56 protein-coding genes and 2 pseudogenes are annotated in these 57,120 nt (G+C 61.9%); 25 read left to right on the forward strand and 33 right to left on the reverse strand.

Going from position 1 to position 57,120, the window contains the following annotated elements; all coding sequences use genetic code 11:
• Positions 1-596 (forward strand): MFS transporter (locus ACYP01_RS16510; protein ID WP_459681228.1); only part of this gene is annotated, 596 nt, incomplete at its 5' end.
• A gap of 27 nt (positions 597-623) precedes the next feature.
• Here the strand turns inward: ACYP01_RS16510 and ACYP01_RS16515 are convergent.
• Positions 624-1,520 (reverse strand): helix-turn-helix transcriptional regulator, encoded by an 897-nt coding sequence (locus ACYP01_RS16515; protein ID WP_003943063.1) that lies wholly within the window; start codon positions 1,518-1,520, stop codon positions 624-626.
• 134 nt (positions 1,521-1,654) lie between these two features.
• On the opposite strand from ACYP01_RS16515, the gene ACYP01_RS16520 reads away from it, so the two are divergent.
• Positions 1,655-2,677 (forward strand): zinc-dependent alcohol dehydrogenase family protein, encoded by a 1,023-nt coding sequence (locus ACYP01_RS16520; protein WP_459681230.1) that lies wholly within the window; start codon positions 1,655-1,657, stop codon positions 2,675-2,677.
• 397 nt (positions 2,678-3,074) lie between these two features.
• Positions 3,075-4,910 (forward strand): acyl-CoA dehydrogenase, encoded by a 1,836-nt coding sequence (locus ACYP01_RS16525; RefSeq protein ID WP_459681232.1) that lies wholly within the window; start codon positions 3,075-3,077, stop codon positions 4,908-4,910.
• Positions 4,911-4,965: 55 nt separating this feature from the next.
• Here ACYP01_RS16525 and ACYP01_RS16530 read toward each other — a convergent pair whose 3' ends face one another.
• The 3 genes from ACYP01_RS16530 to ACYP01_RS16540 are packed head-to-tail and all read right to left on the reverse strand — an operon-like array spanning position 4,966 to position 7,934.
• Positions 4,966-5,661 carry a hypothetical protein gene (locus tag ACYP01_RS16530; RefSeq protein ID WP_459681235.1) on the reverse strand — a complete coding sequence of 232 codons (696 nt, stop codon included), beginning with the start codon at positions 5,659-5,661 and terminating at the stop codon, positions 4,966-4,968.
• Positions 5,658-6,686 (reverse strand): NAD(P)H-dependent flavin oxidoreductase, encoded by a 1,029-nt coding sequence (locus ACYP01_RS16535; RefSeq protein WP_322000950.1) that lies wholly within the window; start codon positions 6,684-6,686, stop codon positions 5,658-5,660. The genes ACYP01_RS16530 and ACYP01_RS16535 overlap by 4 nt, the downstream gene beginning before the upstream one ends.
• A 45-nt stretch (positions 6,687-6,731) precedes the next feature.
• Positions 6,732-7,934 (reverse strand): YbfB/YjiJ family MFS transporter, encoded by a 1,203-nt coding sequence (locus tag ACYP01_RS16540; RefSeq protein WP_204855219.1) that lies wholly within the window; start codon positions 7,932-7,934, stop codon positions 6,732-6,734.
• Positions 7,935-8,029: 95 nt separating this feature from the next.
• Between ACYP01_RS16540 and ACYP01_RS16545 the strand changes: the two genes are divergently transcribed.
• The 3 genes from ACYP01_RS16545 (at position 8,030) to ACYP01_RS16555 (ending at position 10,167) form a co-directional block, all read left to right on the forward strand.
• Complete coding sequence (locus ACYP01_RS16545; protein WP_204855218.1) at positions 8,030-8,950, forward strand: LysR family transcriptional regulator; 921 nt, start codon at positions 8,030-8,032, stop codon at positions 8,948-8,950.
• A complete protein-coding gene (locus tag ACYP01_RS16550) occupies positions 8,947-9,633 on the forward strand; it encodes a hypothetical protein (RefSeq protein ID WP_075834866.1) in 687 nt (228 codons plus the stop codon). The genes ACYP01_RS16545 and ACYP01_RS16550 overlap by 4 nt, the downstream gene beginning before the upstream one ends.
• Before the next feature lie 96 nt (positions 9,634-9,729).
• A complete protein-coding gene (locus ACYP01_RS16555; protein WP_046379623.1) occupies positions 9,730-10,167 on the forward strand; it encodes an SRPBCC family protein in 438 nt (145 codons plus the stop codon).
• 19 nt (positions 10,168-10,186) lie between these two features.
• Here the strand turns inward: ACYP01_RS16555 and ACYP01_RS16560 are convergent, their stop codons facing one another.
• Together ACYP01_RS16560 and ACYP01_RS16565 are read right to left on the reverse strand one after the other, a co-directional pair.
• A complete protein-coding gene (locus ACYP01_RS16560) occupies positions 10,187-10,654 on the reverse strand; it encodes a hypothetical protein (protein ID WP_182261864.1) in 468 nt (155 codons plus the stop codon).
• Between the two features lie 128 nt (positions 10,655-10,782).
• Entirely contained in the window at positions 10,783-11,409 is a 627-nt protein-coding gene (locus tag ACYP01_RS16565; protein ID WP_003943146.1) for a class I SAM-dependent methyltransferase, read from the reverse strand.
• A gap of 106 nt (positions 11,410-11,515) precedes the next feature.
• Between ACYP01_RS16565 and ACYP01_RS16570 the strand changes: the two genes are divergently transcribed.
• Positions 11,516-11,764 carry a DUF3253 domain-containing protein gene (locus ACYP01_RS16570; RefSeq protein WP_003942834.1) on the forward strand — a complete coding sequence of 83 codons (249 nt, stop codon included), beginning with the start codon at positions 11,516-11,518 and terminating at the stop codon, positions 11,762-11,764.
• 42 nt (positions 11,765-11,806) lie between these two features.
• Here the strand turns inward: ACYP01_RS16570 and ACYP01_RS16575 are convergent, their stop codons facing one another.
• From ACYP01_RS16575 to ACYP01_RS16610, 8 genes are all read right to left on the reverse strand, one after another.
• Positions 11,807-12,718, reverse strand: a complete 912-nt coding sequence (locus ACYP01_RS16575) for an NmrA family NAD(P)-binding protein (RefSeq protein ID WP_003942970.1) — start codon at positions 12,716-12,718, stop codon at positions 11,807-11,809.
• A gap of 10 nt (positions 12,719-12,728) precedes the next feature.
• The gene (locus ACYP01_RS16580; protein ID WP_459681242.1) at positions 12,729-13,241 is read right to left on the reverse strand and encodes a hypothetical protein; all 513 of its coding nucleotides are present in this window, start codon (positions 13,239-13,241) and stop codon (positions 12,729-12,731) included.
• Between the two features lie 109 nt (positions 13,242-13,350).
• Positions 13,351-13,869 (reverse strand): MarR family winged helix-turn-helix transcriptional regulator, encoded by a 519-nt coding sequence (locus tag ACYP01_RS16585; protein ID WP_003943230.1) that lies wholly within the window; start codon positions 13,867-13,869, stop codon positions 13,351-13,353.
• A gap of 20 nt (positions 13,870-13,889) precedes the next feature.
• Complete coding sequence (locus tag ACYP01_RS16590) at positions 13,890-15,389, reverse strand: amidase (protein ID WP_459681245.1); 1,500 nt, start codon at positions 15,387-15,389, stop codon at positions 13,890-13,892.
• A gap of 58 nt (positions 15,390-15,447) precedes the next feature.
• A complete protein-coding gene (locus ACYP01_RS16595; RefSeq protein WP_387403582.1) occupies positions 15,448-16,956 on the reverse strand; it encodes a carboxyl transferase domain-containing protein in 1,509 nt (502 codons plus the stop codon).
• The gene (locus ACYP01_RS16600) at positions 16,913-18,160 is read right to left on the reverse strand and encodes a CaiB/BaiF CoA transferase family protein (protein WP_459681249.1); all 1,248 of its coding nucleotides are present in this window, start codon (positions 18,158-18,160) and stop codon (positions 16,913-16,915) included. The genes ACYP01_RS16595 and ACYP01_RS16600 overlap by 44 nt, the downstream gene beginning before the upstream one ends.
• Before the next feature lie 46 nt (positions 18,161-18,206).
• Positions 18,207-19,559 carry an MFS transporter gene (locus ACYP01_RS16605; RefSeq protein ID WP_459681252.1) on the reverse strand — a complete coding sequence of 451 codons (1,353 nt, stop codon included), beginning with the start codon at positions 19,557-19,559 and terminating at the stop codon, positions 18,207-18,209.
• Positions 19,556-20,773 (reverse strand): M20 metallopeptidase family protein, encoded by a 1,218-nt coding sequence (locus tag ACYP01_RS16610; protein WP_459681254.1) that lies wholly within the window; start codon positions 20,771-20,773, stop codon positions 19,556-19,558. The genes ACYP01_RS16605 and ACYP01_RS16610 overlap by 4 nt, the downstream gene beginning before the upstream one ends.
• Before the next feature lie 165 nt (positions 20,774-20,938).
• Between ACYP01_RS16610 and ACYP01_RS16615 the strand changes: the two genes are divergently transcribed.
• Positions 20,939-22,012, forward strand: a complete 1,074-nt coding sequence (locus tag ACYP01_RS16615) for an Lrp/AsnC family transcriptional regulator (protein WP_459681256.1) — start codon at positions 20,939-20,941, stop codon at positions 22,010-22,012.
• A 38-nt stretch (positions 22,013-22,050) separates the two neighbouring features.
• Here ACYP01_RS16615 and ACYP01_RS16620 read toward each other — a convergent pair whose 3' ends face one another.
• The gene (locus ACYP01_RS16620) at positions 22,051-22,683 is read right to left on the reverse strand and encodes a TetR/AcrR family transcriptional regulator (RefSeq protein WP_459681259.1); all 633 of its coding nucleotides are present in this window, start codon (positions 22,681-22,683) and stop codon (positions 22,051-22,053) included.
• Positions 22,684-22,878: 195 nt separating this feature from the next.
• Here ACYP01_RS16620 and ACYP01_RS16625 point away from each other — a divergent pair, with 195 nt between their 5' ends.
• The 3 genes and pseudogenes from ACYP01_RS16625 (at position 22,879) to ACYP01_RS16635 (ending at position 24,938) form a co-directional block, all read left to right on the forward strand.
• Positions 22,879-24,291 (forward strand): pyridoxal phosphate-dependent decarboxylase family protein, encoded by a 1,413-nt coding sequence (locus tag ACYP01_RS16625; protein WP_459681261.1) that lies wholly within the window; start codon positions 22,879-22,881, stop codon positions 24,289-24,291.
• A 66-nt stretch (positions 24,292-24,357) separates the two neighbouring features.
• Positions 24,358-24,498 (forward strand): annotated as a pseudogene (locus tag ACYP01_RS16630) (YidH family protein); the annotation flags it as partial.
• Positions 24,499-24,521: 23 nt separating this feature from the next.
• Positions 24,522-24,938 (forward strand): VOC family protein, encoded by a 417-nt coding sequence (locus ACYP01_RS16635; protein ID WP_003943122.1) that lies wholly within the window; start codon positions 24,522-24,524, stop codon positions 24,936-24,938.
• A 1-nt stretch (position 24,939) separates the two neighbouring features.
• Here ACYP01_RS16635 and ACYP01_RS16640 read toward each other — a convergent pair whose 3' ends face one another.
• Complete coding sequence (locus ACYP01_RS16640) at positions 24,940-26,403, reverse strand: amidase (protein ID WP_459681264.1); 1,464 nt, start codon at positions 26,401-26,403, stop codon at positions 24,940-24,942.
• A 39-nt stretch (positions 26,404-26,442) separates the two neighbouring features.
• The gene (locus ACYP01_RS16645) at positions 26,443-27,669 is read right to left on the reverse strand and encodes an MFS transporter (RefSeq protein ID WP_459681267.1); all 1,227 of its coding nucleotides are present in this window, start codon (positions 27,667-27,669) and stop codon (positions 26,443-26,445) included.
• 118 nt (positions 27,670-27,787) lie between these two features.
• Here ACYP01_RS16645 and ACYP01_RS16650 point away from each other — a divergent pair, with 118 nt between their 5' ends.
• Positions 27,788-28,687 carry a LysR family transcriptional regulator gene (locus ACYP01_RS16650; protein WP_459681269.1) on the forward strand — a complete coding sequence of 300 codons (900 nt, stop codon included), beginning with the start codon at positions 27,788-27,790 and terminating at the stop codon, positions 28,685-28,687.
• 67 nt (positions 28,688-28,754) lie between these two features.
• Positions 28,755-29,243 carry a hypothetical protein gene (locus tag ACYP01_RS16655; RefSeq protein ID WP_459681271.1) on the forward strand — a complete coding sequence of 163 codons (489 nt, stop codon included), beginning with the start codon at positions 28,755-28,757 and terminating at the stop codon, positions 29,241-29,243.
• A 63-nt stretch (positions 29,244-29,306) separates the two neighbouring features.
• Here ACYP01_RS16655 and ACYP01_RS16660 read toward each other — a convergent pair whose 3' ends face one another.
• The 3 genes from ACYP01_RS16660 to ACYP01_RS16670 all read right to left on the reverse strand — a co-directional run bounded on the left by ACYP01_RS16660 (position 29,307) and on the right by ACYP01_RS16670 (position 32,167).
• Positions 29,307-30,167 carry an alpha/beta hydrolase family protein gene (locus tag ACYP01_RS16660; RefSeq protein ID WP_459681273.1) on the reverse strand — a complete coding sequence of 287 codons (861 nt, stop codon included), beginning with the start codon at positions 30,165-30,167 and terminating at the stop codon, positions 29,307-29,309.
• Between the two features lie 186 nt (positions 30,168-30,353).
• On the reverse strand, positions 30,354-31,280 hold the full coding sequence (locus ACYP01_RS16665) for a LysR family transcriptional regulator (RefSeq protein ID WP_459681275.1): 927 nt from the start codon (positions 31,278-31,280) through the stop codon (positions 30,354-30,356).
• On the reverse strand, positions 31,277-32,167 hold the full coding sequence (locus ACYP01_RS16670; protein ID WP_459681277.1) for a LysR family transcriptional regulator: 891 nt from the start codon (positions 32,165-32,167) through the stop codon (positions 31,277-31,279). The genes ACYP01_RS16665 and ACYP01_RS16670 overlap by 4 nt, the downstream gene beginning before the upstream one ends.
• A gap of 234 nt (positions 32,168-32,401) precedes the next feature.
• On the opposite strand from ACYP01_RS16670, the gene ACYP01_RS16675 reads away from it, so the two are divergent.
• The 6 genes from ACYP01_RS16675 to ACYP01_RS16700 all read left to right on the forward strand — a co-directional run bounded on the left by ACYP01_RS16675 (position 32,402) and on the right by ACYP01_RS16700 (position 38,422).
• A complete protein-coding gene (locus ACYP01_RS16675; RefSeq protein WP_459681279.1) occupies positions 32,402-33,274 on the forward strand; it encodes an ABC transporter permease in 873 nt (290 codons plus the stop codon).
• Positions 33,275-33,285: 11 nt separating this feature from the next.
• Entirely contained in the window at positions 33,286-34,059 is a 774-nt protein-coding gene (locus ACYP01_RS16680; RefSeq protein WP_459681281.1) for an ABC transporter ATP-binding protein, read from the forward strand.
• 60 nt (positions 34,060-34,119) lie between these two features.
• Positions 34,120-35,076: an ABC transporter substrate-binding protein gene (locus ACYP01_RS16685; protein ID WP_459681283.1), complete on the forward strand. Its 957-nt coding sequence runs from the start codon at positions 34,120-34,122 to the stop codon at positions 35,074-35,076.
• A gap of 51 nt (positions 35,077-35,127) precedes the next feature.
• A complete protein-coding gene (locus ACYP01_RS16690) occupies positions 35,128-36,225 on the forward strand; it encodes a hypothetical protein (protein ID WP_322000940.1) in 1,098 nt (365 codons plus the stop codon).
• Positions 36,222-37,358, forward strand: a complete 1,137-nt coding sequence (locus tag ACYP01_RS16695) for a CaiB/BaiF CoA transferase family protein (protein ID WP_003942859.1) — start codon at positions 36,222-36,224, stop codon at positions 37,356-37,358. The genes ACYP01_RS16690 and ACYP01_RS16695 overlap by 4 nt, the downstream gene beginning before the upstream one ends.
• An 80-nt stretch (positions 37,359-37,438) precedes the next feature.
• Complete coding sequence (locus tag ACYP01_RS16700) at positions 37,439-38,422, forward strand: NAD(P)H-dependent flavin oxidoreductase (RefSeq protein WP_459681287.1); 984 nt, start codon at positions 37,439-37,441, stop codon at positions 38,420-38,422.
• Positions 38,423-38,809: 387 nt separating this feature from the next.
• Here ACYP01_RS16700 and ACYP01_RS16705 read toward each other — a convergent pair whose 3' ends face one another.
• A complete protein-coding gene (locus ACYP01_RS16705) occupies positions 38,810-39,409 on the reverse strand; it encodes a hypothetical protein (RefSeq protein ID WP_148209225.1) in 600 nt (199 codons plus the stop codon).
• A gap of 195 nt (positions 39,410-39,604) precedes the next feature.
• Here ACYP01_RS16705 and ACYP01_RS16710 point away from each other — a divergent pair, with 195 nt between their 5' ends.
• A complete protein-coding gene (locus ACYP01_RS16710; protein ID WP_148209226.1) occupies positions 39,605-40,075 on the forward strand; it encodes a hypothetical protein in 471 nt (156 codons plus the stop codon).
• A gap of 266 nt (positions 40,076-40,341) precedes the next feature.
• On the opposite strand, the gene ACYP01_RS16715 is transcribed toward ACYP01_RS16710, so the two are convergent.
• The gene (locus ACYP01_RS16715) at positions 40,342-40,527 is read right to left on the reverse strand and encodes a toxin (RefSeq protein ID WP_399551931.1); all 186 of its coding nucleotides are present in this window, start codon (positions 40,525-40,527) and stop codon (positions 40,342-40,344) included.
• Positions 40,528-40,577: 50 nt separating this feature from the next.
• Positions 40,578-40,721 (reverse strand): annotated as a pseudogene (locus ACYP01_RS16720) (ribbon-helix-helix protein, CopG family); the annotation flags it as partial.
• Positions 40,722-41,006: 285 nt separating this feature from the next.
• Here ACYP01_RS16720 and ACYP01_RS16725 point away from each other — a divergent pair.
• The gene (locus ACYP01_RS16725; protein WP_007735561.1) at positions 41,007-41,534 is read left to right on the forward strand and encodes an AAA family ATPase; all 528 of its coding nucleotides are present in this window, start codon (positions 41,007-41,009) and stop codon (positions 41,532-41,534) included.
• A gap of 518 nt (positions 41,535-42,052) precedes the next feature.
• On the opposite strand, the gene dnaB is transcribed toward ACYP01_RS16725, so the two are convergent.
• From dnaB to rpsF, 5 genes are all read right to left on the reverse strand, one after another.
• A complete protein-coding gene (gene dnaB, locus ACYP01_RS16730) occupies positions 42,053-43,459 on the reverse strand; it encodes a replicative DNA helicase (RefSeq protein WP_019746049.1) in 1,407 nt (468 codons plus the stop codon).
• Between the two features lie 508 nt (positions 43,460-43,967).
• Complete coding sequence (gene rplI, locus ACYP01_RS16735; protein ID WP_007735531.1) at positions 43,968-44,423, reverse strand: 50S ribosomal protein L9; 456 nt, start codon at positions 44,421-44,423, stop codon at positions 43,968-43,970.
• Between the two features lie 18 nt (positions 44,424-44,441).
• Positions 44,442-44,684: a 30S ribosomal protein S18 gene (gene rpsR, locus ACYP01_RS16740; RefSeq protein WP_003941245.1), complete on the reverse strand. Its 243-nt coding sequence runs from the start codon at positions 44,682-44,684 to the stop codon at positions 44,442-44,444.
• A gap of 39 nt (positions 44,685-44,723) precedes the next feature.
• Positions 44,724-45,248 carry a single-stranded DNA-binding protein gene (locus ACYP01_RS16745; protein ID WP_003941248.1) on the reverse strand — a complete coding sequence of 175 codons (525 nt, stop codon included), beginning with the start codon at positions 45,246-45,248 and terminating at the stop codon, positions 44,724-44,726.
• Positions 45,249-45,312: 64 nt separating this feature from the next.
• Positions 45,313-45,600, reverse strand: coding sequence for a 30S ribosomal protein S6 (rpsF, locus tag ACYP01_RS16750; RefSeq protein WP_003941237.1), 288 nt, complete (start codon positions 45,598-45,600; stop codon positions 45,313-45,315).
• A gap of 210 nt (positions 45,601-45,810) precedes the next feature.
• Between rpsF and ACYP01_RS16755 the strand changes: the two genes are divergently transcribed.
• From ACYP01_RS16755 to ACYP01_RS16765, 3 genes are read left to right on the forward strand one after another with little or no spacing between them, the layout of a single operon-like run.
• Positions 45,811-47,166 (forward strand): glycosyltransferase family 87 protein, encoded by a 1,356-nt coding sequence (locus tag ACYP01_RS16755; protein ID WP_007735530.1) that lies wholly within the window; start codon positions 45,811-45,813, stop codon positions 47,164-47,166.
• Positions 47,166-47,750, forward strand: coding sequence for a GNAT family N-acetyltransferase (locus ACYP01_RS16760; RefSeq protein WP_317830185.1), 585 nt, complete (start codon positions 47,166-47,168; stop codon positions 47,748-47,750). The genes ACYP01_RS16755 and ACYP01_RS16760 overlap by 1 nt, the downstream gene beginning before the upstream one ends.
• A gap of 45 nt (positions 47,751-47,795) precedes the next feature.
• Positions 47,796-48,575, forward strand: coding sequence for a DUF4190 domain-containing protein (locus ACYP01_RS16765; RefSeq protein WP_118605779.1), 780 nt, complete (start codon positions 47,796-47,798; stop codon positions 48,573-48,575).
• Between the two features lie 6 nt (positions 48,576-48,581).
• On the opposite strand, the gene ACYP01_RS16770 is transcribed toward ACYP01_RS16765, so the two are convergent.
• From ACYP01_RS16770 to ACYP01_RS16780, 3 genes are read right to left on the reverse strand one after another with little or no spacing between them, the layout of a single operon-like run.
• Positions 48,582-48,743, reverse strand: coding sequence for a hypothetical protein (locus ACYP01_RS16770; RefSeq protein WP_312638920.1), 162 nt, complete (start codon positions 48,741-48,743; stop codon positions 48,582-48,584).
• Positions 48,740-52,021: a WD40 repeat domain-containing protein gene (locus ACYP01_RS16775; RefSeq protein WP_459681296.1), complete on the reverse strand. Its 3,282-nt coding sequence runs from the start codon at positions 52,019-52,021 to the stop codon at positions 48,740-48,742. Before ACYP01_RS16775 ends, ACYP01_RS16770 begins: the two co-directional genes overlap by 4 nt.
• Positions 51,964-52,422: a helix-turn-helix domain-containing protein gene (locus ACYP01_RS16780; protein ID WP_459681298.1), complete on the reverse strand. Its 459-nt coding sequence runs from the start codon at positions 52,420-52,422 to the stop codon at positions 51,964-51,966. Before ACYP01_RS16780 ends, ACYP01_RS16775 begins: the two co-directional genes overlap by 58 nt.
• A 186-nt stretch (positions 52,423-52,608) precedes the next feature.
• Here ACYP01_RS16780 and ACYP01_RS16785 point away from each other — a divergent pair, with 186 nt between their 5' ends.
• Complete coding sequence (locus ACYP01_RS16785) at positions 52,609-52,908, forward strand: helix-turn-helix transcriptional regulator (protein ID WP_459681300.1); 300 nt, start codon at positions 52,609-52,611, stop codon at positions 52,906-52,908.
• Positions 52,909-52,910: 2 nt separating this feature from the next.
• Here ACYP01_RS16785 and ACYP01_RS16790 read toward each other — a convergent pair whose 3' ends face one another.
• Both ACYP01_RS16790 and ACYP01_RS16795 read right to left on the reverse strand, forming a co-directional pair.
• On the reverse strand, positions 52,911-54,488 hold the full coding sequence (locus ACYP01_RS16790; RefSeq protein WP_030537124.1) for a glycosyltransferase family 87 protein: 1,578 nt from the start codon (positions 54,486-54,488) through the stop codon (positions 52,911-52,913).
• Between the two features lie 39 nt (positions 54,489-54,527).
• Positions 54,528-56,678: a transglycosylase domain-containing protein gene (locus ACYP01_RS16795; protein ID WP_387388450.1), complete on the reverse strand. Its 2,151-nt coding sequence runs from the start codon at positions 56,676-56,678 to the stop codon at positions 54,528-54,530.
• Positions 56,679-57,120 lie beyond the last annotated feature (442 nt).

Raw genomic sequence — 57,120 nt, forward strand, 5'->3', positions numbered from 1 at the left:
AGATCGCGAGCCTACGGGACGGACGCATCTGGCTCGTTCTGCCCGGTTGCGCCGTCGTGTGCGGGTCGTCGCTGGCGGCGTACAGCTTCATCTCTCCGCTGTTGACCGAGAACACGGGACTTGCTGCGTCGGCAGTGCCGCTAGTGCTTGTCGGCTACGGACTCGGCGCGTTCGTCGGCTCCAATCTCGGCGGTCGACTCGGTGCGAAGCATCAGTACGGGGTCTTGTTCGTCTCGGCAGCGATGACGTTTCTCGTGCTCGGGGCGCTCTGCCTCTTCTCGCACAACGTGATCGTGACGGTGTTTCTCGTAGTCATGCTGGGACTATTCGGCATGTCGACCAATCCCATCCTGATCGGGATGGCTGTGCGTTATGCCGATCAGGCGCCGACGATGGCCTCTGCTCTCAGCACCTCGTCGTTCAATCTGGGCACGGCGGTCGGCTCCTGGATCGCCGGGTTTGCGTTCGCCTCGAGTCTCGGCGCCACTGGGCCGGTGTTGGTAGGCACCGGCGTTGCCGCTCTCTACTTTCTGCCGCTGATAATCCTGTTGCGCAAGGAACGCACGAAGCGCACCACCGTCGAAGTCGTCAACTGACGACCCGATCAACCGTCGCGCAGTTCGTCAGCCGTCCGTCAGCGACCGCTCCGACACGTGAGGCGAAGAGTCCGCATTCTCACTGGCTGCCAACGAGGCGAGTAACTGCATCCGTTCCGCGGACGGCGATCCCGGCTCTGCGGTGTAGATCGTGAGCGTTAACCCCGGCTCGGCGGCCATCTCCAAACCTTCGAAGGCAAGCGTCAGCTCCCCCACGGCGGAGTGGTGAAATGTCTTGAATCCGGTGCCGTGATGGCGGACGTCGTGCGCGCCCCACCGACGCCGGAATTCCTCACTCCGAGTGCTGAGTTCACCGATCAGATCGTGCAATTCCTTGTTGTGAGGATCTCGCCCGGCCTCGGTTCGCAGAATCGAGACGGTCACCTCGGCAAACTCGTTCCAGTCCGGATAAAACTCGAAAGCCCTTTCGTCGAGGAACGTGAAGCGCGCGATGTTCGGGCGCTGCCCCGGCATGTCGTAGAGGTCCTTGTAGAACGCACGCGCGAGTGGGTTGACAGCAAGAAGATCCATGCGACCGTTCCGCACGAAAGCGGGTCCCGCGGTGACTGCATCAAGCGCCCACTGCAGGCTCTGATGGGGCTTCCAGCCCTTCGCATTTCGCCGACGCGGGGGTCTGGCTACCGGGCTTGCCGCGTGCGCGAGATCAAAAAGGTGGGCGCGCTCGGCGTCGTCGAGTCGTAAGGCCTTCGCGATACTGTCGAGTACACCCGGCGATGCGCCGCTGATCGCTCCGCGCTCGAGCCTCGTGTAGTACTCGACGCTCACGCCGGCGAGGGTTGCCACTTCACTTCGACGTAGACCGTCCACGCGGCGGTTCGATCCGGCCGGAAGTCCAACTTGTTCGGGCGTGACTCGGGCGCGCCGCGAGGTCAGGAATTCGCGTACTTGCGCTCGATCGTCCATGCCATCGAGCGTAAGTCAGTGACCGGTAGCGAGGGAGTCCCTCGCAGTACCACTATCGCGCGGGACTCCCGCACGCCGCCAAATCGTGATCAGGTTGAAGTGACACGAGAAAACCGATGGTGAGGAGCCACGTCATGCGCGCTGTCGTCATGCATGCCCCCGGCGACGTCCGGGTCGAAGAGATCGAAGCGCCGGTGATCGTCGAACCGACCGACGCGATCATTCGCGTTACAGCCACCTGCGTCTGCGGTTCCGACCTCTGGCCGTATCGCGGCATCGAAAAGCTGAATGGCCCGACGCCGATGGGACACGAATACGTGGGCGTCGTCGAACAGGTCGGCCCTGACGTCAACGACATCGAAGTTGGGGACTTCGTCGTGGGCTCGTTCGTCGCGTCGGACAACACCTGCGAAATCTGCGAGGCGGGCTTTCAGTCTCGCTGTATCCACCAGGTCATGATGGGCTCGGTCGGCACCCAATCCGAATACGCTCGCATCCCGCTCGCGGACGGCACCCTCGTCCCTGTCCACGGAGAGCCGACCGAGCGGCAGGCCCGCAGCCTCCTTGCAGCCTCCGACGTACTCGGCACCGGTTGGTTCGCCGCCGTAGCTGCGGAAGCCGGACCTGGCAAAACGGTCGCCGTCGTCGGCGACGGCGCAGTCGGACTTTTGGCGATCCTCGCTGCCAGACAACTCGGCGCCGAGCGGATCATTGCCATGTCACGTCACGCCGACCGGCAGGCACTCGCCACACAATTCGGCGCCACCGACATCGTCGAAGAGCGGGGCGACGCGGGCATCGCGAAGATCAAGGAACTCACCGGCGGCTACGGCGCCCACTCGACCGTCGAAGCCGTAGGTACCCAAGAATCGATGATGCAGGCTATCGGAGCTACCCGCCCCGGCGGACATGTCGGCTACGTCGGGGTATCCCACGGCGTCGAACTCGACGGCATGAACCTGTTCTTCGCGACGGTGAGCCTGCTCGGCGGTCCCGCGCCGGTCAGGCGATTCCTACCCGAACTGATCGAGCTCATCATGACCGACCAGATCGACCCAGGCATCGTCTTCGACCTCACTCTCCCGTTGGAGGACGCCGCCGCAGGCTACCAGGCGATGGACGAGCGGCGCGCCACCAAAGTGCTACTCACCCTCTGACCGATACCAAAGGCTCACGAGACAGAACTGGGCTCTACACGCCGGCCGAGAAACGTCTCGGCTACCAACGAGAGGCGCTCTTGGTTTACCGAGCAGCATGTTCACTGATCACAGCGAATGCGTATGACGCCGAAGGTGAGGACGGGTACTTCGATTGGTGCGCAGCTGCTTTGATCGTAGAGGATGCTACGCGACTGATATGCACCCCCACCAGCGGAAACCGATTGTACGAGTGAATGTTTCAATGAGAGCGACTCGGCGCTACTTTGTAGCAACGGCACTCGTCTCTACCTACGGTTGCGTACTGAATTCCTTGTGGGGCAGGCTTTCTTGTGTACTGCTGACGAGCCGTATCTGCTGACGAATCGTATTGCTGACGAACCAAGGTCGGAGAACAATGGGTCACTACAAAAGCAACGTGCGTGATATCGAGTTCAATCTGTTCGAGGTGCTCGGGATCGGCGAACTGTTGGATGCCGGCGCATACGGGGACCTCGACACCGACACTGTGCGCAACATTCTTGCGGAAGTAGCGAGACTGGCAGAAGGCCCGGTCGCCGCGTCCTTCGCCGACGCGGATCGGAACCCTGTCGAATTCGACGCACCCAATCACGCAGTTGTGGTCCCGGAACCTCTACGCAAGACGGTCGAGGCGGTGAACGAGGCCGGTTGGTCGCGACTCGGCCTACCAGAAGGCATGGGTGGTGTTCCTGCTCCGGCGCCGTTGGTCTGGGCGATCGGCGAAATGTTGGTCGCGGCAAACGGATCCGCAAGCTTTTTCAACATGGGTCCACTGATGGCGAGCGTGCTCTACACCATCGGAAACGAACAGCAAAAACACTGGGCCAAAGAAGGATTCGAACGCGGATGGGCCGGAACGATGGTGCTCACCGAACCAGACGCCGGATCCGATGTAGGCGCAGGCCGAACAAAGGCAATCGCGCAGGACGACGGCACGTGGCACATCGAGGGCGTCAAGCGGTTCATCTCCGGCGGTGACGTCGGAGGCACGGCCGAGAACCTCTTCCACCTGGTGCTTGCCCGGCCCGAGGGCGCCGGTCCAGGAACCAAAGGTTTGAGCCTGTTCTACGTTCCGAAATCCCATTTCAACTCGGAGACACTTGAACTGGGAGAGCGCAACGGTGTCTACGTCACCGGCGTCGAGCACAAGATGGGCCTCAAGTCTTCCCCAACTTGCGAGCTCACCTTCGGAGCGACGGACGTTCCTGCCGTCGGCTGGCTCGTGGGTGATGTCCACAACGGTATCGCCCAGATGTTCCAGGTCATCGAGAATGCTCGAATGATGGTGGGCACCAAGGCTACCGGAACACTGTCCACCGGCTATCTCAACGCCCTCGAGTACGCCAAAGAACGAATTCAAGGCGCAGACCTCACCGAGCTGACAAACAAGACCGCGCCCCGTGTGGCCATTACGCACCACCCCGACGTCCGACGCAGCCTGGCGATGCAGAAGGCCTACGCCGAAGGCCTCCGAGCGGTCTACCTCTATACCGCTGCACACCAGAATGCCGATGTCGCCGAGTTGGTTTCGGGTGCGGATGCCGAATTGGCGGCGCGGGTCAACGATCTGCTGCTGCCGATCGTCAAGGGCGTCGGCTCCGAGAAGGCCTACGAACTGCTCACCGAGAGCCTGCAGACCTTGGGCGGCTCCGGGTATCTGCAGGATTATCCCATCGAGCAGTACATCCGCGATGCCAAGATCGACACCCTGTACGAGGGCACCACGGCAATCCAGGCGCAGGACTTCTTCTTTCGAAAGATCGCACGCGACCGCGGCGTTGCACTCGCTCACGTAGCCGGTCGCATACGAGAGTTCATCGACAGTGAGGCCGGGAACGGTCGACTCAAGGCCGAGCGAGTCCTACTCGAGACCGCCTTGACCGACGTGCAGGAGATGGCCGGGACGCTCACCGGGTATCTGATGGCTTCTCAGGACCAACCCTCCGAGTTGTACAAGATAGGCCTCGGCTCGGTGCGCTTTCTGTACGCGGTAGGCGACCTGCTCATCGGATGGCGCCTGTTGGTGCAAGCGGAAGTCGCGTTGGCAGCCTTGGACCGTGACGCGTCGGCAAAGGACCGGTCGTTCTATCGGGGCAAGGTGGTGATCGCGTCGTACTTCGCCAAGAACATCCTGCCCGTCCTGGCGTCGACCAAAGAAATCCTGGGTTCCCTCGACAACGAGATCATGGAACTCGAGGAAGACGCATTCTGACAACGTGCCACGCGCGGTATGGGTGGTGCGCAACTCGGAATGCTTGCTGCGTAATTCAAACGTGGTCGTGAACCGGCGACGGAATCTTGTTGGAACGATAAGAGTCTGCGCTCCGGTTCGGCCGCCAGAGACGCCAGTGTTTCGCGGACAACCGGAACGGGAGATGGTCTTGTAGGTGACGAGCACCGGACGACAACCGTTCGTCTGCAGGCAGGTTGAGCCACAGGGACAGTGAGGATGCCGCGTTGCCAAGGGTTGCGCGTATGCCTGACTCACCCAGAGTCCGGCCGTATCCATCCACGGCAAAACGGCCGAACGCGTCGGGGGTGATGTCGGGGTACGGCGCGCGCGTGTTGGGGTCGATCAGGCGTACGGGCGCGCTGCAGGTCAGTGCCGCCAAAGAACGTCCGTGGGTTGTGACCGCATCGGAACCAACAAGGGCATCGAGCGCTTCGTTGACAGAACCCGGTGGGACGTTCCATTCGGTATGGGTTTGCGCTTTGTAGCTGGGCCCACCGAAGATCCCGGTGGCAAGCTCTGTCAATTGCGCGGTCGGCTCGGATGGCCCACCCTTGTAGATCTCGAACGTCCACGACGCCAACCGCACTGGTTCGGTACAGGATTCCAGGAATGCCTGCAGCCGCTGAAATGCAACATCGGGACGCTTGACTCGAAGCGAGTGCGCCCCACTGGGCAGCCCGTCGTATGTCACTACTTCGGGCAATGTGATGTCCGGTGTCCGCGCCGTCACAGGTTAGCCAATCGCGAAAGCACTACCCCGGCTGGTTCCTCCGTCGCGTGGCGATAGCCAGTACCGGCCCACAGGTGCATTCGCTCGGGATCTGCCTGCGCAACAGCGGCTTTGCGCATCGGGTTGGTCAGGTGATGGATGGCCGGATACCCGATGGGCGCTTGTGCGTCGTAGCGATCGATGAACTCGTTCCGAAGTGCTCGTGCGGGACGTCCCGTGAAAGCTCTTGTGACGACCGTGTTCCCGCGTGACGTGTCGGCCAGAGCTGCCTTGTGCGGAGCCGAGGCACCACACTCCTCGGTGCGCAGCAGTACGGTACCGACCACTGCCGCGTCCGCTCCGGCACGTAAGGCAGCAGCGACGTCGGCGGAGGTCGCCAGTCCACCGGCCGCCAATAGCGGAACCGACGTGCGGTGACGGATTTGTGCGATCAATTCGGTGATCGGTGTTTCTGCCGGAACCTGCAGGGGAGTGAGCGTTCCGGAGTGGCCGCCGGCAGCCGACGATTGCACCACAAGCAGATCGGCACCGGCGTCGACGGCAAGGAGCGCCTCTGCCTCCGAAGTCACAGTGAGGACGACAAGTGAACCGGCAGCGCGCAGCGCCTTGATGACGCCGGGTGTGGGAAAGCCGAAGGTGAAGCTGACCACCGGAACCGGGCTGGCCAGGAGCAGATCGATCTTGTCCTCGAAGTAGTCGTCGTCTTCGACCGGCTCACCGTCAGCCAGTGTGATGCCGTAGCGATCCGCCTCGACCTGGATCGCCCTGGTATAGGCACGGTAGGCATCGATGTCGACAGGCACCGGATTGGGCGCAAAAACGTTGACACCGAACGACACTCCCTCGGCGCGCACGGCGTCGATCTGGTCGGACAGAGCCTGAGGCGTCTTGTACCCGGCGGCGAGGAAGCCGAGACCGCCTGCGCGAGAGGCAGCAGCAACAAGTGCCGGTGTGGAAGCGCCGCCGGCCATGGGCGCTGCGATGACAGGGACCTTCAGGTCGAGATCGGTTGTGAGTGCGCTCATTCGAACATCTCCAGTCCTACGTCGGATAGTGCTCCGGCGGTTTCGTCATCTGACATCAAAAACTACCTCTTCAGTCGAGGTGGCCGTCCGAGGGTCCGCATCGAGATCGGAAGGGAATCGGAACCGCAAAACCGCGGCGGCCACTGCCGCGCCCAGAACGACGGCCGCACCCAACAGCAGAGCGTCGCGATACCCGTCTCGCAGCAACGGAGTGACAACGAGTGGGCCGAGAATCTGACCGACGCTGTATCCAGCGGTCAGCAACGCCACGGCGCGTGGGAACTGCAGGTGCGCGCCGATTGCCAACACAATTGACCCGATACCAAGGAAGGTGACACCGAACAGGAAAGCTGAAATCAGTGCGGGGCCGACGCCTCCGATCACAGCAGGAAGCGCTATGCCCACCGCCTGAATCAACAGGGCAACGAGAAGCAGAGTCGGCCTCGACCAACGCAGGCTGAGCCAAGCCCACAGGGCGCATGAGGGAAATGCGGCCAGACCGACCACTATCCAAGCGCCGCTGCCGACCCATTCTGGAGCGGCGAGATCGATTGCGGCAACAAGGAACGTGCCCGCGATGATGTAGCCGATGCCTTCCAGGAAATAGCTGATGAACAAGGCAGTGAACCCGCGTTGGGAACTGGGAGTTCCCAACGCGTCCGGTGTGATGACCGGACGCGGTTCCGGCGTCAATCCCCAGGCTGCGACCGCACACACCACTGCAAGGGCCGCAGATGCCAGCCAGGCAGTGCTCCAGGTGCCGACGAAGCGGACGACCAACACGAGGACCCCGGACAGGGCGATACCCAACCCAACTCCGCCGAATCCCCATCCGGCCAGGAATTGGGACTGCCCCCGAAGGTGCGCGTGCAAAGCGCTGACGGCGATCATGAAGACGAGGGCACTGGCAATGCCTGCGACGAGCCGCAGGGCGAACCAGATGGATCCGTCGTGGGTAGTGGGCATGAGCGCCAAAGTCGCGATGAGGACCACCAACGACGTACGCATCACCGCTGCCGAGCGCACCACGCCGGGAATGAGGATTCCCGCGAGCGCGCCGATCAGGTACCCGATGTAGTTGGCCGTCGCCAGGGTGGCGCCGAGCGAGGCGGACAGACCGGCCTGCGTGTGCATCAACGGCAGAATCGGTGTGTAGACGAATCGACCGATTCCCATGCTCGCCGCCAGCGCAGCGGCAGCTTGGACAGCGTGCGCTCGCGGGGAGACGCCGTTGTGGATTGTGGTCATGGTCTTATCGTGTGCCCCGGCCCCGCCGGACCGCCACGACCGCTTTGCTCCTGACTGATAGGCACAACCTCCCACCGCACGTAGCATGAAGGATCGTGGAGCTGCGTCAGCTGAGATATTTCGAGGTCGTCGCCGAGGAATTGCACTTCGGCCGAGCCGCGGCGCGGCTACTGATAGCCGGGCCGTCATTGTCGCAGCAGATCATGGCACTCGAACGCGACCTCGGCGTCAAGCTGTTCGTCCGCGACCGTCGTTCCGTCGCTCTGACGCCAGCCGGCGCGGCCCTGCTCCCTGATGTCCGTGCGCTACTCGAGAGTGCCGAGAATCTGCGACGCCGCGCGGAGCGTCTGTCCGGAGCGGAGCCCGTCCGGATCGGCTACGTCAATTGGCTCCCCACGGATCTGATCGCGCGCACTTCAGGGGTCGCGCAACTGCACGTCGACGCCTGGGTGGTGCCTTCGCACGCGCAGGCCGCGCGGGTAGCGGACGGCAGCCTCGACCTGGCGATCGCCTGGGTGCGGAAAACCGATGTCGCCCAACATGCTCTGAGCGCAAGACTGCTCGGTGCGGATCGGCTGTACGCGGTCTCCACCGGAGAGGACACCACACCGGTGCGGGCACGCGACGTCGTCGTACTCGTCGACGACGACACCACCTCCTGGTATTCGTGGAACGTCTACGCCGAAGAATTCGCTCGCGATACCGGCGCACAGATTCTGCGCATCAACGACGGTGGTATCACCGGTCCGGCATTCTTCGATCACGTCCGTGCCATCGGCCGTCCGGTCGTCAACTCGCCCAAAGGGCAGACCATCACGCTGCCAAGCGATCTCACTGCACGTGCGGTGATCGACCCCGCGGCAATCTGGACGTGGTCTCTCCTGTGCCGCGAGAACGAAACGCGCCCTGCAGTTCTCGCGGCCGTCGACGCTCTCACCCGCGGCGTCACTGATCTCGAAATCCACGAAGACGGGATATGGCTACCCATGGACGATCCTTACCGGAGGACTCGATGACACGACGCGCTATTCGAGTTTTCTGGGGACGACGGCCGGAATCGGTGCAGGCCGTGGCCTCCCGGTGGCGTCGGACGTTGGAGCAAGTCGAATTCCTGTTGCCCGAGGTGGTCGGCGGGTCGTGGCAACAGATCCATTCCGCTGGACCTGCTACTGCCGTGACCGTCGACCAGTTGGCGCAGGTCCTCGAGAACGCGCAGGCCGCCGAAGACTGGTCGGATCGTCTGGGAATCGGATTGAGGCTCGCATCCAGTGGAGGGCCCGAATGGGGGCTCGAACTCTCCGGGTTGGCGGGCGGCGAACCTGAAATCGTCCTTCAGTCGATGATTCTTGCCGTCAGCGCGCCGGACACCGCCGAAGTTCCTGAGACAGAACTACTTCGGATGCTCGCCGCGGAGTGGGAACCGGACTTCGGAGACGTCACCGACGACAACATCCTCGACGCTCTCGAAGACGAGTCCGACTATCGCGTCGGTGATCCCGTGATCGGACGAGTCGGCTACCTCTCGTCCGCTCGCGCTGACGCGATCCCGGGTGACCTCGCAGCAGGCGTTGCCGCGTTACCGGGCGGCGTGTTGCTACAGATCGGGGCCGTCGATGGGGTCGTTCGGGCGTACGAGCGCCTGCGCGAGACCGGCGCACTCGATCCGCTTCCGCGTCCACTGGACCGCGCAGTCTTCTGAAGGTGGTTACCGTTTGTCGAGTTTGGGTAGCCCGGGCTTCGGAACGAACTCTCACCGCGGCACTACCGCCGAAAAATGAACCGAAAGGCCCACCGCATGGTTGACGTCACCCGCAAATTCACCGCCGAGGTACCGATCGAAAAGGCTGCGGCGTTTCTCCGCGACTTCGCCAATGCGCCGACGTGGGATCCGGGCACCGAGAGCTGCACGCAGATCTCCGACGGCCCTGTCGGCGTCGGAACCCAGTGGCACAACGTGTCCAAGCTGTTCGGCGTCACCACGGAACTGACGTACACGCTGGTGACCGACGAGCTGAATCACGTTGTTCTCGAAGGAAAGAACAAGACTGCCACCAGTACCGACGACATCACCTTGACTTCAGTGAGTCCGAACTCGACCGAGATCGAATATCACGCGAACGTCGAGTTCAACGGTGCCGCCAAGATTGCGTCGCCTCTCCTGAAGGCGGGATTCGAAGCCAAAGTGGCACCAGAGACGGTGAAGAAGATGACGGAAGCCCTCGAAGCGCTCTGACAAGTCCGTCAGGTCCTTGTCACTGTGTGTTGCCGCCGCTCGCGCCACCGTTGCGAGCTTCGATGGCATCGATGGACTTCGTGAACGACTTTCCCAGCACTTGGGTGCCGACGAGTCCGAGTACCGACGCCAGGAGCTTTCCCTTGAGGTTCTTGCCGTCCCGGACCACGACGGCGTCGACATCGGTCAGACCCGTTGGCTGCCGGGTCAGCGTGTAGGTATGGCTCGACGCCCCGCCCCACAGGTTGGAGTCGGTGGTTGTCATCACGACGCGGTGCGGGTCGGTCCAGTCGTAGTGCAGACGCTCCCAGATACCACTGGAGCCCTCGGTGACATCAGCATCGTGGGGTCCTCGTTGGTGCACTTTCAGGTAGCTGTCCGCACTGCGGCCGAAGATTTCCTCCCGGCCCGGGCCGAAGTCGGTCAGGCCGGCAAGGACCTGTTCGGGCGTCGCAGTGGTCGTCTTGTGAAGATGGATCGTGGTCATGGCGCCTTCTTTCAACTGTGGATGATCCGGTGCTGAAAAAGCCGGGGAGTGACTCATCCAGCACACCACTCACACGAAATGAATGAAAGAGAATTGCTCGCCCTGTCTCGATCGGCTGTCTCGATCCGCTATTCGACGCCGCGCCGGCTGGCAGTGATTGCGCCGTGCGGCCTGTAGCCGCTCCCCGTCCGAGTATGGGTCTCGATCACGTCGAAGCCCGCTGTGACCAGCACCTCGGCAAGTTCGGTCACCGGCCATCGATAACCAGTCGTCGCGGCATGATCAAAAGGCTCTACCGTTGTGCCTTCGAAGAAGCCCACCAGCAACCCACCACCTGGGCGGATCACGCGCGCGAATTCAGCGAGCGGTGCCTCGATATCTTGCGGGTGATGGTGAATGAGCGAGTACCAGGACAGCACGCCGCCCAGTGAATTCGTTTTCGCGTCCAACGCCTCGAAGCCCCCGACCTCGAAGGAAAGATCCGGGTATTGGTTGCGTGCTCGTTCGACGAACTCGGGCACGAGATCGATCCCGCTCACAGCCAGCCCGGCCTGGGCCAGGAAGTCTGTCCACTGCCCCGGCCCGCACCCGGCGTCGAGCACGGGGCCGGTCAAAGTGGCAGCCCAGCTGGTCACCAGGGCCCGATCAGATACGTGCGTCGAATCCATCGAGCCGAAGAGGTCCGTGTACTCCTGGGATCTGGCCGAATACGAATCTCGGACTACGTCGCGGCGCGTTGCACTCGAATTATCCACGCCGTCAATGATTATCGATGTGCACTATTCCTTCACCACAACTCGCCGAACCGAAGGTGCATACTCTGTTGAAGGCCTACGGTCTCGACCGAAAAACTGAGGTCACATGGTGAAAGAGAAAGAACTGACGGCGAAGATCCGCGAGCTACTCAGTGCCCGATCAGCCGAGTCGAGCATCTGCCCCTCCGACGTGGCCCGCGCAGCGGCACCCGACGATTGGCGGCCGCTGATGGAACCCGTCCGAGAGGCTGCCCGCCACATGGTGGCCGACGGCGAAGTACAGATCACCCAGGGCGGCGAAGTCGTCGACCCGGAATCCGTACGAGGTCCGATCAGGATTCGGTGGGCTCGTTGATCAACCGCGTGACTTCTGGCGGCACTGCTCTCGCAGCGTGAATCAGCGGAAACGGTCCAGATGCTCACGCAGGAACGCATCCAGGCTTCGTGGCTCACGCCCCAGGACACGTGCCACCGTGTCGGTGGGTGACTCCGGGCGCGATACGGCAAGTTGCTGGATCTCCAGAATGTGCTCGGCCAGCCACGGAGGCATGTGGGCATGATCGACGAGGTTTTGCCGCAGTTCGTGCGGTGGCAGGTCGATATATTGGACGGGGCGATCGAGCATGCGGGTCAGAGAATCGGCGATGCCGCCGTAGCCGACTGCCTCGCTGCCCGTCAGGACGTAGGTACCGCCGGCGAGGTCGGCGCGTGTGAGCACGGCCGCGGCGACGTCACCGATGTCTCGGCAGTCGATCCAGTTGCACGGCGCGTCCCGCATCGCGCCCAGAATCACCCCCTGCGCAGCCACCGCCGGAGCCAGGAGCAACAGATTCTGCATGAACGCATAAGGGCGGAGCAGAGTGTGGCGGATCCCGGATGCGCGCAGGTGTTCACCGACAGCGTGGTGGCCGCGGGAGAGAGCGATGGGGGAGTCGGCCGCGGCGGCGGGGTCGGAGATCTTGACGATGTGTTCGACGCCGCTCTCGGCGGCTATGTCGATCACACGCGTTTCGAGCTCGACCTGTTCGAGTCCGTTGGCCATGGCGAGGAAAAGCTGTTCGGCCCCTTTGAAAGCCGTCCGTAGCGAAGTTGGGTCTGCGGCATCGGCCGGCACTACTTCGACCAAACCGTCGGCCAAATCGCCGAGGTGGGCGCTCAGCCTGTCCGGGTCGCGGGACAGCGCTCGGCTCGGCACACCCGAGGATGCGAGACTGCGTAGCAACGCGCCGCCTGTGGTTCCGGACGCTCCCATGATGACGATCATCGTGTTCCTTTCGGTCTTCCCCGGGAAGCCGGGGATCGTTGACATGTGTTGTCTGTCAGGGATTCTGACGGCGCCATCGCCAGCTGACGATGACGGCAGCGACAGCGGCAGATATCGGTAGATCGAGTTGCAGGCGAGCAAGCCAAGCAGTGTCGACCACGCTCGTGTGAGCTGGTAGCCAACGGGAGGCGAACCACCCGACGAGGCCTGCAATCACAGCGGCTGCGACGGCAAGAATTGCCGCCACCATGACGCGAGGCAGTGTCGTGGTCCACGGCCGTGACCTCCCGCGACGCTGCAGCCAGGAGCCGATCAGCAACGCCACCACTGCCGACGTGCCCGCGATGGACGTAAATGCCGCCATCGTGAGGCCCGATTGGCCGGATGCGACTCCGCCCGCACCCGCCATCAGCGCAGGGGCAAGGTAGGCGACCAGCACCTCCCTCCACAGGGTGAAAGGTCGTGCGCCGCGACGATCGGCAACCGGGACGCGTCGATTGGAATCGGTTATCTCCCTTTCGTTTTCGCGACGGATCGGTGGGGTGAGTCCGGACATGAAGGAGACCAACTTTCCGATTATAATTAGGTGACTAACTATTTGGGTATGAAAAGAGAAGTCTCTGTCGAGAATTGACGACGATTCGAATCGCTACGCGAATACTTGGAATCCCAGCCGACTACTCCGCAGTCAGCGCACCGATACCGCGAACGACCCGCGAGAGCAGATCCAGAAAGACCGCTCGCTCGTCGACAGTGAGCTCGTCGACCATTTCCTCGAGACGAGCAAAGTGCTCGGGCGCCATGTCACGTAACCGCTGAGCGCCACGAGCAGTCAGGACGACCACCGCACCACGCCCGTCCTCCGCGGACGGACGCCGAGCGACCAAACCCTCCTGCTCGAGGCCGTCGACCAGGCCGGTGACCGTGGCTCGCGAGACGCCGAGATCAGCCGCCAGACGTGAGGGAGATTTCTCCCCGTCGTGGTCTTCCAGATCCGCAAGCAGTCGGTAACGGCCGGTCGACAGTCCATACCTCGCGAAGTGAACCTCGGTTGCTCGACCGAGCCGCGCGCCCGCCGAGATCAGCCGCACCGCAACCAGCACAGCCTGCGGATCGGACCCGAGGCCGTAGTGCTCCAACTGCCGCCGCGCCTGATCCAACGTGGGTGAGTCGTGATCGGTTCCGTCCACTGCCATGCAACTAATATGGCACCTAACTACATTCTGGTCAACCCTTCACCAGAGCGAGTGTCAACGCTGCCGAAGCCGTGCGCGAGCTGCAACAGGTCCAGATCGGCATGACTGCGAGCCAGAACCTGTATACCCATTGGCAGCCCCTCAGAATTGAAGCCTGCAGGCAGGCTGATGGCCGGCACGCCGAGAAGCGTTGCGATTGTTGCAACCTCCATCCACCGGTGGTACGACGACATGGCCCTGCCGTCGATCGATGTGGGCCAGTCCATTTCGATGTCGAACGGAAACACCTGAACACTCGGTAGCACGATGAAGTCGTACGTATCGAAGAGAGTCAGGAACGCGTTGTACATCGCGGTACGCTTCACCGAAGCCTCGTAAACGTCCAGCGCCCCGATGGGCGGACGCCCATCCGTTCCATCGACCAGGCCCTCCACCTCGTATCGAGCTTCGGGCTTGAGCGCCGCCCGCGTGACCGGGTTGTAGTAGAGGGGGTACAGCTGAGAGCCGGCGAGCCAGTGCCGGAACGTCAGCCACAGCGGCCAGAGATCCTCATTTCCGTTGAACCCGCACGCTTTCGGCAGACCATGTTGTGAATCCATCTCGATTCCAAGCGCTTCGAAGATCTGCAGTGACGATTCACAGAGATCGAGCACTCCCGACTCCATGGGGAGGTACCCACCGAGGTCACCCATCCACACTGCCCGTGCGCCGGAGAAATCTCGCTCCAACGTCGACGCAAGGCCTCCGTCCGAGTCGATGGACAACGGAGTGCGCGGATCGTATCCCGACATCGTTTGCAACAACATCGAGAGATCTGTAGCGGTGCGCGCCATCGGTCCGGGAACCCCCGCCTGTTGCACGAACACATCCGGCCCCTTCGCGGGCACGCGGCCGAAGGATGGACGAAGTCCGAGAATGTTGTTCCAAGCGGCTGGATTTCGAAGTGATCCCATGAAATCACTGCCGTCCGCTACCGGAACCATGTGGAGAGCCACTGCGACGGCAGCACCACCGCTACTTCCGCCCGCCGATCGGCTCGGGTCGTAGGCGTTGCCGGTTGCACCGAAGATCTCGTTGTAGGTGTGTGAGCCCAGACCGAATTCCGGAACGTTGGTCTTGCCGACGAAGATCGCTCCCGCGTCCCGTATTCGAGCAACGTGAATCGAATCACTTTGCGCTGCAAGGATGTCGAACTCACCCCGAAAGAACCCGCGAGTCGTCTTGAAGCTCGCCACATCGGCAGTGTCCTTGACCGCATGAGGGAACCCGTGCATCCATCCCATATCGTGGCCATCGGCCAGGAGCTTGTCGTGCTCTTGAGCCTCCTGCACCAATTCCTGTCGTGGGCGAAGACTGACAATCGCGTTGACCGAAGGGTTCACGGACTCGATCCGGTCGAGATAGGCATTCATCACCTCCTCACATGACACTTGCCGATCATGAATTGCCGCCGACAAATCGGATGCGTCGAGTCGAACGATCTCGTTTCCAACGGGCAAAGTGGGCTGTGAAGACTTCAAGTGATGCTCCTCGAGTCGGTGCTGATCAGTAGTTCGGTGAATTGGAGCGCGGGCCGGTTTACATCGGTACCGCCACAGGGGATTCCCCGATGCGACTGAAGTGCGTCAGCCGTCCACTCAGGCGCTGTTCGGACGTCTCTCTCAGAGAGGAGACCAGCGCGGCACGTAATGACTGGCCGACGCGTTCACAGAATTGGTCAGGTTCGTCGGCGGCATCGGGGTACTCGGGTATCACCGCATGCACAATGCCGTCTGCCAGTAGATCTGTTGATCGAATGTTCTGCGCCGAGACCATCTCCGGTGCATGGACGATGTCGCGGTAGATGATCGCGCTTGCACCTTCCGGCGGTAGCGGGGACAACCAACTGTGCTGAGCGGCGAGAATGCGGTCCGCCGGCAACAGCGCCAGTGCGCCTCCACCCGCACCCTGGCCGAGGAGCAGCGATACCGTCGGCGTCCTCAGCGCCAGGAGTTCTGCCAGGCACTTCGCAATTTGGTTTGAAAGTCCGCCTTCCTCAGCTTCTTTCGACAGATTCGCGCCGGGTGTGTCGATGACTGTCACGAGCGGCAGGTCAAGCTCTCGAGCAAGGTTGATTCCCCGGCGCGCCTGACGCAGTGATGCCGGGCCGAACGACTGTTGTCCGGTCTGGGCACGGCGATCCTGCCCGAGCAGAACGCACGAGATGTCCCCGAAGCGGACCAACGCAAGAATCAGAGCGGGGCTCTGTTGGCTTTGCCCGGTTCCATTCAGGAGCACCATGTCTGAAGCTGAATGGCCAAGTAGCTCGCGGACGCCCGGCCGTCCGGAACGGCGGGACGCAAGGACCGTTTCCCAGGCGGGTGTCGCGGGGTCACTGACATTCGGAAGCGCCAGTCCGCGCTCGTCAAGTGTCGGGCGCGAGGTCAAAACCCGCAGTAGCACGTCCAGTGTCTCCGCGAGCTTGTCAGGAGAGCACACTGCATCCACCAGCCCGTGCGCGTGGAGGTTCTCGGCCGTCTGGACCCCAGGTGGAAACGCGACGCCGTACAAAGTTTTGTACACCCTGGGACCGAGGAACCCGATGAGCGCCCCGGGCTCCGCGATCGTCACGTGACCGAGCGAGCCCCAGGAAGCGAAAACTCCACCTGTGGTGGGATTTCGGAGATATACCAAGTAGGGAAGGTGGGCTTCCTTGTGCGCGGTGACAGCGGCGGTGATCCTGACCATCTGAAGGAACGCCGTCGTTCCCTCCTGCATCCGTGTTCCACCGGAAACCGGCAGGGCGACAAGGGGTAGTGCTTCTCTCGTCGCCCGCTCGATGGCATCGACAAGGCGTCCGCCGGCCGCTACACCGATCGACCCCGCCAGAAATCCGAACTCACAGATCAGTACCGCGACTCGGCGTCCACGTACCGTTGCGGACCCGGTCATCACGGACTCGTCCAGTCCGGTCCGCTCGCGCGCCGCGGCCAGTTCGTCCGTGTACGCACCACGCGCCATGCTCTGACGGACACTCGAATCCCACGACTCCCACGAGTCAGGATCAAACGTGAGATCGATCAACTCGTGTGCCGTCAGACGATTCATTGCCTTGCTCTCCTAGCCATTTCATGATTTCTTCGCCATCCGCACCGAGCACAGGAGGCGGTCGATGTGCGGTTCGGGTGAACTCACTTCCGTCAGGATCGAAGAACCGCAACGGTGGTCCCGGGATGGTCAGCCTCCCGAGCGTTCGATGATCGACGTCGACGAGGAGCCCCTGCGAGCGGGTCTGTTCCCACTCGTAGACCTCACGCAGGTTTCGGACTTTTCCTGCCGGAACGCCGGTGGCCTCCAGCTTCGTCAACAGTTCTTCGGTCCCGTAGGCCCCGAAGACCGCTTCGACCAATTCGTTGACCTTCTTACGGTTCTCGACCCGTTCCGGGTTGGTCGCCATACCGTGTGTATCCGGGTCGATCCAAAATCCCGCGCAGAAACGTTTCCACAGACCTTCACTGCCGACTGCGATCTGTACGGCACCGTCTGCCGTCGGAAATAGTCCGTACGGACAGATCGACGGATGATGATTGCCCTGAGCCTCGCCGATCTCCCCTGTGACGGCCCATCTCGTCCCCTGAAAAGCATGCACACCGACAACACTCGCCAGCAGGGAGGTTCGGACAACTTGTCCCCTGCCCGTCACCTCCCTCTCTCGAAGTGCTGCAAGAATTCCGAACGCTCCGTGTACTCCCGCAAGGAGATCGGCGATAGGAACGCCGACACGTTGTGGATCATCGGGTGACGAACCGGTCAGAGACATCAATCCGGCTTCGCCTTGGGCGATCTGGTCGTACCCGGCGCGACCGCCTTCAGGACCGTCATGGCCGAATCCGCTGATCGACAGCACGACCAGTCCCGGGTTGATCTCCGCTAACCTTTCCATCGGGAATCCCAGGCGGTCCATCACGCCGGTGCGAAAATTCTCGATCAGAACGTCGGCGCGTGCGATCAGGGCTGTGAGAGTTCGACAACCGTTCTCGGACTTCAGATCCAAGGCGATTGATTCCTTGTTTCGGTTTGCCGACAGGAAGTACGTCGATTCACGTTCGCCACGGGCGGGGTCGACAAAAGGTGGACCCCACCCACGCGTGTCGTCTCCACCGTCAGGTGTTTCGACCTTGACGACGCGCGCTCCAAGATCCCCGAGCATCATGGCCGCATGCGGACCGGCCAGTGCCCTGCTCAGATCCACGACGACTGTACCCGACAGTGGTCCTTGATAATTCGGTGTCACTGCTGCTTCTGCCGGCACTGCCAAATCCTCTCGGGCGATGGGAGATCTGCTCCGCATCTGTGAGCTAAACACTGGAAGGGGAGAGGGATTCGGAAACTTCTCCAGCAGCAGTGAGGTCCTTTCCTTTCGACTCGGGCAGGAAGAAGATCACGGTGGCGACCGAGATTGCCATCAGAGCAATGGCGTACCAGTTGAAGACGCCGGGAATTCCCTTGTCTGCGAAGAAAGCCTGGAGATACGGCGTCGTGCCACCGAAAACTGCGACGGCAAGGGAAGTCGGCAATCCGATTCCCACCGCGCGCATGCGAGTCGGGAACATCTCGGAGAACACAGCAGGACCGATGGACACTGTGCCGGCCATGAAGACCAGGGCAATTGCCATTGCCACGAACAACTGCCACGCCTGCCCCCGAATGATGGAGGTGAGCGGAAACAGCAAGGTAATCATCATGATTCCCGAGAAGATCAAAACCGGGCGCCGGCCGATGCGATCCGAGACGGTTCCCCAAACAGGTAGCATGATGATGAACACCACGTTGGCGGCGGCTCCCGCCCACATTGCTCCCGAAGGATCCACGCCGTGGACACTGATGGCATACGCCGGAGTTGCCACGGCCCACACGTAATAGTTGACCGTCGATCCAACCGTCATGGCGGCGACTCGCACCAGCAGGCGCCGGTGTTCACGGATCTGCGACCACAGCGAGGGTTTGGACTGCTGCGATTCCGACTTCTGTAATTTGGCAGATGATTCGAAGATCTCTGTTTCCTGCAACCGTGATCGCAAGTACAGCGCGAACAGTCCGAAGACACCGCCGAGCACAAACGGAATTCGCCAACCGCAACTGCTCATTTGAGCGTCGGTGAGGATTCCCGAGAGGACCGCCGCCAGAACTGCGCCGCAGATGATGCCGATGGTTCCGGAGAAGTAGATCAAGCTGGCCCACAAGCCACGCTTCTCTCGCGGCGCCATCTCCGAGATATACGTATTGGCCGAAGGCAACTCTCCGCCATGAGCAAGACCCTGGATCATTCGACACGTCACCAACACGACGGCGGCCCAAGCCCCGATCGTCTCGTGCGTTGGGGTCAGTCCGATGATCAGACTCCCCACTGCGGCGAGCCCGACTGCCACCGTCATCGAAAACTGTCGGCCACGGCGATCCGCGATCAGTCCGAAGAGCACTCCACCGAAAGGACGTGCGACGAACCCGACAGCGAAGACTCCAAAAGTCTTCAGCAGATCGGACATCGGGCTTCCGCTGGAAAAGAACTGTGGCGCGAAGAACACCGCGAAAAGCGCGTAGATGTTCCAGTCGAACCACTCCATAGCGTTGCCGGTGCCGATTCCGAACAGAACCTTGAGGTTCTTCTTCCTCGACGACGGCGGTGTGGTTTCTTTGTGGTGATCGCTCATCGTGTACCTCCAGCGGTGACGGCCAACTTTTCGACGGCCAGTGCCGAATAGACCGCGGCCGCATCCCCGAGCACACCCTCGAAGAACTGTGCACGCGGCGAATGGTTTGTCGGAGCAGCGACCGGATCGCAGCCCGGCATTGCAGCTCCGAGCCCGATGAACGCTCCCGGGACTCTGTCCAAGACATAGGAGAAGTCTTCAGAACTACCTGTCGGCCTTGGTGATTCCAGGTAATGCTCCTCGCCGAGCAATTCGCGGATCACGCCCTCACTGAACGCAACTTCCTCCGCATTTTTGACGGTCAAGGGGAACTGGGCACGGAAGTCGATGTCCACCTCTACGCCGTGCGCGGCGGCAATGCCCTCCAGTCCACGGCGAATCACTGCGCCGAGTTGTTCCTCGTTCTCAGCCGACCAGTGACGGACGGTGGCACCGAAATGTGCGGAATCGGGGATCACGTTGTTTGCCGTGCCCGCATCCACGACACCCACGGTGATGACAACCGGATCGAATGCGTCGAAATCCCGTGTCACGATGACCTGCAGCGACGTGATCATCTGCGCCGCAGCCGTGATCGGGTCCTTCGCGCGGTGCGGCGACGAACCGTGACCGCCCGCGCCCCGCACCGTCACGTCGAGCGTGTGCGACGCCGACATGATCGGCCCCGGCCTACTCACGAAGAGTCCGGCCGGGATCCCGTTGGCCATGACGTGCAGTCCGTACGCGTAGTCGGCACGGCTCCCTGATGCCTCCAGCACCCCCTCGTCGATCATGTTCTTGGCCCCACCCCAGCCCTCTTCACCGGGTTGGAACATGAACACGACGTCACCGGCCAAGTGATCGCGGTGATGTGAGAGCAGCCTTGCCGCGCCGACCAATGCGGTTGTGTGCAAGTCGTGTCCACACGCGTGCATGGCTCCGTTCGTGGAGGCGAAATCCACCCCGGTGCGCTCGTCGACCGGAAGCGCGTCCATGTCGGCTCGCAGCAGCACCGTCGTCGTATCGCCTGAATCCCTTGCTGCACCTCGCAGAACGGCTGTAACCGAGGTGCTCGAAGTTCCGGTGGAGATCTCGAGTGGGAGACCCTGCAGCGCTTCGAGCACCCGCTCCTGGGTTCGTGGCAGCTCGAGACCGATCTCCGGCTCACGGTGTAACTTGTGCCGCAGCGCGACGAGGTCGCCCTGCATCTCGTCTGCGTCATCTTTCAGGTTCACAGAATTTGGCCTTTCATTGGCAGGGGAAGACTCGCGAAGTTCCGGAGACAGACGCAGGTGCGATCTGCAGTTCTTGCAGCCCGGCACGGTGTGTCGTAGGTAACGATCTAGATAGCTATGATGAAGCTTCCCTTAGGAATGATCGAGAATTCGCAGGAATTTCGCATGAGTGATGGATCAATGAAGGAATTCGACATGCTCGACGCGGCGGACCAGGCAATGGTTCACGCTTTGCAGATCAACCCGAGGGCAAGTTGGGCGCAGATCGGGAAAGCTCTCGAGCTCGATCCGGTGACGCTGTCCCGTCGATGGATCCGTCTGGTCGACCGCGGTGCAGCGTGGATAGGGTGTAATCCTGGCCCGATCCTGGCCGCCTCCGGTCTGGGAAACCTTGCCTTCGTGGAAATCGACTGTGTCAACGGCAGCGTGCAAGCCGTGGCGCATGCGCTCAGTGAGCAGCGGATGGTGACCGGCATCGAACACGTGACGGGCGCACGAGATCTGCTGGTCACGGTGATGGTGACGGATTTGAGCGTCCTGTCGCAGTGGGTCACCGAGGAGTTGGGTGCTATTGCCGGCGTCGTATCGAGCCGCATCCAGCTCGCCGGGACGATCTACACCGGCGGTAGTCGGTGGAGGTTGCGTGCGCTGAGTTCGAGTCAGGCAGATGCTCTGGCCGCAACGCGCATCACGGTCGATCACCACGGCGCATTTCGGCCCACAGACATGGACCGACGCATCATGGTTGCACTGTCGGTGGACGGACGCGCGTCGTACACCGAGTTAGCCGAGGAATGTGGCGCCAGCATCGACACGATTCGACGACGCGCGCGGCGCCTCTTCGCCGCCGGAATGGCACGACCCCGCTGCGAAGTGGCGCGCCCCCTCTCCGGAAGCCAAGTGACCGTCATCCTCTGGGCCCAGGTTTCACCGTCTCAGATCGGCCATGCTGCACTGACGATCTCGGCTATGCCCGAGGTCCGCCGGTGCACGGGGGTCACTGGTCGCGACAACTTGCTGATTGTCGCGTGGGCACGGTCCGTGGACGACGCGCAACGGCTCGAAGGTCGGTTGTGCGAAGCACTACCCGGGCTCTCGATCGCAGATCGCGCGATCTCGCTGTGGACGATGAAGCTCAACGGTCATCTACTCGACGAGCGAGGGTACCGCGTGGGAGCGGTACCGATCAGCCCCGGTGAACCGGCCCCTCGCAGTGTGGAACCTTCCCCCGCGAGCTGAATGTTGCGCTCTTCGAAAGCCCTTGGAAAGCAGGACGATCAACTCTTTGCGGTGCCGGACAAACCGAGCGCAGTCGGCAGTATGTGATCGACCAGCATGTCGACGATGCGTTCAGCTTCGTCGGGATCGACGAGGGTCGCGAACCGGACGGTCGAACCCGCGATGTGATTGCAGGTGAAGACAAGCTGATCGACGTCATACTGCAGGGACTCCGGCACGACGCCCCGGATCACGTCAGCGATGAGAGCACTGGTCTGACGCGTGTTCTCCACATCGATCCGAGCGAGATCGGGGTTTGCGACGGCGGCTGACCACACCGCCGCGTACGTGGTGTCGTCGCGGAAGATCTGCCAGTAACCGCGGACCACGGAACTGATGACTTCGCGAGCGTCTTGCACCGTCCCGGCGGGAGCGATCGATTCGATGAGCCTGGCACGCACCAGAGTTTCGTATCGCTCGAGCAGCGTCTGCACGATGGCGGTCTTTCCCGGAAAGTACCGGTAAATCGACGGGAGCCGAAGGTCTGCTGCCGATGCCAGTTCACTCATGGTCATGGCATCGATTCCGTCGCGCGCGATGAGCTCTGCCGCACAGTCCAAGATGGCCTCGACGCGCGCCTTGCTGCGCTGCTGTTCCGGGAGGCGACGGGAGGGAACGGCGTCGGGCGTCATCGTGCAGTCTCCGTCATGGATACGAGAATATACGGCCTTCACCGCTTGACATGACAGAGTGTCACGTTCACCATATGTGAAAGGTTCTCACGTATTGGTTCGATTGTTCGCCGGTGCGCTGACGATCCACTTCGATCAGTTCGGCCTGACATCGCCGACGACCCAATCAAGTTGACATACAAGAGGAGTCAAGACGTGTTGGAAAACGGTGTGCCGATCGACCAGGTGCTGGCGGATCTTGCCGAACGGCATCGAATGGATGATCCGTACGCAGATCGCCCGGGCATGGTCAACATGTACAACACTGGTCTCGACACCGTCGAAAAGGTCGCAACGGACGCCTTCGGAATGTACATACATGTGAATCCCCTTTACTCATCGACGTTTCCGAGCGTCTATGCGCTGGAGAAGGAGTTGGTCCGCGCCGCGAACGACATGCTGCACGCGCCCCACGACGCCACCGGCAGCTGGACGATGGGTGGCAGCGAAAGCATCATGATGGCCACGAAGGCCGCCCGAGACGGGGCGAAGCACATCACGCGACCGAACATGGTGCTTCCGATCTCGGCCCATGCGGCATGGTGGAAGGCGGCGCACTACCTCGGCGTCGAAGCTCGAACCACGACGGTGGATCCGGAGACGTACAAGGCCGACGCCGCTGCAATCAAAGCGGCCATCGACGAGAACACGATCTTCGTGGTTCTGTCGGCCCCCCAGTACGGCCAGGGCGTGATCGATCCGATCGAAGAGATCGGTGAGTTCTGTCTGAAACAGGGGATCCGCCTGAACGTCGATGCCTGCATCGGCGGTTGGGTTCTTCCGTTCGCCGAACGCCAAGGCTGCGAAATTCCGCTGTGGGACTTCAGAGTTCCCGGCGTCAGCTCGATCACCGTCGACCTCCAGAAGTACGGGTACACGAACAAGGGATGCTCGCTCGTTCTGTATCGCACTCGCGAACTGCGTCTTCCACAGTTCTTCGCGCACGCGAATTGGACTGGCTACCCGATCGTCAACTCCACGGTGATGAGTTCGAAACCAGGCGGGTTGCTCGCCGCAGCATGGTCGATCGTCAAACACATCGGAGACGACGGCTACATGCATCTCGTCGAGGAGGGTCTGCGGATTCGCCGGGAACTGGAAGCGGGGGTCGCCGCGATACCCGGGCTGCGAATCATGGGGAAGCCCGAATCCACACTCGCTGCAATCACCACCGATCCAGACGCGGACGAGGGCGTCGACTTCTTCCTCTGGATCGACGAACTCGCGAAGCGGAACTGGACCATGCAGCCGCAGTTGACGCAGCCCGGCGTTCCTCCGAGCATCCATTTCACGATCGCGAAACAGCACGGTAGTTACATGGCCGAGTTCATCGAGGTCATGCGAGAGGCCTTGGACGCAGCGCGCCTTCGTGATCCCTTGATTCCGGCGGAGCGCCTCGCCGAGATTCACGCCCTTCCAGCGGACACGACCTTCGCCGACATCGTGCCCATCGTGATGGACAGCTTCGAGGACGGCAAGCCGTCGACGAAGACTCACCTCGTGCTCGACGCCCTGCCGATGCCGCTGCGAGAGATGGCGATGCTCGCGTACTTCGACGCACTCACCTGAGCCTGCGATCACTTTCGATCGACGAAACAACAACTCGCCGAACAGCAAAGGCTGATCGCTCCGAAGATGTCATACAGCGACTTCGAAGACCTCCTGTTCACTCGAGGGAGTTCGTTGGCGGATTCGGACAGGCCTGGTGAGAACGAGCCTGACTATCGATTCACTCTGGCGAACGAGCGAACATTTCTTGCCTGGATCAGGACTGCATTCTTGGGCGTTATCATCGACAGATGCTCACTCGAGTCGATCTGACGATGGATTGCACAGACCCCGACCGTTTGGCTACGTTTTGGAAGATAGCCGCTGGATACGTCGATGAGCCACCACCGCAGCCTTTTTCGACTCGCGAGGAGTGGCTTGCCACTTTCGACGACGAAGACGACGGGATGGGCGGCGCTTGGTTGCACCACCCGCTCGGAGTGGCTCCTCGACTCTGCCTCCTACAGGTTCCTGAATCCAAGGTGGCCAAGAACCGATTACATCTCGATCTCCGGGTATCCGGAGACGGAACCCCGACTCAGAAGTGGGCGACAATCCTTCGCGAGGTCGAACGGCTACTACGCGCGGGCGCATCAGAATTGGAAAGATTCGAGGGTCACCATGTGATCATGGCCGATCCCGAGGGCAACGAATTCTGCGTGGCGTGATTCACCCGCCTGCCCGAAATTCTCTCGAGAAGGCACGACAATCCGGGTGATTGCCGGGATAAGGCAGGACCTTCTCGAAGGCGAGGCCTATCGCGAAGGCCGTCTGGTCGTCGTACGGTCGCGTAACTATCTGTGTGCCCGTGGGGATTCCGTTCCGAGCGAAACCGGTGGGGATTGTCAGCACCGGGCAGCTACTCAGGATGTTGAAGGTGATGGCCGGCACAGCCTCGAGGTAGAACTCCAATTCTGTTCCAGCCACATTGATTCCGTGTTCGACGTAGTCGTCGCCGGCAAGAAAGCCGTCCGTCGCCACTGCCGGAGTGATCAACGCGTCATAGGTATCGAAAAGGGATCCGACCGATGAATACAGTTCGGCTTCGATCGCGAGTCCGTCGAGGAAAGTCGCGTCACCACGGGTGCGGCGTGCCCACCGGGCGAATTCCTTCGCGTACTCCGTGACCTTGCCGGGGTGCGCGGACACTTCGGCAGAGATCGAAGCACCGAACACGTGGTCGTAGTGAATGGCGGCCGAACGCATGATTGCAGCGCGGGACAGGTCGACTTCGATGATCTCCGCGCGTGCGCCCAGAGCGGTGAGGGTGTCCACCAACTTCGCCGTGTTCTCGGCGACGTCCGAATCAACCGGCCAGTCACCTAATGCGGGAATCACGGCAATACGCATTCCCGCGCACGAACGCGTTGCGAAGGTAGGTAACTGCGATGCCGGTACACTCGAGGCAATGTCAGTGGAGGTCGGTCCCGCGATGACCGACTGCATTGTGAGGCAATCACTTACGGTGCGCGCCATCGGACCGCAGTGGCAGTAGCGATCGAGATTGAAGGGCGGATCAACGGGGACACGGCCATGCGGTGGCTTGAACCCGACAATTCCGTTGAGAGACGACGGAGTTCGGATCGATCCTGCGACATCGGAACCGGTAGCCAAGTGCGTCATCCCCGTGGCAAGTGCGACTGCCGATCCACCGGAAGACCCGCCGGAGGAGTATTTCGTGTTCCACGGATTGCGAGTGACGCCCCACAACTCGGACTGTGTGAACGCGGCCGAGGAGAATTCGGGCGCCGTCGATCGCGCATGGACGATGGCACCGGCGTCGATGATTCTCTGCACGAAAGTCGAAGTGTGAGTGGCGATCACATCCTCATAGACCTTGGACCCTTGAGTCCAAGGTTGGCCTTGTACCGCTTCATCCTCTTTCACCACAACGGGAACACCGGCGAGCGGAAGGCTGACATCCGAGCCGCGGGCGTAGTGGCGTTCCGCTGACTTCGCTTGTGCTCGTGCAGTAGCGAAGAAAGTGTGTCCCACTGCGTTCAAGGTTGGGTTGAGCGCCTCGATACGTTCGATGGTGGACTCGAGCACTTCCACCGGAGAAAGCGATTTGTCCCGGTAGCGTTCGAGCATCTCGGTCACATCCATGAATGTCGAAACGGGTGTCTGGTGCATATCTGTTGTCCTGCCTCTATGAAGGTTTTGTGTAGGCGGCTAGGTTGTCAGTTCATGCTTTGCCACGACGGGATTGCGGAATGTGGCGAGCAGCATTGCGAGAGTGGCGATTCCCGCGGCTGTCCAGAAGACCGTTTCGGAACCGGAGTGGTCGTGAATGCGTCCACCCGCGAACGCGCCGAGCGCGATGCTTGCATTGAAGACTGCAACCCACAGAGCAGAAGCGGCCTCGCGGTGAACGGGAGCTGCTTGTGCGATCCATGTTTGAGTACTCACCGATACACCACCGTAGAAGAGGCCCCAAGCCGCCATGAGCAGAGCAGCTGCGATCAAGGTGGTAGCCGAGATCGGAAACAGGGCGAGTGTGACCGCTACTCCCGCGCTGAGGATGACGACCACAGTCTTCGGAGACTTGGCTGCAGATGGCCCGGCGATGAAGTTGCCGACGACGCCCAGAACCCCGTAGATCAAGAGCATCGTGCCGATCTGTGCAGGGCTCAACCCTGCGAAGAACTCCAGCCCCGGACGCACATAGGTGTACGCCGCGAAATGAGCGGTGACGATGAGCGCAGTAATCGCGAATCCGACCCGGACTCCTGGGTTCCGAAAGGCCGCCACGAGACTCCCGAGCGACAAGGCCCGATCAGCTGGCATCGTGGGTAGGACAGCGAACATGGCGAGCGCGATCAGCGTCGCGGCGCAGCTGAGAGTCCAGAATGCCACGCTCCACCCGGCCGCTGCTCCGATATACGTCCCCGCGGGGACACCGAGAACTGAGGCGACCGCGATTCCGCTGAAGATGATCGTGGTCGCCAACCCGACGGATCTGGTCTCCACCAACCTGGGAGCCAGGCTTGCGGCGAGCGCCCAGACTCCACCCATGCTCACGCCTAGAAGGACGCGAGCCACAGCGAGGACAACGAAGCTCGGAGCAAGGGCCGTGAGGGCGTTCGCCGCTGCGACTAACAGCATCAAGACGATGAGCGTCGACCGACGATCGAAGCGCCGGGTCACGATGGGCACGAACGGGGCAGTGGCCGCTGCCACCAATCCGGTAATGGCCAGTGAGAGCCCGATGGTCCCTTCGCTTTCCACCAGGTCAGCACCGATCGGGGTGAGTAGCCCGACCGGCATCATCTCTGCCGCGACAACGATGAAGGTGGACGCTGCGATCAGCGCGACCGCAGCCCAGTGGTTCTCAATGGTGTGTGCGTGGGTTGAGGACGTGGACGCAGGGCTGTTCTGTACAGATGCGGAGTGGGGCATGTAACCAGAGAAGCTCCTGCACGGCGATGGATCAACGGCGAATCGCTCATCCAACCATTAGCTCAATTCATCGATGAGCCATGATGGAGTGGTCGAATGAGTCCAGGTCGGAGTGAAAATGTCGGAGCCCCCGATGCGTGAGATCGAGTGCTTCCTCGTTCTCGCTGAAGAACTGCACTTCGGTCGCACCGGCGAACGACTGTTCATCTCCCAGGGCCGAGTCAGTCAGCTGATCAGCGGGTTGGAGCGCCGTATCGGCACCAGCCTGGTAGCGCGCACCAGTCGCCGCGTGCACCTGACTGAATTCGGTGCCGAATTTCTTGCGTCGTTAGCTCCCGCGCATCGTGCGCTTGTCGGAGTAATCGAGGACGCTCAGTCAAGAGCACGCAACATGCCGACGCCGCTTCGGGTGGGTTTCCAAGGAGCAATTTACGATTCGATCGCGGCTGCTGTCTCTCGTTTCGAGATACAACATCCGCAAACTTGCGTGACCATCAAAGAATTACCCCTGGGTGATCCGTTCAGTGATGTACTCGCCGGGCGAATCGATGCGGCAGTGGCACTTCTCCCCGTAGATGAGCCCGAGCTGACAACCGGGCTCGTCTTTTCTCGACAGCCCCAGACCCTGGCTGTCTCAGTCCATCACCCGTTCAGTGAACTGGGCGTGATCGACGCCGAGCAGTTGGCGCAGATCTGTCTCGTACCCATCACCGGCCCCGCCCCCGACTATTGGCAGAGTGTGAATTCCCCGAGCACGACGCCGGGCGGAGCCACGATTCCCACGCAGGGTGGGGCGAGCACCGTTCAGGAAGGCCTGTCGCAGGTCGCATTCAGTCAGGTCGGCCTCATCCTCTGCGCTGCAACCGCTGCATACAGCCAGCGCTCGGACATCACATTCGTACCGATCAACGGATTACCCGAATCTGCTTTGGGTCTCGTGTGGCGTACCGATCTCGAAAGCCCACGACTTCGCGCTTTCGCGAAAGCAATCGAGGAAGCACACACCTGTCCCTCCTGACGTCGATCAGTAAGTCGCGGAAGGAGTCCGGGGCGTTGAGATGCATCGTGTGTGAGATGATCGCGCCATGTCTGCGATCGCCGACTACTTCACCGCGCGCACGGATGAGCATGCCACCTCTGCCCTCGAGGGACTCGTCGACTTGGAACCAGAGGTGATGGAGGCGAACGCAGCTTCTCGCCCGCGGATCCAGTTGGCTGCGAGTGGGACTCCAGTTCTGCAGGCGAAAGGCGTCGATCCAGTTGTCGCGCTCGGCCGACTGGAGGCAGCCCTCACCGCTCGCCCCTACGACGAGGTAGCAAAAGGTCCACGCTGCGGGAAACTCGTCGCAATGAGCGACGACGGCGACACCCTCGTGCTCACGGTTACCGACGAATTACGCGATGCACTAGCGGAATTGAACGCTGACGGTGTCGCCGCCGCTGCGGCGGCCTGGGCAATCGACGAGACGAGTGAACCGTCGGAGGACTCAGTGCCGTTCCTGACCGCCTTCGCCGAACTAGCGACCAGAGCTGTGGCTCAGGGCGAACGAATGTACGGCTACGTCGTCATCTGAGCTTCGCGACTCCGCCGACCTGATTGGAAGGCTGTTCGTCTTCGACAACTCCGGATCTGACCGTCACCCCGGGATCTGCATGGCCAGATCGTTGCGGTCGAAATCGGAGAACTGCTGGGTGTCAGTGCAGTATCCACAGCTCGCTCCGAAGAACTCGGTGCGGGCGTTCGGATCGTCGAGTAGCCAGTACCGCAGCCACGCCGTGCTCGGCCCGCGCATATCGCCACCGGTGATCGCCGTACCGAAGTGCGTGGCGCCGCGCAGTTCCAGATGCTCGGCAGGCACGTGGTCGGCGTCCTCGTACATCGCCCGCACGATCGCCGGCCAAACGATTGCGTCGGCCTGGCCGGCCAGATAGAGAACCGGCTCGTCGATGAGATCGACATCATTGAGCGGGCCTGGTTGGATCGCGACGGCGGTGTCGACGCGGTCGTCGATCGCCGCGTTGATCGCCGCAGACCCGCCCTGCGAGTGCCCCACCGCACCAATGTGTTCCAGGTCGACTTTGCCGAAGAAGACGCTCGACGGGCTGGCCGCCTTGTCCGCGATGAGGTCGATTCCCGACCGCATGGTGATGGCGAAGTTGCTTGCCGGGGTATTGGCGGCGACCACGATGAATCCGTGGCTGGCGTAGTGGCGCAACAAAGAGGTGTACGCACCGGGGAGCACACCGGTCCCGTTCCCCCAGATCACAACAGGGTGCTTCTCGCCGCGCGCGCCGAGCTGGCGCGGGTAGTACAGAGTGTGCACCAGCCCGATCGAGACGTTCGGGGTGTACGGCCCTGCACTCGCCCAATCGTGCCCGACGCTCGGGATGCCGGGCGCATCGGCAGCCGCTGTTCCGGTTGCGCCCGTGAGTCCTAGCGTCGCGCACAACGCAACCGCCGCTGCAGCATTCACGAAATGTTTCAGAGACTTTCGCATGAAAGTCAACCTTTCGAAGTTGATCCGGAGTGACGTGTATTACATATTCACGGGAAGGCAACCCGTCGGCTTTGTTTCAGGAGACGGACTATCCCAGAAGTGTTGTGTCTGTGGACAAAATCATCGTTCTCGGTGGACGCCCGGCCGACGCGAATACCCAGAGCGCAAGGTCGAGATCGCCTCGGCCTACGGCTTCCGCGCGGATTGCTCGGCACACAGCCGTAGGAAATGTTCGACGATCTGCGTGTTCGGGCCGTCCCTTGCCACGGCTGCGATCTTCCGTGGGGGCAGTTCGAATATCTCGCCCACAGTGCACCCGCGTTCGGATGCTCGCTCGGCACTGGAGAGTTCGAGGATGACAGCACCGATCCCTTCGTACGCGAAATCCGCGAAGGCATCGCGGTGCTGTGACCTCATCACGAATGCGTGGTCGATTCGCGGTTCGATCGACCGCAGATGGCGATAGACATCGGAAGTTTCGAACCGTGGTGCGACAACCAAGCCGATGCGCATGAGATCTTCGCCGATGAATACCCCGTCCACCGGTGGCGGGGTACCGGGCGGGCAGACGAGCCGCAACTTGTGGTCCGGAAGGCGCACCGTGCGCGTCCCGGGAACACCGGTGGGCAGCGACTCCATTATTGCCACGTCAGCGGTGCCTGCCATGACCGGGTGAATCGCATCGGCCACGGACGACCCAGGCGGATCCGAGATGGTGATCCTCAGGTTCGGCACCTCCGTGCGCAGCGCTCCGAGCAGTACCGCTGCGGGATCGTCCGCAAGGCTCGCTGTCGTGGCAACACTGAGGTGGGGGACTGCTGACAGTAAGAACTCGCGCTCGACCACTAATCGGTCGAGCGCGGCCAGCGCTTCGCGTGCTGGATCGATGAGATTCCGTCCGCGCGCAGTCAGCGTCGCGCCGGTCCGGCCTCGATTGAAAAGCCGTCCTCCGACGCGTCTTTCGAGCCGCGCAATTGATTGAGAGACGCTCGATGATCCCGTGAACTGATTTGCCGCTGCCGCCGTGATACTGCCGTGTTCGACGACGGCAAGGAAGTCTTGTAGCTGCCGCGGATCGATTCGCGGGGTGGCGGACTCTCCGAACTTGCTCATCCGGCGTTCCCCATTGCACCTTCGTCACGTAATCGGCTGGTCGTCTCGATAAACGCTTGTGCCGCAGGCGATGGCGTCGAACCGTGGAACATCCAGATATCACGAGTGAGCGGGGGCCGAGTACGACACAGCACCACACCTTCTCCGACTGTATCGGCGACAGATTCGGGAAGGAAGGCGACGCCGACTCCCGCGCGTACAAGTGGGATCATCGAGGCCACAGAGATAGTCTCCGCAACCACCGCCTCGTCAACAGTGCCTTCGCCCAGGCGTTCCGCCAACAGTCGCCGAGTGACATCGTCACGCGGGCTGGTGATCAATCCGATTCGCAACAGATCCGTCAACGCCGCTACCCCCTCGCCTTCACTTCGTGCGGCGGGCACCAGCGCAACGATTTGTTGCCGGCCGAGAAGGATACGTTCAACACCCTCGTCGAACACCTCGTCCACCCCGAGGCCGATATCAGCCTGACCCGAGGCGACCACCGTTCCGATTCCGTCGGTGTCGTTGCTGAGCATCGTCACCGCAACGTTCGGAAACTTGCTTTTGAACGCACCCAGGGCCGTGGCCGCTGGATCACGCGCCAGTGTTCGCGGACACACGACCGTCAGCCGACCCCGCTGCACGACGTTCAATGGATGCAAAGCGTGATCCAAATCCCGGTATGCCCGAAGTACTTGGGCCGCCGGACCTGTGAGATCGCGACCAGCGTCGGTCAGGGTGACTCCCCGCGAGCCACGGCGGACGAGCGTCAGGCCGCACTCTTTCTCCATCCTGGCCAGAGCCTCCGAGATCGTCGGCTGGCTGACCCCCAGTCCGCGAGCCGCAGCGGAAATGCTGCCCCGATCAGCAAGGGCGAGAAAGTATTCCAGATGACGCCGGTCCATTCGGGGTTCCCTTCTCCTGGCAGTCCTCGCGCGCGCCCGATTTTGCGCCCGTCAGACATAGGGAAACCCTATGGCATACCTCTCGAATGTGCCGTAGACGGGAAGAAGAATCCCGTGATCTGCTTCACATATGAACGCAGTGAGCAACAACCCTGGGAGCTTCGACCAGAGGCACCCGTCTGCTTTTGTCGAGCACCTATCGCCGCCTGCGAGCACTACGGAGGAGGCGCCGAAATGACCGAAACCATCACCGCAAGTTCGCCATCCGGTGCTACGTCACCCCGTTCCGTGAGGCGGGCGCGCTCTGAGCCGAAGCCCGCTCGACAGCGTCGATCCGGTACGCAACTCACCATCAGGGTACGACTGGCCCAGGTCGCGCTGCTTTTGGTCCTACTCGGAGCGTGGCAGCTCGTCGCATCGCAAGGTTGGATCGAGCCAGTTCTGGCCAAAACGCCAGGCGAGGCCTGGAACTACTTCACCGCGGCGGTGCAGTCAGGTGAGATTTCGACGAACTTGCGTGCCACGATGACTGCCGTCGTGATCGCGTGGATCCTCGCCAGCGCAGTCGGGGTGGCGGTAGGGCTCTCTCTCGGACTCCTTCCGACCCTCGAACGCATAATGAGTCCGTTTCTGGATGCCGCGAATGCCATGCCACGTCTTGCGCTGGCGCCTCTGCTTATCGTCATCTTCGGGATCACGATGACGGCGAAGGTCGCTCTCGCGTTCACACTCGTCTTCTTCATCGTCTGCTCGAGTGCACGAGCCGGTGTGAAGTCGGTGGACGACGAATGGCTCCGACTTTCCACTGTCCTGAATGCCAGTAAGACACAGGTGTTCTGGCACATTCTCCTCCCCGTCGCAACACCTGGCATTTTTGCCGGTCTTCGGTTGGGGCTGATCTATTCGCTACTTGGCGTTGTCGGTTCGGAACTGATCTCGTCACGGGACGGACTGGGTCAGCTTGTGTCGATCTACTCGGCCCAGTTCCGGATGGAAGCGGTCTACGCGATCCTCATACTTCTCGCAATCGTCGCAGTCGTCCTCAACCAGGCCATGAACTTCGCCGAGCGCTACCTCCTTCGGTGGCAGCCCCCGGCTCGACGATGACAGGAATCATCATGGATACCAACGTGATTACACCCGCAGTCCAACTCGACGGACTGACGATATCCTTCCCCTCGCCCGACGGGTCGGCGAAAACTGTGGTCGACAATCTCGACCTCACCATCCCTCGCGGACAGTTCGTCAGCCTGGTCGGCAGGAGTGGTTGCGGAAAGACCACCCTGCTCAACGCGCTCGCTGGATTGGTGGACGCGACAGAAGGGAAGACCGAGGTCCTCGGCACAACACCATTCGACGCTCGCTCCCGGATGGGCTTCATGATGGCCCGAGATGCCCTGTTCCCGTGGCGAACAGCGCGGAAGAACGTCGAGTACGGCCTCGAGTTGAGAGGAGTACCCAAGGCGGAGAGACGAACTCAATCCGCGCGCTGGCTTGCGGCCGTTCAAATGTCCGAGGCGTCACGGCTGTGGACTTGGCAACTCTCCCAAGGGATGCGCCAGCGTGTCGCGTTGGCCCGAACGTGGGCACTGGATCCGGACATCTTGTTGATGGACGAACCCTTTGCCGCCCTCGATGCGCAAACCCGAGTCGAAGTACAGCGAGAATTCCTCGAGCTTTGGCAATCCCAGGTAGGCCGGACGGTCATCTTCGTAACCCACGACCTCGGCGAAGCCATCTGTCTCTCCGACCGCGTTCTGCTGCTCGGGGCCGGCCGGGTGATCGACGACGTCAGCATTGACATCGAACGCCCCCGCGAACTCGAAACCCTCACCGCCGAAACTCGATACATCGAAATCTTCAACCGGCTGCGTGGTCAGCTCGACCACTGATGTGCCCAGCCAACTCAGCTTGATTTCTGATGCGCCCAGCCATCAAGGAACAGGAATCCCATGAAACTTCGACCTTTTGTCGGCACAGTCATTGCAGCGGCCCTACTGCTTTCCGCGTGTGGAGGGGGAGGGCGTCCGAACGACGGTAGCGTCGCCATCGGGGTCTACCCTGCGAGTGCTTTGTCCCTGCCTGTCTACGTCGCTGTCCAACAAGGAATGTTCGACGAGGAAGGCCTCCACGTCGAGCTCATCGACGGAAAGAACGGGCCCGAACTCATCAGCGGTCTCATCGGCGGTACAACCGATCTCGCGGTCGGTGCACCCGGAACCGTCGTGCCGGCCATAGAGCAAGGGCAGAGTCTGCGGCCACTGCCCCCGTACGGGTCGATCGATCTTGCCATCGCCGTGACGAAAGACAGCGGCATCACCACCATCGAGGATTTGCCCGGCAAGCGGATCGCCATACCGTCACGTGGCGGCGCGGCCGAACAGTTCGTCAATCAGCTTCTCGCAGAACGAAACATCGACGCCTCCACGGTGCAATTCATCGCAGCGGCGCCCACCGCGAGTCAGATACCACTCGCACGAAAGGGCGACATAGATGCCGCTATTCTCACCGCTGCCAGCCAGGCCGTATTCGATGCTCAAGGAATACCGATGACGGCGATTACAGAAGTAGACCCGGTGGGCTCTGACGGCGTGAGTTCATACGGCCTGGGCACGGTGCTCGTCACGACAGCCACATTCGCTGAATCCGATGCTGCTGGCCCCGTGTGTGCGGCGCTCGAGGCCGCAGCAGGGTGGATAGCCGATCCTGCGAACGAGCAAGCAGGAGCTCAACTTCTCACCGAGCGAATGAATGTTCCTGCTGACAAAGCCAACCAGGTGTGGGCTTCGCAGAAGAGCCTCTGGCCTGTGCAGATTTCGGCCGACCGATGGACCCAGAACGTCAGATGGGTGAACAACCAGACCTCGGGCAAGTCCGACGCAGACGTTCCTTTCGACCCCCTCTGCTGACCAACGCCCCCATACACAATCCAGTTCGTCTACTACGAAAGAGAAGAAAAGATGACACAACTCGCTGACCAGTCAACACAATCCGAGTCCCAGCACGATCGCCGGCAGCTCACCGAGGCTTGGTCTGCAGTCACCGACAGTCTTGCGACATTCGGTTCGACCGCTGCCGCTACCGGATCGCCGCTGGACAGCGCCGAAGGTGTACGGCACGCACTTCGTCTGTTCGGATACCTCGCCGAGATGAACATCGAGCGCCAAGACGTACTCCGGCCTGAACTCTTCACCCTGATGTCACCGATGCGAAAGTTCTGGGGAGACGGCATCGACGTCGACTACTGGACTGCGATGATCGACCCCAACGAGACATACCGTATTCACGGTAACCGTGGCACAGTGCCCTACGTCGCCGTTCTCGCCAATCGTGTCGGCGCGTCTGGGACCGACCGGGTCGCCGACAACATCGTCATCGACGACAAGGTGTGCGACGCCGACGGCAACTTCGAGATCTTCATCGCACAAGAACTTGAGGGGCGCAACGGTATTCGGCTGGACGAGCGCTGCTTCGACGTAGTAGTGCGTGTGTACCACAAGACGCGGAGCGCGGAGATCGATCCTGTTCTCCACATCGAGCGCCTCGGTCCGCCGCCTGGTGCACGCCCCGATCTCGACACGGCGTGGCTGGCCCAGCGCCTCACGAAACTTGCTCGTGGCATGGACGTGAGCCTTCGACGCAGCCTTCAGCTCATCGAAACACTCAGTCAGTCTCCCAACGAAATTCGCGTGACCTCGGAGCAGCGAGGGTGGGGAGACTTCTACGGCACCAGCTCCAACCAATACGTTGCCGGCTGGTGGTCACTGAAAGACGCTACTGCCGTAGACATTACATTCACCATCCCCGACTGCACCTACTTCGGAGTGATGCTGTACAACCACTGGTTCGAGTCCTTCGAGTACCGCGACCACACCGTCAACCTCAACGACGCACACTTCGAGCGCAATGACGATGGAACCGTGACGATCCGAATCGGGGGAGTAGAAGGCGACAGAAACCGACTGAACCCCTGCAACCACACCGAAGGCATCTTGTTGGCGCGCTGCCTGGAGCCCGCTGAGGATGTCACTTCGCCTCATGTGGAGATCATTCGATGACCGACGAAGTAGACCTGCCGTTGGCAGGTGTCCGAGTAGTGGAGATCGGTCAACTGATCGCAATACCCAGCGCCGGGCAGCAGTTGTCCGATCTCGGCGCCGAGGTCATCAAGCTCGAGCCTCCAGGTGGTGAACCGGCCCGACAAATCGACGCCGACTACGCGCGCGGCATCTTCTACGGGTACAACCGTGGAAAGCGTTCAATCTGCCTCGACCTCAAAGACTCCGCCGATCTGCAGCGAGCTCGGGATCTGATCGCATCGAGCGACATCTTGCTGCACAATTTGCGTCCGGGAACCCTTGATCGATTGGGATTCTCCTCTGCCGAACTCCAACTCCTGCGACCGGAAATCATCGCCGTCTCGGTGAGCGGGTACGGGGCGGAAGGCCCGTCCGCCACCCGCGCGGGGCTCGACATCGCTGCGCAAGCAGAGAGCGGACTGATGTCGGTGACGGGTGAGGCGGATAGCCCGCCACAACGTGTGGGCGCACCGGTCATAGACCATGCAACGAGCTATGTCGTCGCGCAGGCGGCACTGGCAGCGCTACTTCGACGTGAGCGCACCGGCAAAGGATCGTCCGTCCGAGTCTCCCTGCTGGACGTCGCAATCCACTTGCAGACCGCCAACTGGATCGAGTGGCAGGTATCCGGAAAGCCCATGAGTCGCAAAGGGAACGGACAACCAAGCGTCGCACCGGCGGCAGACGTCTTTCGCGCCGCCGACGGCGAGCTGGTGATCAGCGGATACCAACCGCGCGCATGGATCGAACTGTGCAAGGCGATCGACCTACCCGAGTTGGCCGACGACCCGAGGTTCACCACCAACGCGCTGCGTGTGGAAAACCGTGTTGACCTCGTCGCCACGATCGAGAAGCAGCTGTGCCACCGTAGCGCCGCTGAGGCGGTAGAGCATCTCACTGCGGCCGGAGTGGTTGCCGCACTTGTGCGTGACTACGACCAGGTGATCCGCGCCGACGACGTGGTTGCGAACCGTACCTTCATCCCCGGCACCAACGAACATGGCGAACAGTATTTGACGCCTGCCATGCCCTATCGCGCCGAACCTCCGATGGCACGAACTGAACTTTCACAGGTTCCGGCCTTGAACGAGTGGACAACATCGACGCGCTGAATGCGCCGTTCGGGTCGAAATTGACTTTGCACCAACGTAACTGACAAACAGATAGCCATGCACCATCGAGGAGATGTCCAGTGCTGACCACCGCATTTACCGAGACATTCGGAGTTCGCCACCCAATCGTGCAGGGCGGCATGCAATGGGTGGGGAGAGCAGAACTCGTAGCGGCAGTTGCAAACGCCGGCGCGCTCGGCATGCTCACTGCCCTGACACAGCCGACACCTGACGATCTTGCCCGAGAAATATCCCGAACGCGCGAGCTCACCGATCAACCTTTCGGGGTCAACCTCACAATCCTCCCGACGATCACACCTCCGCCCTACGATGAGTATCGCAACGTGATCATCGACTGCGGAGTGAAAGTCGTCGAGACAGCTGGATCGTCTCCCGCGCCCCATCTGCCGCACTTTCACGGCGCAGGCATCAAGGTTCTCCACAAGTGCACCAGCGTCCGCCACGCGGTCAAAGCCCAGGCCCTCGGTGTCGACAGCATCAGCATCGACGGGTTCGAATGTGCCGGGCATCCAGGGGAAGACGACGTACCGGGTCTCGTTCTCATCGCTGCAGCAGCAGAGCGGATCAGCATTCCCATGATCGCGTCCGGCGGATTTTCCGATGGGCGAGGATTAGTGGCGGCCCTCGCGCTCGGCGCCGACGGCATCAACATGGGTACCCGGTTCATGTGCACCGAGGAGTCTCCGATTCACCGCAACATCAAAGAGGCGATAGTTGCTGCCTCTGAGGTGGACACGGAACTGATTTTCAGGTCATTACGCAATACCGCTCGCGTAGCGCGCAACAGCATCAGCCGAGAAGTTGTCGAAATTCTCTCCAGTGGTGGCAAATTCGAAGACGTTCGACATCTTGTTGCCGGTGCGCGGGGCAGAGCGGTGTTCGACCGCGGCGACCCGGAGGCTGGCATCTGGACGGCTGGGACTGTGCAGGGATTGATTCACGACATCCCCACAGTGGGTGAATTGGTGGAACGTATTGTCGCAGAGTCCGAAGCACTGATTGCCGGACGGCTTGCCGGCCTCCTGGATCCTGTCAGCGCCTGACTACGTCCCGAACCCGCTGAGCGCTACCGTCGGCCAGTTCTTCGAGAATGATCCCTGCCGTCACACACGACACGCATGCATCGTGTTGTGCCGCAACGATTGCACTCGCACGAGCCGATGCGGCGTCACTGATGGGGTGGCCGAAGCCAGAAACCGTTCTACTGACGGAAGCAGCAGGCTCCATCTCGCACTCGCCGGCGAAAAGATTGCAGCACTATGACTCTGCGAATTCGCGACAGCGCCCACAACAAGCTCGATCGCGTCACTGCCGCGATGTTCGGGTCCGATCCACCCAAATACACCTACCTTGGCAAAGAGCCCGGAACCGATGTCTTCACACGAAATATCACTCGCGGGCCACGCGAACTCACACCTATCGGCACGTCGCTACACCAGGCATACCTCGTACAAGTCAGCCAGCCGGGCACCTGGAATGACTGCGGACGAATATTTGCAATGCACCAGCGTCACAACAAGTTCAGACCGGTCGACCTGCAGTCCTACGAGGTCGGATGCTTCACCAGAGCGGTCATCGTCGATGAGAACGTCGAACTGTTCCTCCGCACGCAGGTAGGAGGACATGAATGCCTGGATTGACTCCGGTTTGCGTTGTGAGGTCTGCGATTCGACGCGGAAGTTGACGCCGTCCCAATTGATGGCGGTAAGGCGGGACGGGTCGATCGGTGGCAGGTCATGTTGCGGCGCCAGGTATCGGTCACCGTCGATCATGCGGTCACCAGCGAGGAACAGTGTTTGCTTGTTTTTGTTCAACCAAACGGACAGGCGGACTGAGTGACCGCGGCTTGATGTCGTCGCTTCATCCGAGATCGCCTCGAACACAGGGTGTGCGGATTCGATCGTCGCAAAGAGCCCCGACAGAGGCACTTGCCAGAGGGGTGGCACCGCCTTCAGAAACTTCGGCGACCGCAGCGAGCAATCGATGCCCGGATATGTCAATCCGTCCCAGACACAAACGACGATTGGCACTGCACCTGGACCGTTCACTGCAATTCAGCCCATTCCGCCGTCAAGTCCCGGTTTGGCTCCGCTGATCCCGGCCACGATCTTCGCGGTAGACGTCGGACAGCGCGTCGCCCGGATAATATTCAGATTCCTCAAGCCGAAGGGACAATGACCATGTGTTACGCGTGTGTCGGGGAAATTGGTCTGTCAGGGGACGGCGTGTACGAAGACGCTTGGGATTTGACGAAGCGACTGCTCCACGAAACCCACGACCGAAATGTTCGGCCGGAGTACAAGAACATACTTGACGAGATGGACAACCTTGTCGAGCGCAGCCCCCGGGAGAACACCGTTGGAGTGTACGTCTCGTATCTGTTATCTCTGGAGATCGAACGGATATCTCCACATGGTATTGATTTCGAGCGAATATCAGAGCTGTCCAAGGACCTCTACCCAAAGGTTGTTTCGTTTATCAAGATAACGGAAGAAGAAGTCGAGCAGACGATGCTTTTCGCATTCGGCAAATCCGATATCGCGACGCGTGTGCCCGGAGGAATCCTGACACTGTACTCGGCAGCGATACTCGGACAGCTCATGGTGGATGTCGAGGAAGAGACCGAGTATCTCAGGCCTCGACTGGCCGCGTGGCTCGTCCGAACCCAGCACCACACCAAACCTGCGAACGACTGAGGAGTTCTTCCATGGGGTTTCGATAGCAGGTGAGCCCGATTTTGCTGACGATGGAATCCATATCGAAGCATGGGATTTCGTGACGAAGTTGGTGTCGGTGGCACATGAATCCGACATGGCTCACTTCGGGGAAATTCTGCGTCGATTCGAGGAGTGACAGAGCTGATCGGTGCAAGCCGCAATCACCGAGCGACGGGGGCGGTGCCCCTCGCCGTACCGGCGAGCAGATCGACTTTCCCTGCATCGCGCGCGGCGAACGAGGTCGATTACAGGAGATCAACGTCTTGAGATCGGGCCTTCATGGCGTGTATGAGTAGCTCGTTTCCGCTGTCGAAGCGCAGCACAACCAGCTCCAGGAGACGCCCGTTCGGGTCGAAGCCCAGCCGGAACTGGCGGGCAGGATTGTCGTGGTCCAGGTCGGCGACATAGACGTGGTGCTCTTCGGCGTAGATGCCGGCGTCTTCGCTGATTCCGTGTTTGAGTGCGGACTTATGTGCTTAAAAGCGACCTGGGTCCAGGCACGCACTGCTTCTCGGATCGCTTCGGACCGGGAGACGTGTTCTTGTTCTGCGCGCGCGTTCAACGCCGCGAGTAACGCGGCGTCCATCCGTACGGGCACTACGGCGCCGGGACCGACGCCAAGGGTCTGCCCGTCGCGGTCGAATGAGATGTCCATCAGCGCAAATGCACGCCCGAACGGGGCGATCACGACGCCAGGTTCGCAATCTACGAGCACCACTGATCTTCCCGCACGTGGTGAACTGTCGGGTATCGTCCGCAACCTCGGCGGCCCCACTTATGACTGTCGACGCTCCAGGTGCAACGAGAATTGTTGGCGGGTCGGGGCATCCAGGGGTCGGTATCGAGCCGGCGGTCGACGGGTGCTCAACTGACGAGTAGTTCCGTAACTTTCTTCGAGAGGGCCCCACTTATGCGTATTGGAGTATCCGGCCCGCACGGGACCGGCAAGAGCACGCTGGTCGACGAGTTGTGTGGCCGCCTCGCGGGGCACATTCGGGTCGATGAACCGTATTTCGTGCTCGAAGAGGAGGGGCGCGAGTTCGAGTTTCCACCCTCGGCTGATGATTACCGTGCGCAGCTTCGTCGTTCACTGCGCTTGCTGACTACACCTTCTTCTGGTGTTGTATTCGATCGCACGCCGCTCGACTTCCTGGCGTACTTGTCGGCGTGTGGTGTCGATCCGGAGGCAGAAGTTGAGGCGGCGATTGTGAGGTCCGCGCTGTGTACTCTCGACGTGCTGGTTGTGGTGCCGATTACCGTCGAAACAGTGCAGAAGTTGCCTGCGGTGGGGATGCCGGAGCTGCAGCGCGCGGTGAACGACGCGTTGCTGGATTTGGTGTACGCCGATCCGATGCAGGTGTGTGACTCCCTGGTAGTTGTCGAGCTTGATGGCCCACTCCGTGGACGGGTCGACACGGTTCTCTCGGCTTTGCAGTGACACCGGAATCGTCGAGCCGGGTGCGTTCGAAAGATGCTGGCACTGAGCGTTACTCGTGATGATCGACCTGATGAAACTTCGATTTGTGGGCTGGCCGGTCTCTAAAATCGCAAGGGATCTATGTCTTCTCGGGTGAGCTGGTACTGCCGCCCCTTCAGTTTGCCGCCCCGCAGAGCGCTGCTCACCAACGCGCATTCCCGGGCTCACTCTCTGGCGGCGGGTATCGAAAACAGGCATCTCGTGGCTCAGAGTGAATTCTGAGAGCCGGTTGTCCTGGTAATTTTCGCGAAACCGAGGAAACGGAGTCCAGCGTGACAGTCGCCGCGTACCCATCCTTTCTGTTGCGATTCTCGCTACGGTCGCACTTGTCGTGACCGGATGTTCGTCGGGCTCCGAGACTGATTCGACGAACACCGTAACCGCTCGGCAGCCGCCCAACATCGACATAATCTCTGGTGCTCGCCCCGAATCCCACGATGACCGATTCTTGTCCCACCTTCAGGCGATGGCGGCAGCAGCTATCCCCGCGCCATATCGACGAACTTCGAGAGGTGAAGCTGGTGCGCCACAGTGATTGTCGCGGTCGGGCCGTTACGGTGCTTACCCAGAATCAGGTCCGCTTCACCGCCACGGGGATCGTCTCGCTCGGTCGCGTCGGGGCGGTACAGCAGAATCACCATGTCTGCGTCCTGCTCGAGCGATCCGGACTCACGAAGGTCGGCGACCTGCGGACGCTTGTCGGTTCGCTGCTCGGGACCACGGTTGAGCTGACAGATCGCGACAACCGGAACTTCGAGCTCCTTCGCCAAAAGCTTTAGGCTACGAGAGAATTCGGAGACTTCCTGCTGACGGGACTCGACCTTTTTACCCGAGCTCATCAGCTGGAGGTAGTCGATGACGATCAGGCGAATGTCGTGTTTCTGCTTGAGCCGCCGCGCTTTTGCGCGAATTTCCATCATGGTGAGGTTGGGGGAGTCGTCGATGAAGAGCGGGGCCTCACTGATCTCACTCATTCGACGCGCGAGCTTGGTCCAGTCGTCGTCGGTCATCTTGCCGGAACGCATGTCGCCGAGCTTGATCTTTGCCTCTGCGGACAGCAGACGCATGACGATCTCGGTTTTGCTCATTTCCAACGAGAACATGACGCTGGCCATGCCGTGCGTGATGGAGCAGGAACGCAAAAAATCCATTCCAAGGGTCGATTTGCCCACACCAGGTCTAGCCGCGACGATGATCATCTGACCAGCGTGAAGACCGTTGGTGATCTCGTCGAGATCCTTGAATCCGGTGGGCACACCGAGGGAAATTCCGCCGCGGCTGGCGATGGAGTCGATCTCGTCCATCGTGGGCTGGAGGAGTTCGGTGAGGGGTACGAAGTCCTCGGTGGTTCGACGCTCGGTGACCTCGAAGATCTCGGCCTGCGCGCGGTCGACAACCTCGGCCACGTCCTGGCCCTCGGTGCCGGCGTAGCCGTACTGGACGATGCGAGTACCGGCGTCGACGAGACGACGCAGCACGGACTTCTCGGCCACGATCTCGGCATAGAAGGCGGCGTTGGCCGCTGTGGGCACTGTCTGGGTCAGCGTCACCAGATAGGCAGCACCGCCGATACGGCGGAGCTCACCTCGACGGTCGAGCTCGGCGGAGACCGTCACCGGGTCGGCGGGCTCGCCACGGCTGTAGAGGTCCAGGATCACGTCGTAGACGGACTGGTGAGCGGGCCGGTAGAAGTCACCCGGACGCAGTACCTCGAGGACGTCAGCGATGGCGTCCTTGCTCAGCAGCATGCCGCCGAGCACCGACTGCTCGGCAGTCATGTCCTGAGGTGGCTGGCGTCCGAACTCCTGGTCGGGCTCGGCCTCGGGAGGGCCCGGGTAGTCCGGCCCCGAGAAGTCGGAAGGTCCTCGATCATCTACAACAGCCACAAGCGAGACCTTCCCGTAAAACACTCGACGACACTGCCAGAAACCGCAGCGCCCTCATCATTTGTACCTGCCCCCACCGACATCCCCTAGCCGCATTCGGCCGGGCTGTAGATAGACGCCGAGATGACGTTAGGGACTAGTAGGTCCGCATACAAACCGGACTGTGGATAAACCTGTGGATGTTTTGTGGAAACTCCCGCCCCACGGTGTGCACCGCCTGTGGAGCATTTGGGGACTACTTTGCTCAGTAACTACAAAAGACCAGGTAGATGGCTATCCACAATTTCACAGGCCTGTTGATGAAAATAGTTCTTCCTCAGTCGGCGCGTCGGCGTGTCGGGCGTGTTGCCTCGCCCGATTCGTCACTGATCACCAAGTCGAACATCACAGTGTGAGAGTTATCCCCAGGTCCGATTCGGGACGCTGACAGGCGGCACACCGCACCCCGAAACAAAACGTCGGGCCCCGCACACCGAAGTGTGCGGGGCCCGGCGAGACGAACAGTCGACTATGCGCCGACGACGTTCAGGTTGAACTTGGCAACCACATCGGGGTGCAGGTTCACGACCACGGCGTGCTTGCCCGTGTTCTTGATGTGAGCCTTCGGCAACACGATGGAGCGCTTGTCGACAACCGGTCCACCGGCAGCCTTGATCGCAGCAGCGACGTCAGCGACGGTAACCGAACCGAAGAGCTTGCCCGAGCCACCGGCGGTCTTGACCGTCAGCGTTACGGACTCGAGGCCCTCGATAGCTGCCTTGAGCTCCTTGGCGTGATCCAGGCCGCGCACGGCGCGCGCTTCCTGTGCACGACGGATGCCCTCGACCTGCTTCTCGGCGCCACGGGTGGCGACGATTGCCAGTCCGCGGGGGAGCAGGTAGTTACGGCCGTAGCCGTCCTTGACCTCCACGGTGTCGCCAGGCGCACCGAGGTTGTCCACGTCAGCGGTGAGGATGAGCTTCATGTTCTTTCCTCCCTTTCCTTAGCGAGCCACGGTGGCGTAAGGCAGCAGTGCTACCTCACGTGAGTTCTTGACGGCAATGGCAACGTCGCGCTGGTGCTGGACGCAATTGCCGGTGACACGGCGAGCACGGATCTTTCCGCGATCGCTGACGTACTTACGAAGCAACGTCGTGTCCTTGTAGTTGATCTGCGTGTTCTTCTCTTTACAGAAGGTGCAGACCTTCTTCTTCATAACCTTGTCGCGCAAGGGCGGCTTCGGCATGTCTTTGCTCTTTTCTGGATGTTCCTGATCAGGTACGGATCAGAAGGGCGGTTCGTCGCTGCCCGCACCACCGAAGGAGCCCGAAGCCTGAGGCGCACTGCCCCAAGGATCGTCTCCACCCGAAGGTGCAGCGCTCGGACGTCCGCCACCCGATCCGCCGGAGGAACCGCCGAAGTTGCCGCCTCCACCGCCGCCACCACGGTTGGCCTTGTTGACCTTTGCCGTGGCGTACTTCAGTGAAGGACCGATTTCATCGACTTCGAGCTCGACGACAGTTCGCTTTTCGCCCTCGCGAGTTTCGTACGAACGCTGCTTGAGCCGGCCGCTCACGATTACTCGTGAACCACGGGTCAAGCTCTCCGCGACGTTCTCGGCTGCTTCGCGCCAGATGTTGCAACGCATGAACAGCGCATCGCCGTCTTTCCATTCATTGGAATTACGGTCGAAGGTGCGGGGCGTGGAAGCAACCGTGAAGTTTGCAACCGCGGCACCCGCCGGGGTGAAACGAAGTTCAGGATCAGCCGTCAGGTTTCCGATGACGGTGATGATGGTGTCGCCAGCCATGTGGTTCCTCCTGCATTGATGTAAGACCGTTGGGCGCGAGAGTAGAGCTCGCTACCGACAGTAATTACTTGTTGTGGCGCAGAACCTTCGTGCGCAGAACCGACTCGTTCAGACCGAGCTGACGATCGAGCTCAGCGACGGTGGCGGGAGTGGCGTTGATGTCGATCACCGCGTAGATACCTTCAGCATGCTTCAGGATCTCGTAGGCGAGACGACGCTTACCCCAGACATCGACCTTGTCGATCGTGCCGCCGTGCTGGCGCACAACATTAAGGAACGTATCCAGTGAAGGAGCGACAGTGCGCTCGTCCAGGCTGGGGTCAAGGATGACCATCAATTCGTAATGACGCATAAGACCTCATCACCTCCTGTGGACTAAGTGAAAACGGCCACGGACTATCCGTGGCAGGAGGGTCGTTGCGTCAGCAACCCTCGTAGGTTACACGAGGGGCCTTGACCAGGGAAATCGTCCCGCCCCTCCGGGAAGACCACCAGGTCGATGCGCGACGCGTGGTGCAGACGCATCACCCCGCGAGCCACTGCGCCCCCTAGGGTGAGAATCATGCGAACAGACCGCAAGACCCCGGCGTCGATCCTGGCGTTGGTCGTCGGATTGTGCGGGCTGACGATGGCGCTGGGCTATTTCAACAAGGCCAGATGCGGCGGTGCACCGTTCGCGCCCGACGGACGAAGCCTGAACTTCGACGTCAACAAGAACATCGACGTCTGCTACTCCGACATTCAGTTGCTCTGGCTCGGACGAGGTATCGATCAGCATCTGTTCCCCTTCGTCACCGGAGGGATAACGCCCGAAGGATTCCTGACCGGCGGAACCGTCGAATACCCGGTGCTCAGCGGAATTCTGATGTGGCTGGGCGGTATCGGCTCACACACCGACACCGATTTCCTTCTGCACTCGGCCCTGATCCTGGCTCCTTTCGGACTGCTCACGGCGTGGATGCTCGGCAAGATGAGCGGCGCGTACGCGCTCGTGTGGTCGGCGACTCCGCCCCTGGTTCTGTACGCATTCCACAACTGGGAACTCCCGGTGGTGGCCACCAGCGTCGGCGCGATCTTCCTGATGACGTTCGAGCGGATCCCGCTGCGAACTCGCGCGGTTCTGGCGGCCGTCATCCTGGCGATCGGTTTCTGTTTGAAGCTGTACCCGGGAATGTTCGTGCTGCCGCTCATGGCCTACGTGCTTCTACGCGGCACCGAAGGCAAGCGCTACGACGTTCGTGGAGCGCTGATGACGGCGGGCGCGGCGATCGTCACCGTCGTCCTCGTCAACCTGCCGTTCGCCCTCATTTCCTACGAAGGCTGGCGCGCGTCGTTCAGCTTCCAGGAGAAGCGAAGCGCGGACATCACCACCAACTCGGTGTGGTTCTGGGGTTTGCGTCCGTTCTACGGTTTCGGAGTTCGCGAACTCAACGCCGACTACGACGCACTGGTGAGCATCCTGTCTCCGGTGATGATCCTGTTGTCGTTCGCGCTCGCGATGTATCTGGGTTGGCGCCGCTACGTCCGCGACGGCTACTTTCCGTGGATTGCAGTCAGTGCCGCGATGCTGTGCGGATTCGTGTTGCTGCACAAGGTCAATTCACCGCAGTACACACTGTGGATCCTGCCTTTCCTCGTACTGTTCAAGATCCGGTGGTTCTGGATCGTCGCCTATCTGATCGCCGACGCAGCGTTGGGTATCGGCATCTTCCGGTACTTCTACCAACTGGACATGAATCTCGATCCGAGCAAGTACGAGGCCGTCGTCCAGGCGAGCGTGTGGGGCCACGTCATCCTGCTCGCCGTGTTCTTCTTCCTGTTCCTGCGAGTCCCGTTGCGGTATCCGCTTGCCGGTGGGACCGATCAGATTGCCAACTCCGACAACAACCTTCCGACTCACTCACGGGAGCACGCCTGATGGCTGCATCATGGTTCGAATCACCGACGCTGACCGGTGATCGTGTCCGACTCGAGCCCCTGGGCGTCGCGCACACCGACGCTCTGCTCGCTGCTGCCGACGACCCGGCGATCTTTCGTTGGACCGCATCGCCCATCACCGATCGGGAACAGGCACAGAAGTACATCGCTGCAGCAACCGACGACCCTAATCGGATCGCCTTTGCGCAGGTGAACATCGCGACGAACGCCGTGGTCGGCACCACGTCCATGTACCAGATCGACCCGGTAAACCGCAGTCTTGCAATCGGATACACGTGGTTGTCGCGATCGGTTCAGGGAACCGGGATCAATCCCGAATCGAAGCTGCTCCTGCTTCGTCACGCCTTCGACCAGCTCGAAGCCGTACGCGTCGAGTGGCACACGGACGAGTTCAACGAACAGTCCAGGGCCGCGATCGCAAAGCTCGGCGCTCAGTTCGAGGGCCTGCTGCGCAAGCACCGACGCCGCGCCGATGGCAGTTGGCGTACAACAGCGCTGTTCGCGATGACCGACGACGATTGGCCGACCATCGCACCTCAGCTCGAGACACGTACCCGAAACTAGCGATCACCTGCACTCTTCGGCCAAGTCCATGCCAAGATTCACCTCATGAGCGATCAGGGTGGGTACGGGTACCAGGGCAATCAGAATTGGCAACCGTCTCCGTACGGGCAGCCCGATCCGTACGGCAGGCGGCCGACGAACACACTCGCGGTGCTCGCCCTCGTCTTCGCGTTCCTCATCGCGCCGTTGGGGATCGTCTTCGGGCACATCGCTCGCGGCCAGATCAAACGGACCGGCGAAGAAGGCGACGGACTCGCCCTTGCCGGACTGATCATCGGCTACATCTTCACCGCACTCGGCATCCTGGCCGCGATCGTGTGGATTGCATTCTTCGGGCTGCTCGCCGCCGCTTTCGGCAACGCCGCCAATGAAGCGAGTTCGCGGAGTCTCACCTATACGACGCCGTACTCGTACTCCACGACCACGACTCGGGCGCCGAGTGCACCCACCACAGCGCCGAAAACGACGACGCCCCCACGCGTCACAACCTCGATCGGACCAGCGCCGACCGTCTCGGGCACCAACCGTCAGGGCTTCATCTCCGGCGGCCCCAGTTGCAACTCCACCAATCCTGCCGTCGCCATCGCCGTCACGACCGGATCACGAATCGTCATCTGCGAAACCGGAGTCGGGCGTTACTACTACAAGGGTCAACGGCTGAGCGACGGCGCCACCATCGAACTCGACGATCCGACGCCCACGGGCAACGGATTCACCGTCACCAACAAGGACGTGACGTACAAGCTCACCTCCGCCGGACTGGTGATCACCGGCAGCGGAGGCGAGCTGGGTCGGGAAGCGGCGCTCGAGTTCTGGATGAACTGAAGCGCGTCAGCCGGCACACGGATCCTGGTAGGGAACACCGGGCAGGTACCGCTCCCATTCGGCTTCCGTGATGGGAGATCCTGCGGTGCGGCACAATCGATCAACGACGCCGTCGGGGTCGATTCCCCACAAGCGAACGGTCTTGTCCGACCCGCTACCCGCGATCATGTCACTCTCGCCGGCGAACTGAGCGTCGTTGACGGACCCGGGTAGGCGGACAGCGTCGCAAATCGTGTTGACTGCGAGGGCGTCTCGATATCCCAGAGCCAGACGGTTCCGTCGCCGACACCGGCAGCGAGCCGATCACCGGCGCGGTTGAACGAGATCGAATAGATTGCGCCCTCGGGGCCGACGAGACGAGCGAGTTCCTCGGGTGCCGACGGTGTGCGTACGTCCCACACGGCGACACCGTGATCCGCACTTCCAGCGGCCAACAGCGTTCCGTCGGCGCTGAAAGACACTGCTAATGCGTAGCTTTCGAATCCACCCACCGTCGCCGCCACCCGGGGCGACGCTGCGTTCGACACGTCCCACAGATCCACTTCGTTCTTGGCGTTCGCGATCGCCAAGATGTCGGTACCTGGCTGAAAGGCCATCATCTGCGGGTAGGAGCCGACATCGGTCAACGACAACAGTTTCGGAGCCGACGGGTCGGAAACGTCGACCAACGCAATACTGTTGTCGTCCTGCGAGGACACCGCCAGCAGATCTCCGGCGGGATTCAGTGCGACAACCGCCACGATGCCCTTCACGTACACCGCGGGTTCGCTGTAGATCCGTGGCGACGCCGGATCACTCAGGTCCCAAAGATATGCACCGCCGCCGCCGGTGCCGCTCACCGCCAGGTTCCCGTCTGCCGACACCGCCGACGCACCGCTGAAAGTGTCGGCCCCTTGCGGTTTCAACTCCGGCATCACCGCGGGGCGATCGAGATCCTCGGTGTTCCAAGCCAACATCGCGCCACCCCTGGCACCGACGCCGGCCACCAGACGCGAGCCGTCCGCGGCAAAGGGACTGGTGAAGATCGTGTCCCGAGCTCCCGCCCAGACCGGACCCGGAAGAGCCCACACGCGAGTCACACCGTTGAGTCCCCCGGTGACCAGATTGCGGCCGTCATCGCTGTAGTCGACTGTGGTCACCGCCCCACTGTCCGGAAGTGTTTCGATCAATGCCCCGGTTCGGGGGTCCCACACGCGCACGGAGTTGTCGGAACTTCCTGCGGCAAGACGTGTTCCGTCTTTGCCGTAGTTCAGTTCGTTGACGTAGCTGGAAAATCCCGTCAGTGCCTGCAGGGGAGTGGGGCGCGCCGGATCGCTCATGTCCCACCGAACCACCTCCCTGCCAGTGGTTCCCGCCGCGAGCTCGCGTCCGTCCGGACTGAAGGCGACGCCGAGGTAGTGGACGGTGGTGCCGTTGGGCTCGGTCGCGAAGATCGGCGCCGATTCCTCACCCCACTTCGCGACGTCCCACACGCGCAGAGTCGCTTGACGCCCGCCCGCCACGAGGAAACGTCCGTCGGGGCTGAACGTCGCGGTGACAATGCCGTCAGCTGGATGCGGAAGAGCAGGCAAAGCAACGGCATTCGTGGAGGTGTCGATGTTCCATCGCAGAACGTCGGGCGTCGAGGTACCGGCGACCAGCTTGGTTCCGTCTGGACTGAACTCCATGTCCTGCACTACCCGTTCACCGTCGACGGGAAGAGTTCCACGAACCGGATTCTCGGGATCCGACACGTCCCAAAGCGCAGCGCCGCCGGCGCCACCGGTCGCAAGCAGCCGTCCGTCCGGGCTGTAGGCGACGGCAAAGAGCGCCGTGCCCTCCGAGACTCCGAGGAACTCCGCCTGCGGAACAGCTGAGGCCACACCGTCGACCATCGGATAAAGTCTGACCTTCCCATCCGAACCCCCCACCGCCACAACAGTTCCGGCTGGGTTTATCCGGGCCTTCATCGCGCCGGGCGGTCCGATGATGCGAGTAGCCGAATGAACGCCCGACGCATCCAGCAATGCCGAGCGGGCTTCGGTTGTTTCGTTGACCGCAAATGCCGCCAGAGCAAGCTGCGACGCCAGCGACGGATCCCGCTCGCGCATCCTGATCGACTCGGTGGCCACCTGACGCGACATCGCCTCGTCTCGCGCGGTATCTGCTTGGACACGTTGACGATTGGCTCCGATACCGGCGACGGTCGCAACCACCGCCAACACCAGAGCGATCACCGACGCGGCTGCCAACGCAGTCACGAGCCGTCGTAGCACGCGTGTACGTCGGCGATCGGCAAATTCCTGCTGATCACGATGCTCGATGCTCGCGGCGAGGTACTCCCGCTCGGTGGCATTGAGGTCGGCGGCGCGGGTCCGACTCGGTTCCAGTGGGAGCCCGAGTTCGCCCGAACGCAGCCATTCTTCCGTCAGATGAAGACGTGCGGGTCCGAGCAGCGCGCCGGGGTCGCGTCCACTGTCTTCCCACACCTGCGCCGCGTAGGTGAACCGGCGATGCACCGCCAGACCGGCGCGGTCCGAGTCGATCCAATCGCGAAGCCGACTCCACGCGGACAGCAAGACCTCGTGCGAAACCTCGACGGTCTCCTCGTCGACGGTGAGAAGGCGGCGTAAGGCGAACCGGTCGATGACGGTATTCACGTCGTCGACGTCGTCACCGAGGAAGAGTTCGGTGCGCGGTGCCCGCCGACGCGTCTGCGTCACTTCGTCGACGTTGACCAATCGCAGAAAGATCCTGCGCGCAAACTGCTGCTGCCTCTCTGTGAGCTCGCCGTACACTTCCTCCGCGCTTTGCTGGACAGCTCCGGCGATCCCGTCGGTGGCGTAGTAATCCGAGACGGTCAGAGTTTTACGCGTCGACCGTTGCCAGGTCCCCAACAGTGCGTGTGACAGCAAGGGCAAAGCTCCGGGGTCGCTCGCCGTACGCGAGCCGCGTGGTGTCAGCTCGCCGACCAGAACCTGAACCAATTCGCTCTGCACGGTCGTCCCGGCCTTGACCGCCGGCTCGACGATCACCTCGCGCAATTGTTCGTCGGTCAGCGGCCCGACCACCATCGGCGAATCGTCGAGCAGCGGCACCAAGAGCGGTTCCTCCGCCGCGAGCCCGTAGAAGTCGGCGCGCATTCCGATGACGGCGATGGTGTTCTCACCGAGTTCCGCGAGTGTCTGCAGTATTTCCTCGCGCCGATCACCATCGCACTGCGTCCACAGTTCCTCGAACTGGTCGAGGATCAAGACCGTTGGTTCGTCGGAAATCGACGACGGAATTCCTCCCGTACCCGGCTGCAGGGTTTCCACCCGCCAACCGTCGAACCGTGGATCGTCCCCGGCAACCTTGGGGGCGAGCCCGGCCCGCAGCAAAGACGACTTACCCGATCCGGAAGCACCGATCACCATGAACTGACGGCGGCCGACAGCTCGTATCGCCGACGCCACCCGCTCGGCCAAGTGGCAGTGAGTTCGTCTCGACCGAAGAACCACTCGGCATCCTCCTGCCGGAACGACTCGAGACCTCGATATGGAACGGTGGCGTCGCCGCGTCGTCTGGCCGTCAGCTGTCTCACTCGTTGCACCGCACTGATCCAGCGCTGCCGCTCATCCTCGGAATCGACGCCGCAGGCCTCGAGGAGCGCGAAAAACATCGGGGTACTCGCCGGCGTCGGCAGGTGTTGGCCGGCAAACCATCCGCTGACGGTTCCGTGCAAACCACCCGAACGCTCGACGGCTTCGCGGACCGTCAGTCCGGCTGCGTTCCGCAGTGCAGTGAGCGTCTCAGCAAACTGCCCACGCGACTCGATCCGGGCGGGATCGACCTGATTGTGCGTACCGGCTTCTGCCTTCGAGTTCATAGCGACGCACTCTATCGGAGCAGGTAGGGGATTTGTCCGTTGTATGGACTCTGTATCGAGAGAGTTGCACCCGTTCCACTGAGACACCTCGATCGAAATACTCGTCTCAGTCGCACCTCGAGCCAGCAGCCCTTCTGCAAATACGGCAGTCGACGCCCATCCCCTCCGTCGAAAGGCGCTACTCGCATGTCTTCAATCGGCATTTCTCCGAAGATCGAGGCAAACGTGTCCCGAGTCGGCAACCCCAAGCACGGCAAGCACAAGCCGAAGCTGAGCGTCCGCGAGATCGAAGTAATTCTTGCCTGGCTACGTTCGGATTCCAAGTCCGAGGTCGCCGAGACACTCGGCCTACGCGTCTGCACCGTCAACACACACATCACTCGGATCCGCACGAAGTACAGCGACGTCGGGCGGCCGGCTCCCACGAAGGCAGCATTGTTTGCCCGCGCGGTCCAGGACGGGTACACCACCCTCGACGAGTGGTGACCTCAGACCGTGACGGGTTCCGGTTCCTTCGCCTTGGACGGCTTCAGCCAACCGGGTAGCCAGGCAGGTTGTTTGTCCGGTGCTTGATCGAGAACACCGCCCGCCGGATCGTCGATGAACCCGTACCGCACGAGATCCTCCGACGGCCGGTAGATCTGCCGGAGCACCAGCGCGCACAGAACGAGTACCGCGATGTCCCGGATCACGACGGTTCCGGTGAACCACTGCTCTGGCAGCCCCTTGTTGGACACACCGAGGTAATACATCATTCGTGGAACCCAGACCAGGGCGTCGATGGTCATCCACGCGAGCAGGAGTCTGCGGTGCGGCAAGGCCAACACGGCCAGCGGCACCAGCCACAGAGAATACTGCGGGCTCCACACCTTGTTCGTGAGCAGGAAGCCCGCCACCAACAGGAAGCACAGCTGCGCAACTCGCGGACGACGCTGCGCCGTCAGGGCGACGTATCCGACACCGATGCAGACGGCCACGAACAAAAGCAGAGAGACGGCGTTGAGATTCGACGGTGACTCACCCTGTGCGAGAGGACCGTCGAGGCCCTTCCACGACGTGAACGACGCGATCACGTTGTAGAGGGAATCGGGATCGGCCCCGCGTTCGGAGTTGAGCCGGAAGAACTCGTACCAACCATGGGGGTACAGCGCGGCAATGGGCAGGTTCACCGCAAGCCATGCCGCGACCGCGCTGAGAGCGGTCACCAGCCAGTCCCTCGTCTTGCCCGCGCGCAAACACAGGACCAAGAGCGGTCCCAGTAGGAGCAGCGGGTAGAGCTTTGCAGCGCCGCCCAGGCCGAGCAGGATTCCCGCGAGCACGGGCCGCTTGCGTGCCCACGCCAACAACCCACCCGCCGCGAACGCCGTCGCCAGAGGATCGAAGTTCGTGAACACGTGCACGATCACCAACGGGGAACACGCGATGAGAGCGCCGTCCCACACTCGTCGTCCGGCCAGCAGGGTGCTCGCCCACACGGTGACCAGCCACGCCAACGCCAACCCGAACGCCACGACGTTGAAATAGAGCGCCACCTGAATCGCGCCTGGCAGCCAGGTGATCGAATCCCACGCCTTCGCGACTTTCATTGCGCCGTACTGGTAGAGCCCCGAGATGACCGGATACTCCATGTACCGCATCTGGATCGAACCGTCGCCGCGTACTTCTTCCCACGACGTCTTGTACGGGAATGCTCCCTGATCGAGGCGTTCGGCTCCGTACAGCGGAACGGTATCGGAGTAACACATCGCCACGTACTGGCGGCTGCCACTCCAATCGAGGCCGACCTGCCCGCTCTCGCCGACCGGCGCCTGCTGAATACAGCCCGCCTTGGCGAACCAGCCGAAAGCCAAGAACACCACGGCGAGCAGAAGGATCACTCGCATCGGTGTGAAGAAGCGAGTGCGCCCGATCAGTGCGTGACGACCTACCGGACCGCCGACGGTTCCCGACAGCGCAGACACCATCGCGTCGTTGCGACTGGGAACGTCCCGCCAATCCGCCGAACGAAGATCTTCGGCCAGCGGAGCGGGGGAGGTCGGTTCGGCATCATCAGCATTCGCGGCCACTCCGCGAGGTTACCGTCTTTCGAACCGACCACCCTCCAACTACTGGCCGGGGCTCACACCTGCCGGTTCTTCCTCGGTGGTCTCGCCTGCCCCCGGTACCTGTGGCGTGGTTGTCGTCGGCCGGGAGATGCCCGGAATCGGGATCGTGATGCCCGGCAGAACCTCGACCTGCGTCGTTGTCACCACGGGCGGCGGAGTGGTTTCCGTCGTCGTCGGTGCGGTGGTCGGCGGCGCCGACGTCTTGGGCGGTGCGGGAGCCGTGTACTCCGGAACACCACCGGCTTGACCGTTGATCTTGCCCGGCGTCGGGAACTTCTCGTTGTCGGTGCCCTCGAGGGCGCCGTCCATCGTGTCCTTCCAGATGTCCGAAGGCAGACCCGAGCCGTAGATCATCGCTCCACCGGAATTGGTGATCGCTTCACCGTCGGGAGTTCCGACCCAGACCGCGGTCGAAAGCGACGGCGTGTAGCCGACCATCCACGCGTCCTTGTTGGCTCCGGTGTCACCGAGCTGCGCAGTACCTGTCTTCGACGCCGACAGACGTCCGCCGGCCAGGTTGTGACCGCGCGAGTACGCCGCGATCGGCTGCATCGCAGCCGTCACGTTGTCCGCCACGGCAGCGTCGATGCGGTCTTCACCGGCGGGCGCGCCGCGGTCCAGCAGCACGGTGCCGTCGGCCGCGACGACCTTCTGCACGAAGTGCGGTGCGTGATACGTACCGGACGCGGCGAGTGTCGCGTACGACGACGCCATGTCGAGCACGCGGGCCTGGTACTGGCCGAGCACGATGCCGTTGTTGGGGCCGGAACCGTCGGCCTCGGTGAGCGACGGGCCGACACCCGGGATGTCCTTCGGGATGCCTGCCTTGTGAGCGATGTCCGCGATTTCCTGCGGGCCGTTGCCGTCGAGGCTGAGCATCTGACGGTAGAAGCTGGTGTTCAGCGAACGCTTGAGCGCCTCTGCGATGGTGCAGGTGCCGCAGCTTTCACCTTCGACGTTGCCGATGGAGATGCCGTTGACGGTCAGCGGTGAGCTGTCGTACATCTGCGAGAGCGGGATTCCCTGATCCAGGGCGGCTGCGAGGCCGAACACCTTGAACGAGGAACCGGTCTGAAGTCCGGCATTCGCGAAGTCGTATCCCGCGCCGTCCTCACCGCCGTAGTACGCCTTGACGGCTCCGGTCTTCGGATCGACCGAGACAACTGCGGTACGCAGGTTCTCCGGCTCGCCCTCCATATTGGAACGGGCTGCCTCGACCGCTGCGGCCTGAGCCTGCGGGTCGATGGTCGTGGTGATCTGCAAGCCCTCGGTGTTGAGCAACTGCTCGCTGATTCCAGCGTCGCCGATCTCCTTGAGCACCTGACGCTTGATCAGGCCTTCGGGTCCGGTCGAGCCCTGGCTGCTGTTGTCGACCTGGGCGAGCGGGATGTAGGCGGGGTACTGCATCGGCGTGCGCGCGGCCTGATCCAGCGTGCCTGCAGACACCATGCCGTCGAGCACGTAGTTCCAACGGGACTTGGCACCGGTCGGGTTGGTCTCGGGATCGAGGAGCGACGGAAGCTGGATCGACGACGCCAGGACGGCGCCTTCTTCGATGGACAGCTGGTCGACGGGCTTACCGAAGTAAGCCTTGGACGCGGCCTCGATACCGTACGCACCACGACCGAAGTAGATGGTGTTCAGGTATGCGGCAAGAATGTCGTCCTTGGACCACTCGTTGGCCATCTTCGAGGAGAGAACGAGTTCCTTCATCTTTCGCGTCAGCGAACGCTCCGAGCCGACGAGCGCGGTCTTCACGTACTGCTGAGTGATGGTCGATCCACCACCGGCACTGTCGCGACCGAGGACGTTGTCACGGGCTGCGCGCGCGAAACCGGAGATCGAGAAGCCCGGGTTCGAGTAGAAATCGCGGTCCTCTGCGGCCAGAACGGCGTTACGAACGTGCATCGGTACCTGATCGAGCGAGACCTCGACGCGGTTACCTTCGTCCGGCGGGACGACGGTAGCGATCACGGTGCTTCCGTCGGCGGCGAAGACCGTCGCCACCTGATTGGTCTTTTGGTCACCGGGCTTGGGGACGTCCTGCACGATGTACGCGGCCATGAAGGCAAGGACGGGCAGAACAAGACCGAGCGCCACCAAGACGTAGGCCGAGCGGCGAACTGTGCGCCACTTGGACTTCTTCTTCACGGTGCTCTTTCTTCCCTTCGGGGGTTGTCCGTCATTGCCACCGCCACCGGAGCCACCTGTCGGCGGCTTCGTCGGTGGAGGTCCGACCGGCGGGCGGGTGCCCGCGTTGCTACGGGTGGTCGCTGCTGCTGCCGCGACGCGCTGGGTCGGTTCGTTTGCCTGAGCGCCGGAGGCGCGACCCTGAGGCGGCGGGCCCGAAGGCCGGCCTTGCGGCGGACGGCCCTGAGGCGGGGGACCGGCGGGGCGACCCTGAGGAGGCGGGCCCGAAGGTCGGGCTTGCGGCGGACGACCCTGGGGCGGGGGTCCCATCGGACGACCTTGCGGCGGACGACCCTGAGGGGGCGGACCCATCGGAGGGCGTCCCTGCGGTGGTGGGCCCATGGGACGTCCCTGCGGCGGACGACCCTGAGGAGGTCCGGCGGGACGGTTGGGACCGACGGGA

Source organism: Rhodococcus sp. no. 34 (assembly GCF_054589475.1).

Bases quoted from the DNA above. Each gene is read 5' to 3' on its own strand.
- ACYP01_RS16725 (WP_007735561.1), top strand. From the start codon at position 41,007: ATGCGTATTGGAGTATCCGGCCCGCACGGGACCGGCAAGAGCACGCTG.
- rpsR (WP_003941245.1), bottom strand. From the start codon at position 44,684: ATGCCGAAGCCGCCCTTGCGCGACAAGGTTATGAAGAAGAAGGTCTGC.
- ACYP01_RS16665 (WP_459681275.1), bottom strand. From the start codon at position 31,280: ATGAGCAAGTTCGGAGAGTCCGCCACCCCGCGAATCGATCCGCGGCAG.
- rplI (WP_007735531.1), bottom strand. From the start codon at position 44,423: ATGAAGCTCATCCTCACCGCTGACGTGGACAACCTCGGTGCGCCTGGC.
- ACYP01_RS16785 (WP_459681300.1), top strand. From the start codon at position 52,609: ATGTCTTCAATCGGCATTTCTCCGAAGATCGAGGCAAACGTGTCCCGA.
- ACYP01_RS16605 (WP_459681252.1), bottom strand. From the start codon at position 19,559: ATGAGCGATCACCACAAAGAAACCACACCGCCGTCGTCGAGGAAGAAG.
- rpsF (WP_003941237.1), bottom strand. From the start codon at position 45,600: ATGCGTCATTACGAATTGATGGTCATCCTTGACCCCAGCCTGGACGAG.
- ACYP01_RS16765 (WP_118605779.1), top strand. From the start codon at position 47,796: ATGAGCGATCAGGGTGGGTACGGGTACCAGGGCAATCAGAATTGGCAA.
- ACYP01_RS16515 (WP_003943063.1), bottom strand. From the start codon at position 1,520: ATGGACGATCGAGCGCAAGTACGCGAATTCCTGACCTCGCGGCGCGCC.
- ACYP01_RS16770 (WP_312638920.1), bottom strand. From the start codon at position 48,743: ATGATCGCGGGTAGCGGGTCGGACAAGACCGTTCGCTTGTGGGGAATC.
- ACYP01_RS16660 (WP_459681273.1), bottom strand. From the start codon at position 30,167: ATGCGAAAGTCTCTGAAACATTTCGTGAATGCTGCAGCGGCGGTTGCG.
- ACYP01_RS16635 (WP_003943122.1), top strand. From the start codon at position 24,522: ATGCTCACTCGAGTCGATCTGACGATGGATTGCACAGACCCCGACCGT.
- ACYP01_RS16650 (WP_459681269.1), top strand. From the start codon at position 27,788: ATGTCGGAGCCCCCGATGCGTGAGATCGAGTGCTTCCTCGTTCTCGCT.
- ACYP01_RS16535 (WP_322000950.1), bottom strand. From the start codon at position 6,686: ATGAGCGCACTCACAACCGATCTCGACCTGAAGGTCCCTGTCATCGCA.
- ACYP01_RS16645 (WP_459681267.1), bottom strand. From the start codon at position 27,669: ATGCCCCACTCCGCATCTGTACAGAACAGCCCTGCGTCCACGTCCTCA.
- ACYP01_RS16520 (WP_459681230.1), top strand. From the start codon at position 1,655: ATGCGCGCTGTCGTCATGCATGCCCCCGGCGACGTCCGGGTCGAAGAG.
- ACYP01_RS16595 (WP_387403582.1), bottom strand. From the start codon at position 16,956: ATGAATCGTCTGACGGCACACGAGTTGATCGATCTCACGTTTGATCCT.
- ACYP01_RS16615 (WP_459681256.1), top strand. From the start codon at position 20,939: ATGAGTGATGGATCAATGAAGGAATTCGACATGCTCGACGCGGCGGAC.
- ACYP01_RS16550 (WP_075834866.1), top strand. From the start codon at position 8,947: ATGACACGACGCGCTATTCGAGTTTTCTGGGGACGACGGCCGGAATCG.
- ACYP01_RS16675 (WP_459681279.1), top strand. From the start codon at position 32,402: ATGACCGAAACCATCACCGCAAGTTCGCCATCCGGTGCTACGTCACCC.
- ACYP01_RS16655 (WP_459681271.1), top strand. From the start codon at position 28,755: ATGTCTGCGATCGCCGACTACTTCACCGCGCGCACGGATGAGCATGCC.
- ACYP01_RS16585 (WP_003943230.1), bottom strand. From the start codon at position 13,869: ATGGCAGTGGACGGAACCGATCACGACTCACCCACGTTGGATCAGGCG.
- ACYP01_RS16670 (WP_459681277.1), bottom strand. From the start codon at position 32,167: ATGGACCGGCGTCATCTGGAATACTTTCTCGCCCTTGCTGATCGGGGC.
- ACYP01_RS16745 (WP_003941248.1), bottom strand. From the start codon at position 45,248: ATGGCTGGCGACACCATCATCACCGTCATCGGAAACCTGACGGCTGAT.
- ACYP01_RS16540 (WP_204855219.1), bottom strand. From the start codon at position 7,934: ATGACCACAATCCACAACGGCGTCTCCCCGCGAGCGCACGCTGTCCAA.
- ACYP01_RS16695 (WP_003942859.1), top strand. From the start codon at position 36,222: ATGACCGACGAAGTAGACCTGCCGTTGGCAGGTGTCCGAGTAGTGGAG.
- ACYP01_RS16755 (WP_007735530.1), top strand. From the start codon at position 45,811: ATGCGAACAGACCGCAAGACCCCGGCGTCGATCCTGGCGTTGGTCGTC.
- ACYP01_RS16690 (WP_322000940.1), top strand. From the start codon at position 35,128: ATGACACAACTCGCTGACCAGTCAACACAATCCGAGTCCCAGCACGAT.
- ACYP01_RS16555 (WP_046379623.1), top strand. From the start codon at position 9,730: ATGGTTGACGTCACCCGCAAATTCACCGCCGAGGTACCGATCGAAAAG.
- ACYP01_RS16780 (WP_459681298.1), bottom strand. From the start codon at position 52,422: ATGAACTCGAAGGCAGAAGCCGGTACGCACAATCAGGTCGATCCCGCC.
- ACYP01_RS16525 (WP_459681232.1), top strand. From the start codon at position 3,075: ATGGGTCACTACAAAAGCAACGTGCGTGATATCGAGTTCAATCTGTTC.
- ACYP01_RS16575 (WP_003942970.1), bottom strand. From the start codon at position 12,718: ATGTCAACGATCCCCGGCTTCCCGGGGAAGACCGAAAGGAACACGATG.
- ACYP01_RS16560 (WP_182261864.1), bottom strand. From the start codon at position 10,654: ATGACCACGATCCATCTTCACAAGACGACCACTGCGACGCCCGAACAG.
- ACYP01_RS16640 (WP_459681264.1), bottom strand. From the start codon at position 26,403: ATGCACCAGACACCCGTTTCGACATTCATGGATGTGACCGAGATGCTC.
- ACYP01_RS16680 (WP_459681281.1), top strand. From the start codon at position 33,286: ATGGATACCAACGTGATTACACCCGCAGTCCAACTCGACGGACTGACG.
- ACYP01_RS16760 (WP_317830185.1), top strand. From the start codon at position 47,166: ATGGCTGCATCATGGTTCGAATCACCGACGCTGACCGGTGATCGTGTC.
- ACYP01_RS16685 (WP_459681283.1), top strand. From the start codon at position 34,120: ATGAAACTTCGACCTTTTGTCGGCACAGTCATTGCAGCGGCCCTACTG.
- ACYP01_RS16620 (WP_459681259.1), bottom strand. From the start codon at position 22,683: ATGACGCCCGACGCCGTTCCCTCCCGTCGCCTCCCGGAACAGCAGCGC.
- ACYP01_RS16570 (WP_003942834.1), top strand. From the start codon at position 11,516: ATGGTGAAAGAGAAAGAACTGACGGCGAAGATCCGCGAGCTACTCAGT.